General features: G+C 38.5%; 48 protein-coding genes (1 of these 48 running past the window's edge). 24 read left to right on the top strand and 24 right to left on the bottom strand.

What is annotated here, in order from left to right:
- Nucleotides 1-188, bottom strand: partial view of an alpha-keto acid decarboxylase family protein gene (locus tag R5R67_RS07335; RefSeq protein WP_000469459.1) — the 5' end (the start) only. It extends 1,534 nt beyond the left edge of the window; only the first 188 of its 1,722 coding nucleotides appear in the window; its start codon is at nucleotides 186-188; its stop codon lies beyond the left edge, outside the window.
- 134 nt (nucleotides 189-322) lie between these two features.
- Between R5R67_RS07335 and R5R67_RS07340 the strand changes: the two genes are divergently transcribed.
- Nucleotides 323-808 carry an Lrp/AsnC family transcriptional regulator gene (locus tag R5R67_RS07340; protein ID WP_000357090.1) on the top strand — a complete coding sequence of 162 codons (486 nt, stop codon included), beginning with the start codon at nucleotides 323-325 and terminating at the stop codon, nucleotides 806-808.
- Nucleotides 809-879: 71 nt separating this feature from the next.
- Here R5R67_RS07340 and R5R67_RS07345 read toward each other — a convergent pair whose 3' ends face one another.
- The 3 genes from R5R67_RS07345 to R5R67_RS07355 form a co-directional block, all read right to left on the bottom strand.
- Nucleotides 880-2,310, bottom strand: coding sequence for an aldehyde dehydrogenase family protein (locus R5R67_RS07345; RefSeq protein ID WP_001183486.1), 1,431 nt, complete (start codon nucleotides 2,308-2,310; stop codon nucleotides 880-882).
- Between the two features lie 277 nt (nucleotides 2,311-2,587).
- Complete coding sequence (locus R5R67_RS07350) at nucleotides 2,588-4,120, bottom strand: pyridoxal phosphate-dependent decarboxylase family protein (RefSeq protein WP_000227387.1); 1,533 nt, start codon at nucleotides 4,118-4,120, stop codon at nucleotides 2,588-2,590.
- A 2-nt stretch (nucleotides 4,121-4,122) separates the two neighbouring features.
- Nucleotides 4,123-5,496, bottom strand: coding sequence for a diaminobutyrate--2-oxoglutarate transaminase (locus R5R67_RS07355; RefSeq protein WP_000117539.1), 1,374 nt, complete (start codon nucleotides 5,494-5,496; stop codon nucleotides 4,123-4,125).
- Nucleotides 5,497-5,963: 467 nt separating this feature from the next.
- On the opposite strand from R5R67_RS07355, the gene R5R67_RS07360 reads away from it, so the two are divergent.
- Nucleotides 5,964-6,665 carry an SIMPL domain-containing protein gene (locus R5R67_RS07360; protein WP_001259422.1) on the top strand — a complete coding sequence of 234 codons (702 nt, stop codon included), beginning with the start codon at nucleotides 5,964-5,966 and terminating at the stop codon, nucleotides 6,663-6,665.
- Between the two features lie 54 nt (nucleotides 6,666-6,719).
- Here R5R67_RS07360 and R5R67_RS07365 read toward each other — a convergent pair whose 3' ends face one another.
- The gene (locus tag R5R67_RS07365; RefSeq protein WP_000253007.1) at nucleotides 6,720-7,352 is read right to left on the bottom strand and encodes a TetR/AcrR family transcriptional regulator; all 633 of its coding nucleotides are present in this window, start codon (nucleotides 7,350-7,352) and stop codon (nucleotides 6,720-6,722) included.
- Between the two features lie 120 nt (nucleotides 7,353-7,472).
- Between R5R67_RS07365 and R5R67_RS07370 the strand changes: the two genes are divergently transcribed.
- Nucleotides 7,473-7,937 (top strand): hotdog fold domain-containing protein, encoded by a 465-nt coding sequence (locus tag R5R67_RS07370; RefSeq protein ID WP_000246244.1) that lies wholly within the window; start codon nucleotides 7,473-7,475, stop codon nucleotides 7,935-7,937.
- 32 nt (nucleotides 7,938-7,969) lie between these two features.
- On the opposite strand, the gene R5R67_RS07375 is transcribed toward R5R67_RS07370, so the two are convergent.
- Together R5R67_RS07375 and R5R67_RS07380 are read right to left on the bottom strand one after the other, a co-directional pair.
- On the bottom strand, nucleotides 7,970-9,064 hold the full coding sequence (locus R5R67_RS07375) for a fatty acid desaturase family protein (RefSeq protein WP_001057073.1): 1,095 nt from the start codon (nucleotides 9,062-9,064) through the stop codon (nucleotides 7,970-7,972).
- Nucleotides 9,065-9,076: 12 nt separating this feature from the next.
- Complete coding sequence (locus R5R67_RS07380) at nucleotides 9,077-10,147, bottom strand: ferredoxin reductase (protein ID WP_001147894.1); 1,071 nt, start codon at nucleotides 10,145-10,147, stop codon at nucleotides 9,077-9,079.
- A gap of 139 nt (nucleotides 10,148-10,286) precedes the next feature.
- Between R5R67_RS07380 and fabR the strand changes: the two genes are divergently transcribed.
- Nucleotides 10,287-10,982, top strand: a complete 696-nt coding sequence (gene fabR, locus R5R67_RS07385; protein WP_000195202.1) for an HTH-type transcriptional repressor FabR — start codon at nucleotides 10,287-10,289, stop codon at nucleotides 10,980-10,982.
- A gap of 166 nt (nucleotides 10,983-11,148) precedes the next feature.
- Entirely contained in the window at nucleotides 11,149-12,165 is a 1,017-nt protein-coding gene (locus R5R67_RS07390) for an AI-2E family transporter (protein ID WP_001191208.1), read from the top strand.
- A gap of 57 nt (nucleotides 12,166-12,222) precedes the next feature.
- Here R5R67_RS07390 and rapA read toward each other — a convergent pair whose 3' ends face one another.
- From rapA to R5R67_RS07420, 6 genes are all read right to left on the bottom strand, one after another.
- Complete coding sequence (rapA, locus tag R5R67_RS07395) at nucleotides 12,223-15,060, bottom strand: RNA polymerase-associated protein RapA (protein ID WP_000413576.1); 2,838 nt, start codon at nucleotides 15,058-15,060, stop codon at nucleotides 12,223-12,225.
- 144 nt (nucleotides 15,061-15,204) lie between these two features.
- Nucleotides 15,205-15,843, bottom strand: a complete 639-nt coding sequence (locus tag R5R67_RS07400) for an RluA family pseudouridine synthase (protein ID WP_001279315.1) — start codon at nucleotides 15,841-15,843, stop codon at nucleotides 15,205-15,207.
- A gap of 132 nt (nucleotides 15,844-15,975) precedes the next feature.
- Nucleotides 15,976-16,680 (bottom strand): hypothetical protein, encoded by a 705-nt coding sequence (locus tag R5R67_RS07405; RefSeq protein ID WP_000499863.1) that lies wholly within the window; start codon nucleotides 16,678-16,680, stop codon nucleotides 15,976-15,978.
- Between the two features lie 61 nt (nucleotides 16,681-16,741).
- The gene (gene hemL, locus R5R67_RS07410; protein ID WP_000059223.1) at nucleotides 16,742-18,040 is read right to left on the bottom strand and encodes a glutamate-1-semialdehyde 2,1-aminomutase; all 1,299 of its coding nucleotides are present in this window, start codon (nucleotides 18,038-18,040) and stop codon (nucleotides 16,742-16,744) included.
- A gap of 42 nt (nucleotides 18,041-18,082) precedes the next feature.
- Entirely contained in the window at nucleotides 18,083-18,694 is a 612-nt protein-coding gene (gene thiE, locus R5R67_RS07415; protein WP_001214802.1) for a thiamine phosphate synthase, read from the bottom strand.
- 116 nt (nucleotides 18,695-18,810) lie between these two features.
- Nucleotides 18,811-19,194: a DUF962 domain-containing protein gene (locus R5R67_RS07420; protein ID WP_085943474.1), complete on the bottom strand. Its 384-nt coding sequence runs from the start codon at nucleotides 19,192-19,194 to the stop codon at nucleotides 18,811-18,813.
- A 165-nt stretch (nucleotides 19,195-19,359) separates the two neighbouring features.
- On the opposite strand from R5R67_RS07420, the gene R5R67_RS07425 reads away from it, so the two are divergent.
- Nucleotides 19,360-20,823, top strand: coding sequence for a CYTH and CHAD domain-containing protein (locus tag R5R67_RS07425; RefSeq protein ID WP_000230516.1), 1,464 nt, complete (start codon nucleotides 19,360-19,362; stop codon nucleotides 20,821-20,823).
- A gap of 35 nt (nucleotides 20,824-20,858) precedes the next feature.
- On the opposite strand, the gene R5R67_RS07430 is transcribed toward R5R67_RS07425, so the two are convergent.
- Complete coding sequence (locus R5R67_RS07430; RefSeq protein WP_001149995.1) at nucleotides 20,859-21,491, bottom strand: hypothetical protein; 633 nt, start codon at nucleotides 21,489-21,491, stop codon at nucleotides 20,859-20,861.
- 103 nt (nucleotides 21,492-21,594) lie between these two features.
- Between R5R67_RS07430 and R5R67_RS07435 the strand changes: the two genes are divergently transcribed.
- Entirely contained in the window at nucleotides 21,595-21,978 is a 384-nt protein-coding gene (locus R5R67_RS07435) for a DUF3144 domain-containing protein (RefSeq protein WP_000078676.1), read from the top strand.
- A gap of 57 nt (nucleotides 21,979-22,035) precedes the next feature.
- Here R5R67_RS07435 and R5R67_RS07440 read toward each other — a convergent pair whose 3' ends face one another.
- The 4 genes from R5R67_RS07440 to R5R67_RS07455 form a co-directional block, all read right to left on the bottom strand.
- Nucleotides 22,036-24,798 (bottom strand): M16 family metallopeptidase, encoded by a 2,763-nt coding sequence (locus tag R5R67_RS07440; protein WP_000480983.1) that lies wholly within the window; start codon nucleotides 24,796-24,798, stop codon nucleotides 22,036-22,038.
- A gap of 122 nt (nucleotides 24,799-24,920) precedes the next feature.
- Nucleotides 24,921-25,736, bottom strand: a complete 816-nt coding sequence (locus R5R67_RS07445; RefSeq protein ID WP_000784952.1) for a PhzF family phenazine biosynthesis protein — start codon at nucleotides 25,734-25,736, stop codon at nucleotides 24,921-24,923.
- A 148-nt stretch (nucleotides 25,737-25,884) separates the two neighbouring features.
- On the bottom strand, nucleotides 25,885-27,279 hold the full coding sequence (locus tag R5R67_RS07450) for an L-cystine transporter (RefSeq protein ID WP_001025081.1): 1,395 nt from the start codon (nucleotides 27,277-27,279) through the stop codon (nucleotides 25,885-25,887).
- 197 nt (nucleotides 27,280-27,476) lie between these two features.
- Nucleotides 27,477-28,358: a LysR family transcriptional regulator gene (locus tag R5R67_RS07455; RefSeq protein ID WP_000925112.1), complete on the bottom strand. Its 882-nt coding sequence runs from the start codon at nucleotides 28,356-28,358 to the stop codon at nucleotides 27,477-27,479.
- A 96-nt stretch (nucleotides 28,359-28,454) separates the two neighbouring features.
- Between R5R67_RS07455 and R5R67_RS07460 the strand changes: the two genes are divergently transcribed.
- From R5R67_RS07460 to R5R67_RS07475, 4 genes are all read left to right on the top strand, one after another.
- Nucleotides 28,455-29,633 (top strand): YbfB/YjiJ family MFS transporter, encoded by a 1,179-nt coding sequence (locus R5R67_RS07460; protein WP_002040136.1) that lies wholly within the window; start codon nucleotides 28,455-28,457, stop codon nucleotides 29,631-29,633.
- Nucleotides 29,630-29,755, top strand: a complete 126-nt coding sequence (locus R5R67_RS07465; RefSeq protein WP_000854363.1) for a hypothetical protein — start codon at nucleotides 29,630-29,632, stop codon at nucleotides 29,753-29,755. Before R5R67_RS07460 ends, R5R67_RS07465 begins: the two co-directional genes overlap by 4 nt.
- Before the next feature lie 226 nt (nucleotides 29,756-29,981).
- Nucleotides 29,982-30,392 (top strand): hypothetical protein, encoded by a 411-nt coding sequence (locus R5R67_RS07470; protein ID WP_000069674.1) that lies wholly within the window; start codon nucleotides 29,982-29,984, stop codon nucleotides 30,390-30,392.
- Entirely contained in the window at nucleotides 30,393-30,884 is a 492-nt protein-coding gene (locus R5R67_RS07475) for a hypothetical protein (protein ID WP_001218087.1), read from the top strand.
- A 100-nt stretch (nucleotides 30,885-30,984) separates the two neighbouring features.
- Here the strand turns inward: R5R67_RS07475 and icd are convergent, their stop codons facing one another.
- A complete protein-coding gene (gene icd / locus R5R67_RS07480; RefSeq protein ID WP_000542119.1) occupies nucleotides 30,985-32,241 on the bottom strand; it encodes an NADP-dependent isocitrate dehydrogenase in 1,257 nt (418 codons plus the stop codon).
- Between the two features lie 200 nt (nucleotides 32,242-32,441).
- On the opposite strand from icd, the gene R5R67_RS07485 reads away from it, so the two are divergent.
- Entirely contained in the window at nucleotides 32,442-33,230 is a 789-nt protein-coding gene (locus tag R5R67_RS07485) for an rRNA large subunit pseudouridine synthase E (RefSeq protein WP_000706554.1), read from the top strand.
- A 117-nt stretch (nucleotides 33,231-33,347) separates the two neighbouring features.
- Here R5R67_RS07485 and R5R67_RS07490 read toward each other — a convergent pair whose 3' ends face one another.
- The gene (locus R5R67_RS07490) at nucleotides 33,348-35,585 is read right to left on the bottom strand and encodes an NADP-dependent isocitrate dehydrogenase (RefSeq protein WP_000896679.1); all 2,238 of its coding nucleotides are present in this window, start codon (nucleotides 35,583-35,585) and stop codon (nucleotides 33,348-33,350) included.
- Between the two features lie 400 nt (nucleotides 35,586-35,985).
- On the bottom strand, nucleotides 35,986-37,689 hold the full coding sequence (locus R5R67_RS07495; protein ID WP_000903516.1) for a M61 family metallopeptidase: 1,704 nt from the start codon (nucleotides 37,687-37,689) through the stop codon (nucleotides 35,986-35,988).
- A gap of 172 nt (nucleotides 37,690-37,861) precedes the next feature.
- Between R5R67_RS07495 and R5R67_RS07500 the strand changes: the two genes are divergently transcribed.
- The 9 genes from R5R67_RS07500 to R5R67_RS07540 all read left to right on the top strand — a co-directional run bounded on the left by R5R67_RS07500 (nucleotide 37,862) and on the right by R5R67_RS07540 (nucleotide 48,527).
- Nucleotides 37,862-39,181, top strand: a complete 1,320-nt coding sequence (locus R5R67_RS07500) for a D-alanyl-D-alanine carboxypeptidase PBP6B (RefSeq protein ID WP_000667907.1) — start codon at nucleotides 37,862-37,864, stop codon at nucleotides 39,179-39,181.
- Nucleotides 39,182-39,280: 99 nt separating this feature from the next.
- Complete coding sequence (locus R5R67_RS07505) at nucleotides 39,281-40,567, top strand: NAD(P)/FAD-dependent oxidoreductase (protein ID WP_000193154.1); 1,287 nt, start codon at nucleotides 39,281-39,283, stop codon at nucleotides 40,565-40,567.
- Nucleotides 40,568-40,702: 135 nt separating this feature from the next.
- Nucleotides 40,703-41,185: an FKBP-type peptidyl-prolyl cis-trans isomerase gene (locus tag R5R67_RS07510; RefSeq protein WP_000123995.1), complete on the top strand. Its 483-nt coding sequence runs from the start codon at nucleotides 40,703-40,705 to the stop codon at nucleotides 41,183-41,185.
- A 103-nt stretch (nucleotides 41,186-41,288) separates the two neighbouring features.
- Nucleotides 41,289-42,731: a cryptochrome/photolyase family protein gene (locus R5R67_RS07515; protein WP_000063722.1), complete on the top strand. Its 1,443-nt coding sequence runs from the start codon at nucleotides 41,289-41,291 to the stop codon at nucleotides 42,729-42,731.
- Between the two features lie 194 nt (nucleotides 42,732-42,925).
- The gene (locus R5R67_RS07520; RefSeq protein WP_001186263.1) at nucleotides 42,926-43,666 is read left to right on the top strand and encodes a hypothetical protein; all 741 of its coding nucleotides are present in this window, start codon (nucleotides 42,926-42,928) and stop codon (nucleotides 43,664-43,666) included.
- The gene (locus R5R67_RS07525; RefSeq protein WP_000067479.1) at nucleotides 43,666-44,562 is read left to right on the top strand and encodes a hypothetical protein; all 897 of its coding nucleotides are present in this window, start codon (nucleotides 43,666-43,668) and stop codon (nucleotides 44,560-44,562) included. Before R5R67_RS07520 ends, R5R67_RS07525 begins: the two co-directional genes overlap by 1 nt.
- Nucleotides 44,549-45,799 (top strand): glycosyltransferase family 2 protein, encoded by a 1,251-nt coding sequence (locus tag R5R67_RS07530; protein ID WP_000035261.1) that lies wholly within the window; start codon nucleotides 44,549-44,551, stop codon nucleotides 45,797-45,799. Before R5R67_RS07525 ends, R5R67_RS07530 begins: the two co-directional genes overlap by 14 nt.
- Nucleotides 45,800-47,644 carry a hypothetical protein gene (locus R5R67_RS07535; protein ID WP_000750598.1) on the top strand — a complete coding sequence of 615 codons (1,845 nt, stop codon included), beginning with the start codon at nucleotides 45,800-45,802 and terminating at the stop codon, nucleotides 47,642-47,644. It abuts the gene before it with no gap.
- Complete coding sequence (locus R5R67_RS07540) at nucleotides 47,622-48,527, top strand: hypothetical protein (protein WP_000744216.1); 906 nt, start codon at nucleotides 47,622-47,624, stop codon at nucleotides 48,525-48,527. Before R5R67_RS07535 ends, R5R67_RS07540 begins: the two co-directional genes overlap by 23 nt.
- 7 nt (nucleotides 48,528-48,534) lie before the next feature.
- Here the strand turns inward: R5R67_RS07540 and wecB are convergent, their stop codons facing one another.
- Together wecB and R5R67_RS07550 are read right to left on the bottom strand one after the other, a co-directional pair.
- Nucleotides 48,535-49,671, bottom strand: coding sequence for a non-hydrolyzing UDP-N-acetylglucosamine 2-epimerase (gene wecB, locus R5R67_RS07545; RefSeq protein WP_000718062.1), 1,137 nt, complete (start codon nucleotides 49,669-49,671; stop codon nucleotides 48,535-48,537).
- A gap of 2 nt (nucleotides 49,672-49,673) precedes the next feature.
- On the bottom strand, nucleotides 49,674-50,894 hold the full coding sequence (locus R5R67_RS07550; RefSeq protein ID WP_000789663.1) for a tetratricopeptide repeat protein: 1,221 nt from the start codon (nucleotides 50,892-50,894) through the stop codon (nucleotides 49,674-49,676).
- Nucleotides 50,895-51,146: 252 nt separating this feature from the next.
- Between R5R67_RS07550 and R5R67_RS07555 the strand changes: the two genes are divergently transcribed.
- Together R5R67_RS07555 and R5R67_RS07560 are read left to right on the top strand one after the other, a co-directional pair.
- Entirely contained in the window at nucleotides 51,147-51,848 is a 702-nt protein-coding gene (locus R5R67_RS07555; protein WP_000885360.1) for a VIT family protein, read from the top strand.
- 110 nt (nucleotides 51,849-51,958) lie between these two features.
- Nucleotides 51,959-53,005, top strand: coding sequence for an NAD(P)H-dependent flavin oxidoreductase (locus R5R67_RS07560; protein ID WP_000055190.1), 1,047 nt, complete (start codon nucleotides 51,959-51,961; stop codon nucleotides 53,003-53,005).
- Nucleotides 53,006-53,048: 43 nt separating this feature from the next.
- Here R5R67_RS07560 and dusB read toward each other — a convergent pair whose 3' ends face one another.
- Complete coding sequence (dusB, locus tag R5R67_RS07565; protein WP_000275423.1) at nucleotides 53,049-54,074, bottom strand: tRNA dihydrouridine synthase DusB; 1,026 nt, start codon at nucleotides 54,072-54,074, stop codon at nucleotides 53,049-53,051.
- A gap of 83 nt (nucleotides 54,075-54,157) precedes the next feature.
- Here dusB and R5R67_RS07570 point away from each other — a divergent pair.
- The coding region (locus R5R67_RS07570; protein ID WP_318754798.1) for a DUF1615 family protein at nucleotides 54,158-55,303 on the top strand (1,146 nt) is incomplete at its 3' end.

Below are 55,303 nucleotides of genomic sequence, written 5' to 3' on the forward strand. Positions count from 1 at the left end.
ATTCGTGCATAACCGTCTGCTGCATAGGCAGCATTTAATTCATTACAATTTCCAATAAATTCGAGTTGTGGGTCTGCTTCAACTTGTTCTAGATATGAGAGGTTAAAGTCACCAGGTACACCAAAAAGATGTTGGATACCCATTTGTTTTAGACGAAGATTTAAAAATTCACCAATTTCTATGAACATTGCTCTATATCCTTTGAGACCAATTTTTATTCCATAGAAAAATAATATTTCATCTATCTTTTAGATTTCGTGCATAATGAAAACGCATTTTAATAAAAATACATGATTTGTGTATCATAAAAGGATTTTATGCAATGGATAAGTTCGACTGGCAAATCATTCAGGCACTACAAAAGAATGGAAGACTCACCAATCAGGAAATTGGAGATTTAATCGGTTTATCTGCTTCTCAATGTTCAAGACGACGTCAATTGCTTGAACAAAAAGGCGTGATTCTCGGTTATACGGCACGCATCCAGCAACAGGCGCTAGGACTAGAAGTTACAGCGATGATTCACATAAACTTAAGAACACACGAGGCGAAATCACAGCAGGCTTTCCAAGAGCTGATTGAAGCTGAAGATAACATTCAGGATGCTTTTTCAATTAGTGGTGATGCTGATTTTATTTTAAAAGTCGTTGCTGAAAATTTAGAACAGCTTTCGCAATTTGTGACTGAAAGATTACTTTCTTATAATTTTATAGGGCACATAAAGTCTTACATTGTTCTGAAAAAAATTAAAGAACAGAATCATTTTTTAATCAAACCTAAAAGCATGAGCTATCATCACTCTCAATAAAGTAACTCAGCTTTTCACTCTTAAAAGTGAAAATAAAAAGGCGGATACTAAATCCGCCTTAAAACTAATCTTTAGACTTTACTGATGTGAACCGTTTGCCCGATCGTATTTTCAAGCAAACCTTCCAAACCAAACTCAGCGCCTAAGCCAGACATTTTCCAGCCTCCGAAAGGTGCATGAGGCAGTACTTCTGCATGGGTATTAATCCAAACTGTTCCACATTGAAGCTGTGTAGCATAGGTCTGTGCGGCTTTAAGATCAGAAGACCAGATTGAACCACCCAAACCAAACTCACTGTCATTAGCACGAGCAATAGCATCGTTGATATCGGTATATTTTAAAACAGGCAACACTGGACCAAATTGCTCTTCTTGCACCACACGGCAAGAATCAGAAACTTCAGTCAAAATAGTTGGCGCAATAAAGTAGCCCTGCTCTGGTAGCTGTTGTTGTCCAGAAAGTGCTTTTGCACCTTGTGCAATCGCTTCAGTAATCAGAGCTTTTACCTTGTTATATTGCATCTGGTTTTGTACTGGTCCAAATGTTGTAGAAGATGCCATACCATCCCCCACAACTTGAGCATTGGCAATATCAGCTAACTTTTGAGATAAAGCTTCATATTGGCTTTCATGCACATATAAACGCTTTAACGCCGCACATGTTTGACCAGCATTCAAGAACGCCATATTAAAAATCTTAGCAGCAATTTCATCGATATTTGCATCTGGTAATACAATACCAGCATCATTACCACCAAGCTCTAAAGTTAAGTGTTTTAGCTGCTGTGCTGCACCAGCCATAATATGCTGACCTGTTCGAGTTGATCCCGTAAACACGACTTTTTGCACATCTGGATGAGAAGATAATGCTTCACCAATCTCACCAGCACCAACCACAATTGAGATCACACCTGCCGGAACTTCTTGCTGAATGATTTCACATAAACGTAAAGTCGATAATGGTGTGTATTCCGAAGGTTTGCTAATGACAACGTTACCTGCACGTAAAGCAGGCATGATATGCCAAACTGCAATCATGAGTGGCCAGTTCCATGGCGTAATTGAAGCCACTACACCCAATGGTTGGCGATGGCGCTCAATACGCTTAGTTTCACTGTCTTCAATTACTTCTACCGGTAAATCCATAGAAGCCGCATAACGCGTCCAGCCAATTGCACCTTGCACTTCCATTTGTGCCAGTGCTAGTGGTTTACCTTGTTCAAGCACCACCAGCTCTGCAAGCATTTCAGCGTGCTTTTCAATACCGTCTGCAATCTTGTTTAAAATTGATTTACGCTCATCATGCGAGACAAGCTGCCAAGCTTTAGAAGCCTGTTTAGCTGCACTAACAGCTTGATTCACTTGTGCAACTGATGCTTTTGCACAACGTGCAGCAGTTAAGCCAGTAGCAGGGTTAATAATTTCCAGTTCACCTTGTTCACCTGAACAAAGTTGACCGCCAATAATAAGTTTAAATTCATTAAGCATATTCGCTTGTTGCATTTCTTCTTCCTTGTCTTAATTGTAATTACGACTTCTTACTTTATGCAAAATGGTTTAAAGCAAGTGCCGTATTGATATATCAATGCGACCAAAAAATCGGGAACATACCAATACAATAAGAAATTTGCTCACCATAAATCATGCATAATTATTTTTGTTTTTTGAAAATATGCATGTTTTGTGCATATACCCTTCTTCTGATACACACTTTTAATAAAAATAATATGTAATAAAAAAGCCCGGCAATAAACCGAGCTTTTTTGGGGTATTAACTCAATTAGTCGATTGGTGGTACGTAGTTACCAGAAGCAATCGCATCTTTAATGCGTTCAGCTTCAGCCAATACTTGAGCTAAAAGGTTCTTAACGTTGTCGACAGTTACTACAGGGCTTAATGTTGTCATCTTCAATGACTGTACATTACCAACTTTTGTTACACCGATATTTGCTTCACCACGTGCAAACAATTCATCTGCTACGTTTTGGTTCAAGCTATCGATAAACTCAACTGGGTAACCTTCCGGAACAACACGGAACAATACCGAAGCAAATTGTGGTTCAACTAAAAGCTCTAAACCATCAGTTGCCTTGATGTAATCTGCAACTTCACGAGTCAGTTTTACACCATGATCAATCATTGAACCATATAGCTCTTCGCCGAGTGATTCAATGGTCATCCACAATTTTAAAGCATCAAAACGACGAGTCGTTTGTAATGATTTAGACACAAGGTTAGGTACGCCATGCTCTTCATCATAAGCAGAGTTCAAGTACTCAGCTTCATAATGCATGAAACGATAGTTCGCTTCATCTTTTAACAAGAACGCGCCACAACTGATGCTTTGGAAGTAGTGCTTATGGAAGTCGAGAGTGATCGAATCAGATAGCTCAATACCATCAAGCATTGCACGATAGTCATTTGACAAGATCAGTGCACCGCCCCACGCAGCATCAATATGCATCCATGAACCATATTTATTGGTAATTTCACGGATTTTTTTCAATGGATCAATTGCACCAGCATCAGTTGTACCCGCTGTCGCAACGACACAAGCAACAACTTTACCTTCAGCTTGAAGATGCGCCATTGTTTTTTCAAGAGCATCAACATCCATCTGTGCATTTTCATTCACAGGAACAGTCACAACTGACTGGAAGCCCATGCCCATCATTGCCATGTTCTTTTGCACAGAGAAATGCGCATTTTCAGAACAAATGACTTTGACGTTTTTCATTGCTTCAGCTGGAATACCATCACGCTGTACAGACCATGGGTTACCATTTTCGTCTTTCCAGTTTTTCGCAATGCACCAGTCACGAGCAAGTAACACACCCATCAAGTTAGATTGAGTACCGCCAGAAGTGAAAACACCAGCCTGACCAGAACCATAACCTACTTTTTGACGCAACCAATCAATAAGCTGAACTTCCATTAATGAACCTGCCGGGCTTTGATCCCATGAGTCCATAGACTGGTTAGTTGCATTGATTAACACTTCCGCGATCTGGCTCATCACCATGGTTGGGCAGTGTAAATGTGCTAATGAGTGTGGATGGTGTACTTTCAAGCTTTTATTCAAGAAAAGCTCAATCATACGTTGAAGAGATTGTTGTACACCCATACCTTCTTTTGAAGGTTGGAAAGAAATTGCTGAACGCAACTCTTTAATGCTACCGCCTGTGTACATTTTTTCATTTTGCAACCATGCTGAAACGGCTTTTACCGCTTCGCCCATTGCTGACTCATAGTCAGCAATGGATTGTGCATCATTGCAGAGTAACGCTTTACGATGTTCTGCAAAATCCACCATACTTACGCGCCTCGCACTGCAACCAATGCTTCTGCAACTGCTTTCTTAAAGCGAGCAATTACTTCTACACACTCTTCTTGAGTAATGATGAGTGGGCAAAGTAAACGAATTACTGTACCGTTACGACCACCTTTTTCAAGCAATAACTTGTTGTTAAAGCAAGCAGTCTGGATCGCAGCCGCTAACTGAGAGTCAGCAGGGTGAGAACCGATACGGTCAGCAGGTTTACGCTCGTCAACGATTTCAACACCAATCATTAAACCGCGGCCACGTACGTTACCGATACATGGGAATTCAGTAGCGAATTTTTTCAATTCAGCTTGTAAGAATTCACCACGCTCTTGTGCATTTTGAGCAAGGTTTTGTTCCTTGATCGTTTCTAATACAACAAGACCTGTACCCATAGCAAGTTGGTTACCACGGAAAGTACCAGTATGACCAGCAGGCTGCCAAGCATCAAATTTACGCTTAATACCTAATACTGCAAGTGGTAAACCACCACCTACTGCTTTAGACATTACAACGACATCAGGTTCAATACCGGCATGTTCAAATGCAAACATTTTGCCTGAACGAGCAAAGCCTGCTTGAACTTCGTCTAAAATTAAAACGATGTTGTGCTTTTCAGTCACTTCACGGATTTTTTGCAACCATTTTACTGGAGCTGTAACAACACCGCCTTCACCTTGAATTGCTTCAAGAATAACAGCAGCTGGCTTAGTTACACCGCTTTCAACATCTTCAATAAAGTTTTCGAAATAGTAAGTTAAAGCGTCAACACCAGCTTCACCACCTAAACCAAGTGGGCAGCGATATTCATGCGGATATGGCATGAATTGTACGCCTGGCATTAAGCCATTCACTGCATTTTTTGCACTTAAGTTACCAGTCATTGCAAGTGAACCATGAGTCATACCATGGTAACCACCAGAGAAACTGATCACTGAGCTACGGCCAGTGTAAGTTTTAGCAAGTTTAATTGCTGCCTCAGTCGCATCTGCACCAGAAGGACCACAGAACTGTAAGCAATATTCTTCTTTACCACCTGGTAAATATGCTAACAACGCTTCAGTAAACGCATCTTTTAAAGGTGTGGTTAAGTCTAAAGTATGCAATGGCAAACCACTTGCCAATGTGTCTTGAATACTTTGAATCACCGCAGGATGATTATGACCTAAAGCCAATGTACCTGCCCCAGCTAAACAATCAAGGTACTGTGTACCTTCAACATCAGTAACCCAGCAACCTTGTGCTTTCGCTATCGCTAACGGTAATTTACGTGGATAGCTACGAACATTCGATTCCATTTGACTTTGGCGAGTCAAATAATATTCGTTGGTAGCATTAGTGGCAGGGTTGACAGAAGTAACGCTCATATCGGATTACCATCTCTGATAAGGGTAGAAAGAAATAAGTCTGGTGACTTTTGGTCCTTTGACTCGGTGCTTTATAGAACTAGCGAAGACACATATTTTATATCTTGTAACTAGGAGCGCGATGATACCTAATTTTGCAAGAAAAAAAACGTCTTTTGTGTACTTTACTCATCTAATCTTATTGAAAAATTGTATTATCCCAATAGTTATGATGAATTATCATCATACTATGTGACAACCTAAAGAAAATATTCTTTTTTTATATTCGTGTGATTTTTTAAGTTACATTGAAACACTTTAATTCTAAGTTTTTTATTTTTAAAGAATTTTATTCTTACCAAAAATTAAAAAACTTGATTTAAATATTACAAATACCCCACAAAATCTGCAAAAGTTATGCATAACTTATGTTTAACATTTCTTAATGAAAAAAATTAAATTTATATTAATTTTTAAAGGATAAATTTATGCGTACTTTAGCAATATCTACTCTTCTCCTTGGTACGGTACTCAGCCCTATGGTTTTTGCCCAAGATGATAATGCCCTTCACTACAATATTGTAAATGTTCAAGCAGAAGCTTCTCGCCAAGTTTCAAACGATGAAATGCATGCAACTTTATATATTGAAAAAAGCAATAAGCAGCCTGCAGAGCTTTCAAATCAAATTAACCAGTTAATGAACCAAGCACTCGCGACTTCGCGTAAATACCCACAAGTGAAAGTGGAAACTGGTGCTCAAAGCACTTATCCAATTTATGACAATGACAGTAATAAATTAAAAGAATGGCGTGGCCGCGCGGAAATTCGTCTAGAAAGTAAAGATTTCAAAGCTGCTAGCCAATTAATTAATGAGTTACAACAAAGCTTTCAAACTCAATCCATTAATTTTAGCGTTTCAGATGAGCAACGTAAAAAAGTTGAGAATGAATTGATGGTAGAAGCATCTAAAAACTTTCAACAGCGTGCGCAAATGTTGACTCAAGCATGGAATAAAAGCCAATATTCTTTGATCACTCTAAACCTGAACACGAATAATTATTTTCCTCAACCTGTAATGCGTGCCAGCCTAGCTAAGTTCGCTGCTGCTGAAGCGGCACCAGCTCAAGATATGGCTGCTGGTGAGTCTAAAATTACTGTAAATGCAAACGGTTCAATCCAGTTTAAATAATTCATTTTTCAATCTAAAACCGCATTCTTCATGCGGTTTTTTTATTGCTCGCTATTAATGTTCTAAACGCAAATCCTGTAATGAATTCCAAGCTGCTTTTGCCAGAATTTCTCTATAGTCTTTAGGGTCAGATTTTACACGTTGTGATAACCACGCACGACAATAGCTCTCTGTAGAACCAATCACTAATGAAAGCAAAAGTTCATGTGGAATTAAACTAAATGCTTTAAATTCTTCAAAGTTTGAAATCAAGCTAAATATCTTTTGGTTTCTACTCTTATTTTTTTGTGTAAGTTGTTGCTGTTCCTCCCCCTCTATAATGTTAAAACGCGCAGTAATTAAGAATTTTGCAAATTCCGGTTGCTCACTTACCCAGTCCACATAACTATAAATTAGAGCTTCTACAACATCTTTTAATGTTTTGGACTGTTTTAAATATTCATCTCTCAGAGCTGTTTGATCATCTAAAGATGAAAAAAATAAGGCCGCAACTATACCCTCTTTATTTTTAAAATGATGATAAATCGCCCCAACGCTACTTTCTGATTTGGCACGAATCATTTCAATACTAGTCGTTTCAATGCCCTGCTCTAAAAAACAATCTAAAGCATCTAATAATATTTGTCGTTTTAAAGCAGCTCTTCTTCCAGGATATAAGCGTTCTAATAAATTTTGAGCAGATACCATTTTGTATTCTCTGACCAGTCATCGGAGATATTTTGAATGACTTGACGCATATTTGTAAACAGAACTATATTCTTAAACAGAATAATATTCTGTATTTTTAAAATTAAAGGAAGTCAAATTATGGCAACCACATTAGAGCTCTGGAATAAAGTAACTGCTTTTCCTAAAGGCAAGTGGACTTTCTCTCGTATGCTGTGCTTAAAAGCACCTTATTTCGGCAGTATTTCCCCTCTTTTTATTGAGTTAAAACCGAATTATTGCGAAATTTCTATTAAGAAGAAGCGTTCTGTGCTTAACCACATTGGAACAGTCCATGCGATTGCGATGTGTAATATGGCTGAACTGGCGGGTGGAACAATGACAGAAGTTACTGTCCCATCTACCCATCGCTGGATTCCAAAAGGAATGACTGTTGAATATTTAAAAAAAGCTGAAACAGACTTAATTGCAATTGCTACACCAGTAGAAGCTGATTATAACTGGGAAAAAGCTGGAGAATATTTAGTCAACGTAGATATTTACGACACTCACAAAGATAAAGTATTTCATGCCACAATTACCATGTGGATTTCTAAAAAGAAATAAAAAAAGCCCTGAATTCTCAGGGCTCTTTTATCTTATTTTTTAAATGGGAACGCATATTTCACAATACGTCCAACCACTTGTCCAAACTGCTTAACAAAGCTGGCATTGTTATAGTTCAAGCCATATTTCTTACAAACCGCCTCAACTTTTGGAGCCATTTGGCGATAACGACGAGCAGGAATATCTGGGAATAAGTGATGTTCAATTTGATGACTTAAGTGACCAGACAAAATATGGAATGCTTCTGAACCTGTTAAGTTAGAAGAACCACGGATTTGGCGCATATACCAGTGTCCACGGCTTTCTTCTTGTAAAACAGATTTTGGAAACACTTCTGCATCTTTCGTGAAATGACCACAGAAAATAATACTAAAGGTCCAGATATTACGAAGGCCATTTGCAACTAAGTTACCTGTAAATACTGGTAGTGCTGCTGGCCCTGCAATAAGTGGGAAGAAAACATAATCTTTAAAGAGTTGCTTGCCAATCTTTTTATTAACCGGTTTTAGCTCTTCTAAAAATTGTGCCTTAGTTTTACGCTTGTAAAGTACACGCCCAATTTCAAGATTCTGAATTGCTACACCCCACTGGAACAATAAGCAAAATGGAATACTGTAAATAGGCTGCAATAAGAACCCTGGCTTCCAACGTTGTTCAGGGAATAAGCGAAGTAAGCCATAACCAATGTCATCATCAATACCTTTAATATTGGTATAAGTATGATGTTTATAGTTATGGGTTTGACGCCAGTTATCAGAGGTACCTACAGTATCCCATTCATAAGTTTGACCATTAAATTTCGGGTCATTCATCCAGTCATATTGACCGTGCATAACATTATGGCCGAGCTCCATGTTCTCCATAATTTTAGAGAAACCTAATAAACCCGTACCTAAAATCCACGCCGGCGGGAACCAACCTGCAAATAAACAAGCCCGGCCTAAAAAGCTACTATAACGAATAGCAGCATAGACACGGCGAATATATTTAGCGTCTTTTTCACCCAAATCATCCAATACTTCTTGTTTGATCTGATCAAGCTCTTTTGCAAATGCTTCAAGTTCTGCTGGAGTCAAATCTCGATTTTTAGGATTTTTAAAATATTCGACTTTCACTGGCATATTCATAAGAGTTCTCTCTTAAAGATCAATAACTAGATCGGATTGTGCTGAGTTCACACAAATTTTAAGTAATTGGCTTGGTTCCGTATTTTGGCTACCGTTTAGTAAATTACGTGTAGAACCTTGCGTTTTACTACAAACACATTTATTACAAATTCCCATACGACAGCCATGTGTCGGCTTAAGGCCTTCATGCTCAAGGCTGACCAAAATGGATTGGCCTTTAGGAATTGCAATCACTTTATTAGACTGGGTTAATGTGACATTCACATAACCAATGTCATCCGCAGAACTTTCATTAGTTAAACTAAATGCTTCAGTAAGTACAGTTGGTGCTTTTTCAAAAAGCTGTTCAACAGTTGAAACAAAACCCGATGGACCACATGCATAAACTGTGCTGTTTTCAATACCATCAACCAGTGCAAGATGTTCGGCATTTAAACGTTCATCATTTGGTGTTTCTTGTGTGTAAAACACCTGATAGCTAAAGTTTGGGTTTTGTTCAGCCACTTGTTCAAAGTACTCTGTAAAAGCAGCATCAGAACGCTGTTTGACCCAATATAAAAGCTGAACCTGCGTTTTTTCTAACTGTTGGCTTTGCTTAATTGCTGTGATTAAGCTCAACATTGGTGTAATACCACTACCAGCAGCTAACATAATTAATTTCGGTGTCTGAATGTTTTGTTGCATGTCCCCATAAGGCTGCCCAAGCTCAAAAACATCACCAATTTTACTTTCTGCAATAAACCAGTTACTGACAATACCATCAGCAACTTTTTTAACTGTTAAACGTAAGTGCTCTGCATCAATTTGCGTCAAGCTATAAGTACGTTCATAGCGACGGCCCGCAATTTCAACAATCACTGGATGATGTTGACCTGCCGCGCCCATTTTCACCAAGCGGTTGCATTTTAATGTCAGGCTCACAGTGTCATGAGCTACGAATTCTTTTTTTACAATTTGAACTAGTCCATGCTGCACAGACCATAAAGGATTTATTTTTTGTAGCCAGAAGTTCGCCATATTTTTGTCAAATACAGCTTGTGTTAATGAATTGAATAGAGAATTTCTCTTTTCGATTGCTTGCATAACTGAGGGCTCTGTCGCTCTTTTTAATTATTATACACATGTATATATATTTGTATATACACTCGTACTTTTAATTACAATTTCACAAGTTCCCTGTCTAACGCTATAATCCAGACAGTTTAAGAATATATTGAAAAACATGACCCAAACCTCACTTTCTCAGAGCCCAAATGACACAACCTCATCACAAGATGTCATTGAAATAAAAACAGTAACGCGTTCTGTTGGAAGAAAAGCGACGATTACGAAAGAAGAACTTTTTCAGGCAGCTCTTAACCTGATTGGTCCACAAAAAAGTATTGCCTCACTCAGCTTACGAGAAGTTGCAAGAGAAGCTGGTATTGCCCCAAATAGTTTTTATCGTCACTTTAAAGACATTGATGAATTAGCTATTTCACTCATTGACCGTGCCGGTATCGTATTACGTAAAATTATTCGTCAAGCTCGCCTTCGTGCATCTTTGCAAGACAGCATTATTCGTAGTTCTGTAGAAATTTTTCTGCAACAGCTCGATGCTGATGAAGGTAATTTAAGTTTATTGTTGCGAGAAGGTTTTACAGGTTCCGCCTCTTATAAAGCTGCTGTAGATCGACAGCTCAACTTCTTTCAGCAAGAGCTACAAGAAGACTTAATTCGCTTAGAACGCCTCAATAACAATCATCTATATCACCCTGAACTTGTTGCAAAAGCAATTACACAACTTGTTTTTCACATGGGTGCCAAAGTGATTGACCTTCCTATTGATCAGCGTGCGGAAGTCGCAGAACAAACAATGATTATGATCAGAATGATTTTAGAAGGTGCTCGTCATCTAGACGAAGCAAAAATAAGATAGATTCCACATAAAATGGTTTGTGATTTTACAAGCCATTTTTTATACACCTGTGCCTGCTGATTAATAAAAATATAAACCATAGATTGAAGCAGCTTAGATGCAAGAGTATAAGTAAATAATTCTAGCAATACATATCAATACTTCCCCACGTTATTCAGGGATTCACATGCAAAGTTTGAGTAATCGTCAAAGCCTGATTGCAAGCTATATTCTGATGGGCATTTTTTTGCTTTCGGTTATCCCCTTGCATCTCTTAGCAAGTTTTTTTGCAGGCTTTCTCATTTATGAAATTATTATTAGTTTAAGCTCTATTGTTGAACGTTATATTGATGGTCAAAGAGCCCGCATTTTTATTAGTATTTTATTAAGTATTATTACTATTTCTCTTCTTGCCTTTTTCATTACAAGTTTAATTAGCTTTGTAGTTTATGATTTAAAAGGAGTCGGTTTACATAGTATTAACGGTAAAGTCGACCAAACACTACTGCACTTACAAGCGGAGATTGGGAAATATTTACCGGGCTATATTCCAGATAGCGTTACAGAACTGAAAGATGAAATATTCGCGTTTATGAAAGATAACGTGACTACATTAAAAAATGCCAGTTCCGATATTTTGCATAATCTTGTGACTATGGTGATGGGTCTTATTATCGGTATATTGGTTGCTATTCACGGCTTTCACCGACGTACACCCCAACCTGTTTTCAAATCCTTACTGATTCAACGTATTCAAAAATTATCAATTTCTTTTAGAAATGTGGTTTTTGCACAAATTAAAATTTCAGCGATTAATACGCTGCTCTTTATATTATTTGCTTTTGTCCTATTGCCGATCTGGGGTGTTCACCTACCTTTCGCCAAAACCTTAACCATTCTTACCTTTATGTTTGGCTTAATTCCAATTTTAGGGAATTTAATTTCAAATACTTTAACTTTTATTGCGGCTCTTACAATTTCACTCGGTCTAGCAGGTGTTGCGCTACTCTACCTCGTATTAGTTCACAAGTTAGAATACTTTATTAATGCCAAAATTATTGGTCATAAAATTAATGCCAATGCATGGGAAATTTTATTGGCTATGTTAATTTTCGAGTCAATCTTTGGCTTAAGTGGCTTAATTGCAGCACCGATTTTTTATGCTTATTTAAAACTAGAATTAAAAGATGCCAGATTGATTTAACTAAAATTTACTCAATAAAAAAAGCGCCTGTGTGGCGCTTTTTTTATTACTCATTGCTTATGGTTTGACTACTACAAGCACTTGAATCGCTTCAGGGGTTACGGTTAAGCCATCAAGCAAGCTTAAACCTTCTTTTTGCAACTTCTGTAAGCGCTCAATTTCGTCTTGGCGAATGCTCGGGTTGAACTGTTTTAAGTAAGTTAAACGATCAATCTCATATTGCCATTTATTACCATAATGCTCTTTTGCTTGCTGTTGAAGCTGAGGTAAACCTTCTTTAGCAATATCAAGCGCTTGTTTATAACGCTCTTCAATCACTTCACGGCGGGCTTTAACCACTTGGCGGCAGCTATTGCCATCTAAGTGATGCAAATACGGTTTTAAAATGGTTGGATCAATCTTTTCAGATAAGTCCTGACCATTTTCACTTAACAATACGCGAATAAGTTGTTTTGGTAAGCTTGATGGCAAGTTCAAGGATTTTGGTGCCACCACATCAACTTTAAACCAGACTTCAAGTAAAACCGAACCTTGCTTTAATGCATTGGACTTAAGCACAGCAACATTGGTACTACCAAATGATTGTGTACGGATCATTTCCATGACACTTTCAATAAATGGATGTTCTAAAGTTAGATATTGAGCGTCTTCACGCATTTGCGCTTGGTCACGATAGAAAGTCGCAGTCATACCTTCTTCATCTAATGCCAAACCTTGCACTTGCATCTGGTCGGTTGGACGAATAATGACTGTACCGTTACTTTGCTCATCAAAGTCAATATTAGTTGAAGACATGAAACGCTTCACAAACATAGGGAGCGTTGTGTTGTCATCATAGTCTTCTAACGCTTGAACAATTTCTTGTGCAACGATAGGACGACATGAGTTGTACTCAAGCAGACGATCTCGACCAGCTTGTAACTCTGCTTCTAAAGCTTGGCGTTGAATATTAACTTCTTCGAGTAAATCTTCAAATGTTTGACCTTGGTCGGCAAGCAAGCAATCTTTTAATTCAACAATAAAGTTTTCTTGTAGCGTTTGAGCTGTTGGAGAAATATTGCTGAAAATATTTAATGCTTCATTATACCAACGGAACATACGCTCTTGAGCGGTGCCCATTAAGTAAGGTACATGAATCTGGATACGGTTTTCTTGACCAATACGGTCTAAACGACCAATACGTTGTTCTAAAACGTCAGGGTTTGCAGGCAAATCAAATAAAATTAAATCACTCGCAAACTGGAAGTTTCGGCCTTCTGAACCAATTTCTGAACAAAGTAAGATTTGAGCACCGTAGCTTTCTTCTGCAAAGTAAGCAGCCGCTTGGTCACGCTCAAGCAAACTCATACCTTCATGGAACATAGCTGTGCGAATACCTGCATGCAAACGAAGCGCACTTTCTAAAGACTCGACAACAGGACCACTACGGGCAATTAAAAGAACTTTTTTATGCTTAAGTTCTTTACGTAGAATTTCCATTAACCACGGTACACGCGGATCATTTTGCATCCATGAGCCATCAATTTGTGCTTCTTCTGGCCACATTTGCTCGCGTAATTTACCGTCTTTTGACCAATCTGCTGGCGCAGGTAAAGGCGCAGGTTGGCAATCACGGCCAGGGAAGCCTTGAATCGCTTCACGCGTATTACGGAATAAAATACGACCTGTGCCGTGACGGTCTAACAACTCATGAATCGCTCTGAAACGTTGCTCAGGTTGGTCTTCAATTGAATGACCTAACAAACCTTCTAAAGCAGATAAATGCTCTTGAGTTAAAGGTTCATCCGACATAAGCACTTCTGCAACTTGCGCAGTTTGCTGATATTGAGCTTCTTCATCCAAGAAACGCTCTAAACTACTAAAGCGCTGTGGATCTAACAAACGTAAGCGCGCAAAGTGGCTTTCTACACCCAGCTGTTCAGGCGTTGCAGTAAGCAACAATACACCTGCCGTATTTTCAGCAAGCTCTTCAACCAAGTCGTAACGATCGTTACCACCCTCTTCTTCACTCCACATCAAGTGATGTGCTTCGTCGACGACGAGTAAATCGAAACCAGCTTCTAATGCTTGCTCACGCAAATCGTCATGGTCCACCATCAAGTCGACGCTGGCAATAATGCATTGCTCAGTTAAGAACGGGTTAAGTTCTGGATCATGTTCTTTAATAGATGCGGTACGGGTTAAATCAAACAGAGAAAATTGCAAATTGAAACGGCGTCGCATTTCAATCATCCACTGATACTGAAGAGAATCAGGGACTAAAATCAGGATACGTTCAGAACGGCCGGTTTTAAGCTGTTGGTGGATAATTAAACCAGCTTCAATTGTTTTACCTAAACCTACTTCATCAGCAAGTAAAACACGTGGTGCGAAACGTTTACCGACTTCATGTGCAATATAAAGCTGATGCGGAATTAAACCTACACGCGCCCCAACCAAGCCGCGTAATGGGCTGGTTTGCATTTGCGCCTGCATCAGCATTGCTTCAATGCGTAGGTCATACCACTCTTTATAATCAATCTGGCTTGCGAGCAAACGATCTAAAGGTTTTGATAATTGAATTTGTGCACCAATACGTGTTTCGTTTAGCGCTTTACGTTCTTGCTCGCCATTTTCTAAAGTACGAACCACGTTATAACGCAAAACACCATGACGGTCTTCAACCGACTCAACAATCCACTTCTGACCTTCTTGGTCTTGAACCTCATCATTTGTGTTAAAGATGATGCGAGAAAGCGGTGCATTGTTACGTGCATAAACACGCGTTTCATCACTTTTGGGGAATAAAATGCTGACAGATCTTTCATCTACATCAATAAGAACGCCTAAACCGAGCTCAGTCTCTGTATCTGATAGCCAACGTTGACCAATAGCATACTGCTGCAATTTTTCCACCTTTTTCTCAAGTTCGCACTACATATTGTACGATGCAAAGTAGCTTATTTTTGCATCTTTTTATGTAGTCTTTAAAGCAAAATTTTGCAGCAGAAACCAATTAAATTGTTTCGCTACAAAAATTACTCATTGAAAGTTTTTACATTAAAACGGTACAGGACAGTTAAAAGTTAATGATTCCCCTGTGACAGGATGATTAAAGCTTAACTGTTTAGCATGCAAGCACAGACGAGGAACAAGTAATTGTTCCGGTGTTGCATACAATGTATCACCTACAATTGGATGTCCCAGATATTGCATGTGTACACGGAGTTGATGAGAACGACCGGTAATCGGTGTTAATTTGACACGCGTAACCGGTTGTCCTTGAATCTGGAAATGTTCAATTGCCTGCCAATGTGTTAAAGCAGGTTTGTTATGAGAAGCATCGACAATATGTAAAGGTGGTCGACTCGGGTCATAGACGACAGGGATATCCACTGTCCCTTCACCCTCTAAATGACCAGCAACTAGCGCTTCATATATTTTCGAAGTTTGACGGTCTTGAAATTGGCGTGCAATCGCACTCTGTCCACGCTTAGATAACCCAAAAACCAAAATACCCGAAGTATCACGGTCAAGGCGGTGAATGAGCAAAGTTCGTGGTTCAATTGCCACCAGTCTTGTCAAAACGCTGTCATGTAAATCACCTTTCCCTGGCACACTCAAGATGTCCGAAGGTTTATGAATCACCATAAAATCATCATCACGATAGATCAGATGTTCACTTAGAAAATCACTCAAAGTTGTATTCCCAAGGCAAGATGAAAAACAAGCGGGCAATAATAAAAAGCTTACGTCCGAATTACAATGCCGTTCGGGTAAATTAACGACAGAATTTGCAAATATTATGAATCACATTACGGCTAAAGCCGATTAGCGCTTCAATAACTGCATAATATGTTGCAATGTAGGAGTTTGCATCAACTCATCAACAGTTAGGCTCGCACCATTAGCACGCCATAATTCCACCAAATAATTGACTCCCGAAGCGTCTAGACCATAGTTTCTTAAATCTATTTCGGGATGAATTTCCATTGGATGTCGCGCTATCTGTTCAGCAACTGCCAATAAAATTCCTTTATCAGACAACACCTGTAATGACGGTGCACTTAAAGACCATAAGCGCATTAAAGTCTGCGTGTTTATATGTTGAATATGGTCAAAACTTATTTTTTCAATCCATTGTATATGCTGCTCTAAACTACTCGCCAATATTGCATCATTTACAACAGCTACATAATCGGTAATGGATAAAACAAGCTGCATGACTTGCTTAAATAGCGGTGATAAATTCCCCGCCATAATTACCTGTGCCTGAGTGTTTGATGACAAGTGCTGCCCAAGCTGTAACATGGCCTGTTGAAGTTGAGATGACTGAATCATCATGACCGGAATTTCGAGTGCTTGTGCTCTTTTACTTAGCATTTCTAAATGATCGACTAATGGCTGATGCGCCCAATCAGATATATTTTCAAGATCATCTAGCCCGACTAGGAGCAATATGCTTCGCGTAGATTCAATAGGCCAATTTGAAGTACTTGCGGCTAACTGGATTTTTCGAGGTAAGGGATAAAACATTGTTCTCTACAAATAAAAAATAGCTCAAATTAAAAAGCCCGTTTAAAACGGGCTTTTTTGCTTACTTCATTTCGGCGAAGGTTTCTTTTGCAGCCTGAATGGTAAATTCGATATCTTCATCAGAATGAGCAGATGAAATAAAGCCTGCTTCAAATGCAGACGGCGCCAAGTTTACGCCACGCTTTAACATGCCATGGAAGAACTTTTTGAAAGCTTCAATATCACATGCCAACATTGAGTCAAAGCTTGTGATGTCTTCTTGGTCAGTAAAGTAAAGCCCAAACATTGCGCCAGCTTGCTGAGTTTTAAATGGAATACCCGCTTCATCTGCTGCTGCTTGTAAGCCTGCAAGTAACTTTTCAAGTTGAGCAGATAATTTGCTATAAAAGTCCGGTTGACGTAAATGTTTAAACATTTCGATACCAGCACGCATAGCAAGTGGGTTACCAGATAAAGTCCCCGCTTGGTATACACCCCCTAAAGGTGCGATGCATTCCATGATTTCACGCTTACCGCCAAAGGCCCCTACAGGTAAACCAGCACCAATAATTTTACCCAAAGTCGTTAAGTCAGGTTTAACGTTATAAACTGACTGAGCACCGCCCAATGCAACGCGGAAACCTGTCATTACTTCGTCAATAATAAATACAGATTTGTATTCATCACACACATCACGAATCGCTTGTAAGAAACCATCAATTGGTTTCACCATATTCATATTACCTGCAACAGGTTCAATAATGACGCCCGCAATTTCATGACCAAATTTAGCAAAACATTCTTTTAATGCTGCAATATCGTTATATGGCAGTGTTAAAGTATGTTTAGCAAAGTCAGCTGGTACACCTTTTGATGTTGGTTCGCCCTCACCTTTAGTTAATAAACCAGAACCTGCTTTTACTAACAATGAGTCAGAGTGCCCGTGGTAACAACCCTCAAACTTCACGATCTTGTCACGGCCAGTATAACCACGTGCTAAACGAATAGCAGTCATGGTCGCTTCTGTACCAGAGTTGGTCATACGTACCAATTCAATAGATGGCATGATTTCACAAATAATATCTGCCAACGTTGTTTCGTGTACGGTTGGTGCACCAAAACTTAAGCCATCTTCTGCTGCTGTTTGCACAGCCTTAATAATATCCGGATGAGCATGGCCCAAAATCATTGGTCCCCAAGAGCCAACATAATCTACATAGCGCTTACCATCTACATCCCACAAATACGCACCTTTGGCTTTCTCAATGAAAACCGGTGTGCCTCCAACGCCATTAAAGGCACGTACCGGAGAGTTCACACCACCTGGAATGTGTTTGCTGGCTTGTTTAAATAACTGTTCTTGCTTTGGAGATAAACTCATGGAAATGCTCGTCTTAAATATCTAAAAAATAATTTTGAAAGCTTAAGAAAATAATTGTGCCCACGCTTGTACACGGGCAGGAATTTCAGCAGTTGATCGACCTAATATATCACTAATGACTGCACAGAGGTCAGCTCCAGCCTCAATCACGGGTTTTGAATTTTCAACAGTCAAACCACCAATTGCACAAATAGGTAAATCATATTGAGCTGCTGCTTGCTTAATCACTTCTATACCTACATTGCCAGCTTCCGGTTTAGTGGCAGTTGCATAAACCGCACCAAAGGCAACATAAGTTGCGCCATCGGCAATTGCTTTTTGGGCAAGCTCTAAAGAGTTTAAGCAAGTACGGCCAATAATGACACCTTCTGGTAACTGCGATTTTGCATCGGTAATTTCACCGTCACTTTGGCCTAAATGCACACCTAAACCAAACTGAGCAGCCAGTTTTAGGTCATCATTAATGACAAAAGGAACCTGATATTTTTCACATAACTGTTTAATCTGTTCAACTTCAGCAGGCTGTTCGGCTTTGTCTATTTTTTTACGGCGGTACTGTAAAATTGCGATTTGACGGGTTGCGAGTGCGGCGTCTAATTTTTCTAATAATAATTGGATTGGGTCATCATTGGTAATGAGGTATAAACCGCGCATACTCTACTCTCGCTTTTTAAAAACTTCGCTAGTATAACGGATTTATAAGTCATCATAAGTACCGATTGATATAGGCTTATCAGTACCAATCGGTATATTAAAAATAGAAATAAAAATTAACTTGGAATTTTATCGTGCTTGCGATCAATTAAACTTAACCGACCAGTCGCAACATCGGAGAGCATTCGCCAATCAGAAATAAAGCTATAAAGCGGTTGTTTAAAACTGGCAGGTTTATTTTTTTCAAACATAAAATGTCCAACCCATGCACATGTATAGCCAGAAACTAAACCATAGAGTGCGTATTTGGCCTGTTTCTTACGAATAGCTTTTGAAAAAAAGTATAGACCAATGCTACTTCCCACCGCATGTAAGCGTCTGCTCATAATATTACGGTGTTCAGTTAAATAAAAACGATAAAATTCCTGATAGTTTTTAATAGGTAACTCAAACTCTGGCTGAGTTTCATGATTAAAATTTACGGGTGCATTCACGATCATCTTCCTGATTTTTATTTGATCAAAACATCACCTGATTGTACACCTAAATAAAAGTGTAGCGTCATATGTTTGATTGTAACTTTCTCTATCAAAAACATTATTTTTAGCGTTAAGCTATTATACTTATTCAAGATAGTTTAAATACCTGATTCAGGGAGATCTGTTATGGTTGAAGTTGAGCTTAAGTTTCAGTTACCTGAATCGAAGAAAAAAACCGTCCAGCAATATTTAAAAAAACATAAAGCACAGTATATTCATTTACAGGCCAAGTATTACGATACGCCAGACCGCCTACTTGCAAAAAATGGTATGGCCTTACGCTTACGTAAAGAAAATGATCTGTGGGTACAAACCTTTAAGGCTGCCGGCCAAAGTCATTTACATCGTGTCGAAGAAGAAGTTTTTTTAGGAAAATGCGATCAAGAACCTGTCTTAGACCTTGAGTTATATAAAGACAATAAAGCCGTCACAGATTTGGTTACTCAAGCTTTAGGCTCTGAAGTCGAAAAGCTAAGCTTACAGTTTGAGACTGATGTACAACGTACCTATCATGTTTTTGAAGCAAATGACACGGCAATTGAAGTCTGTCTCGATGACGGCGTCGTAAAAACAGCAACAGCACAAAGCAAAATTTGCGAAGTTGAGTTCGAACTTAAACAAGGTGCAGTAAAAACACTGATTCAATTTGCTCAGCAATGGATTAATCGTTATGAACTTTGGCTCGATGTGAGAAGTAAAGCCGAGCGCGGTAATTTACTCGCATTGGGTCAAGCTGCTTCACCGGCTGTTCACGCAAAAAATCTGAACTTAGATAAAGACATTTCAGCAGAACAGGCACTCAAAAAGATTGTAGAAAACTGTTTGGGACAATTCTTGCCTAACATGGCCGCAATTGCCGATGGAGTTGCCGAGGCTGAGCACATTCATCAGGCACGCGTAAGCTTACGCCGTTTACGTAGTGCACTAAAACATTTTTCAGCATGGTCAGACGAGTTAAACCCTGTGTGGGAAGAGCAAATTGCCGAACTGTTCCGTCAGCTTGGGGACACGCGAGACGAAGATGCCATTCGTACCGAAATTTTACCTATGATTGTGCAGCATGGTTCACCTGAGCTTTTACTTCCGATCTCTGAACAGCCATTAAAAGACCTTGCCACGCTGTTTAAATCCGCAGATACCATTAAGCTTATACTCGCCTTATTAGCATTTGCCTATTCAGAAGAAGACGATCAAAATGCCAAAGGAAAATTGAAAAAATATATAGGAAAAAGCTTAGATAAGTTACATCATCAAGTGGTGAGTAATGCCGATCATTTCACTGAGCTTGAAGTCACCGAACAGCACAGAACGCGCAAGAAAGCCAAACAGCTTCGTTACTCCATTGAGTTTATATCGAGCTTATATCCTCGTAAAAATGTTCAGCAGTTTTTAAAACAATTACAGCCTGTGCAAAATACTTTAGGACTTTATAACGACTTATTTATTGCCGAAGATCTATTTAATAAAACGATTGAACACGACCCACATTTTTGGTTTGCATTAGGATGGGTTAAAGCCAAACAACCTTATTTACAAAATCAGTCTGCCGAAGCTTTGCAAAAATTTAAACAGGCAAAAACATTTTGGTAAGAATCTTGAAGTCGCGGCAAATATGCCGCGAATTTTTATCTGTATTTACCAAATACTTTCCATACACCGTTATCTGCTAATGGATCGCTATAGCTATCACTACGCTGTTTTCTTGGTTTATCGCGAGCATCGACGAGTTTAAAGTGTGGCTCTACCCCTAACACAATACCATTGGTATAAAACCGTGAACGCGTATATTCACTTTGACCATGCTGGAATACATACGTCCGTAAATCAATAAATTCACGGTGTGCAACTAGCGCTGCGGTATCATCACTCTGCAACCATTCTTGCATGGTAAATATCTGGTCTGTGTCAAACTGCCCACATTTTTCAATAAGACTGGCCACACCACGGAAAGTTTTTGATTCTTTTGCGCGTGTTTTATTAATCCGAATTCGGTCTACATGGAAAAAGAATAAGGGTAAGTTTAGATGGCTTGGTAAATGAATTGCATCTGGTAATTCATCTTCCATAAAAGGTTGAAAAAGCTCTTGTGCCCTTTCTATTAAATCTTTCCATTGTTGGTAATAGGCCAAGACTTCTTCTTGCAAACCATAATAAATTGGCAGCCCTTCTACATGCTCCAAATATTGGGGTGGAAAAATATGCTGGCGTAATAAAGCAATGTCTGTTTTTAGACTTTGAACGGCAATTGCATCTTGCATATTATAACTCCCAATACTTAGGCTATTTACAGACTAAGGCAAAGGTTTTGTTTCCGCAAGGCTTTGCCTATAATAAGCAGCTCTATTTTTGCGGGAATAAGTCATGTCTCAAAAGATTAATGCAACAGATATTACTGAAGAAGAAGCGTTAAATGCTGTTTTCTTTGAGCGTGCGGATGAATTCATTAAACAAGCAAATGATTTTTGTCGCCCGCCAAAAGGCCAAAAGCCAGACCCGGCCGAGCTTCGTGGTCAAGTGAGCGCAGCCATGTTATTTGCAACTGCTCGTTTTAATACATGGGTGGCTGCCAATAATTTTAAAGATGGTAATGAAATGCGTGATGCAAAAGATCAGGTGATGTCTTATCTTCTTCAACAGTTCCAAATGATGCTTGAAGATAACTTTGATGAGTATTGTGAACAGTTCGATAACTACTTACGTTTCCGTAAGAATGAAGATTTTCATACTCACAAACACGACCATTAAAATATTTTACCACTCAAATAAAAAGCCACATGAAGTGGCTTTTTATTTGGCAATTATTTACTGCTTTTGTGCTTGACCATACTGGTCAGCCATAACTTCAACAAGATTTGAAGGTTTAATATATTTTTTAATAACTGCGTTCACATCAGCAACCGTTAACTTTGTTAACTCTTGATCATGTTTAACACGGTCAAGTAATGTTTTACCTGACTCAAGCTCTAGATTTAGCATACCATGAATATTACGTTCATCTTCTAAGGCAGTAACACGTTTCTTCATGATATCCGCCTTCGCTGCTGCAAGCTCCTGCTCTGTAATACCATGAGTAATTAAGTCATTTAGAACCTTATGAACTGAAGCAGAAACTTGTGCCGAGCGACCAGCCGTATAATTTGCACTAATGCTTAACGCACCTACATTCGTGTCTCGATCTAATTGCAAACCAGTACCAAAACCATATACCAATGCATTTTTTTCACGAAGCTCTTGAGCCAAACGTGAAGAAATTTGAGATTCACCCAAAATGTAATTCATTAAAATTAATGCAGAAGCGTCAGGATGGTTTTTCCCAACTGGTAAGGCAAGTACACTTTGATAACTACCAAACTCACGCTGCTCAGATAAGACATGTACTTGCTGAGCAGGGAAATCAACGTGCTGAATCAAGATTTTTTCATACGGTTGTTTGCTATTCCAGCTTCCGAACTCTTGATTCAATAGCTTTTTCATTTTTTGGGCATCAAATGCACCTGTAATCGCAATTTGTGCATGATTCATGGCAAAGAAATGCTGATAAAGCTCTTTGACTTGTTCTTGAGTCACATTCTTTAATTGTTTTTTAGCCAGCTCCGGTTCAAAGTGATAACGCAAATCACCCGGCTGGTATTCTTCTACCAAGCGAGATAATGTTAGACCTGCTACCACATCCGGTTCTGTATAAGGACGATCAAGACTAGATAAGCTTTGAGATTTAATTAAGTCAAATTGAGATTGTTCAAATTTAGGATTTTTCATGACCTCTAGAACAAACTTGAAAAACTCATCAAACTTTTCAGTTTTAGATTGAATATTAATGGTCATGCCATTGCCATCGGCACTCGCATAAGCCGCGCCACCTGCATCAATCGATTTATCGGCAATATCTTGCAAGCTATATTTATCAGAACCGCGAAGCAATAAATATGAAGTTAAATCAACAACCGTACCTTTATCGAATAAAGATTTTTCAGTACCAAAATCCATAGTAATGGTGGCATAGGTACGATCATCACGGGTTTCTACAGGGAATAAAGCATACTTCATTCCATTTTTAAGTTTTCCGCGAATGATCTTTTTCTCATTACTTTCGGCATATTGCTTAGACGTTTTTAAAAACTCGGCAACTTCTTGTTGATAAACTTTCGGATCTTTTAAAGGCTCTGCTTTAACATCTGTTTGATCTAATGTTTTAGGCTTATCTTTTGCGTCGAGTTGTAATGCTTTCTTTTGGTCTTCTGGTGTTGGCAAAATATCGCCATCAATACGATGACCTGCAACAAGGAACTGTTTTAAGGTTTGATTTACCTCATTGAGCTTCACTTTATCAATTGAATCTAAATCTTTAAAATATTGGTCCCATTGCCCATCCGCTACAGTGTAATCACTTAGACGCGAACCCAAAGCAACGGCATCTTTATTGACTAACTCACCTTGCGTTTTCATTAAGCTTTTTACACGATTTAGCTCAGTCTCTGTAAAAGGTTTACCCTTTTCAATTCCTGAGAGTAAAGCGCTTTCAACTTTTTTAGGGTCATTTTTTGGTGAATAAATAGCACCTAAAAATACGACGTTAAAATCTTGATCTAGCCATGTTGATGCCTGAACGTCTGTACTAACACCTGTTTCAACCATATTTTGGTACAAATGACCACTTGGCTGCATGGTATACAACATAGGTGCGAAAGCCAGTTCCGGTTGAATTTTTGTGTTTTTACCATCCATATAGATATGGAATTTGGCCAAATCACTACCCTTTTTCACCACAAACTCACGGTTTTTGAGTTTTGTAGAATCTAACACAGGCACTTGAACAGGCTTAGGCACAGCTCTTGCAGGAATTGGGCTAAAATATTGGTCTATCGTTTTTAAAACATCAGTTTTATCAAACTTGCCTGAAATCACCATGACCGCATTATTAGGCGCATACCAACTGCGATAGAACTGGTTCAACTCAGGCATTTTAATTGACTTAAGCTCAGGTAAATCACCAATCGGTAATCGACCTAGATATTGATTACCATAAGCCGACTTCCACATTTGATCCATCAAGACAGCAAAAGGCTGATCCATACGGACTTCACGTTCACGCTTTACGATTTCAATTTCAGAAGGCACAAATTTTTCTTGTAGAACTAATTTGTCCATGCGCTCAGATTCAAGGTACAGCACTTGATCGAGTGCTGTTTTTTCTGGACGGACAATATTGGTGTATTTGGTTGAATAGTAATCCGTGCTCGCATTCGTCATTAACGTATATTGATCTAAACGGCGTTGGAATTCTTCACCTTTTACATTTTGCGTGCCTTTAAATGCTAAATGTTCGAGTAAATGTGCTAAACCACTTTTACCCTGTGGATCATTTAAAGAACCCGTTAAATAAATGGTATTAATAAAGATTTTATTTTCTTTGTCATTCGGCGCAAGCACTACCCGAAAACCATTATCTAATTTATATTCCTCAACATTTTGCTTACTTTTTACTAATGTTGTTTGTGCAAAAGAGGCAGCACTTAAACCAAAAATACATAGGGAGAGAGTCAGTTGTTTAAACTGCATAAACATATAAATACCAATTAATTTGAATAATAAAAAATCAATAGTTGTGTGACTATAGTAGGAAATTTGAGCTGACTTTCATAGTAAAGATTTGAAAAAAAAGCCGTTTATTTAAACGGCCTTATATTTTAAGGAAAAATTTCGGCTTGCATATAAAGTTTGCCATATCCCGAAATTTCAATACGTTCCTGATTTAAGACATTACAATACAATACGCCTCCACGGCTAGAAGCCTGATAGGCCACAATATTATTTTTAGCGAGTTTCTCTGCCCATAGCGGCGCTATTGCGGTATGAATTGAACCAGTAACCGGGTCTTCATCAATGCCTGCGACAGGTGCAAAATAACGAGAAACACAGTCATATTGATCGTCAGCTTTTGAGGTGATTGCAACATCCATTGCTGTAGTTGTAATTGCAGTCCGCTTACCTAAGGCTTTAAGTAAGTTCATGTCAGGTTGCTCATCTAACACATCTTGCACTGACTCATATTCAACGATGTAGGCTTGAATATTTTGATAAACCGCTTTAAACGGTTTTGTTAATGCTTGACGTAAAATAGCCGGATAATCTTCAACTTGCTGAGCTTTACGAATTGGAAAATCCATTCTGATTTTGCCGTCTTCATCTTGATGAACTACAAACAAACCTAAGTTTCGTACATGAAAATTAAGAGTCTTTTTCTCAGTAAAATCTTTAAATAATACGAAAGCACTCGCAAGAGTCGCATGCCCGCAAAAATCCACCTCAACCGTTGGAGTAAACCAACGTATTTCATAATTTTTAGAGTCTATAATTTTTACAAAAGCAGTCTCAGATAAGTTATTTTCAAGTGCTATCTTTTGCATTAAATCTGCATCTGGCCACTCTTTTCCAACAATCACAGCAGCCGGATTTCCACGAAATAACTCTTTGGTAAAAGCATCGACTTGATACATTTTCATGTTAGTGCTCTCTTTCTTAATAGGCTCATTTTCGAAAATTATTTAAAAGAAAAACAGATACAGTTTTTTAAAAATTAACATCACAGTCGCAAGTTACACATATAAAAAAACGGCTCATCCAGAGTGAAGAGCCGTTTAATATTAACTCTTAATGATGTTGAGTTAATTCAATTTCATCTTCGCTATTCATTATAGCTTTGTCGGTCTGCCCCATAAATTGGCTTGTAACTACACCAGCAGTCATCGAACCATTTACGTTTAACGCAGTACGTCCCATATCAATGAGTGGTTCAATTGAAATAAGAAGAGCAACCAATGTTACAGGTAAGCCCATAGCAGGAAGTACGATCAATGCTGCGAAAGTTGCACCACCACCAACACCTGCTACGCCAATTGAACTTAAAGTCACAATACCCACTAACGAAGCAATCCACATTGGGTCTAGGGTGTTAATACCCATAGTTGGCGCAACCATGACTGCGAGCATGGCTGGATATAAACCCGCACAACCATTTTGTCCAATAGTGGCACCAAAAGAAGCAGAGAAACTTGCAATAGACTCAGGCACACCCAAACGACGAGTTTGCGCTTCAATGCTCAGTGGAATACTTGCAGCACTTGAACGACTCGTAAACGCGAATGTTAGAACCGGAGCAACTTTCTTGAAGAACTTAAGTGGAGAAACACCGGTCACAGTCAAAATAATGGCATGTACGACGAACATAATCGCCAAACCTAAATAAGACGCCACCAAGAAACCACCTAGGTTCAAGATATCTGCGACATTTGAACTTGCCACAACTTTCGTCATAAGGGCAAAAACACCATATGGTGTAAGCGTCATCACTAAACGAACAAGCTTCATTACCCAAGACTGTAATGTTTGAATAGCCGTCAGAATACGTTGACCTTTTTCTGCGTCATCTTTCATTAGGTTGAGTGCTGCTATCCCTAAAAAGACAGCAAAGATAACCACGCTAATAATTGAAGTCGGATTTGCACCCGTTAACTCAGCAAAAGGGTTACTCGGAATAAAAGAAAGAATAAATTGCGGTACACTTAAGTCTGTTACTTTACCCACATAGTCAGTCTGAATTGCAGTAAGTCGAGCTGTTTCAGCCGCCCCTTGTACCAAACCTTTGGCAGTTAAACCAAACAAGTTCGTCACAAATACCCCAACCAGCGCAGCGATGAGTGTGGTAAATAACAAAGTCCCGATGGTGTAGAAGCTGATTTTTCCTAAAGAAGAAGCTTGGTGTAGCTTCGCTACCGCACCTAAAATCGAAACAAAGACCAAAGGCATCACGACCATTTGTAAAAGTTTTACATAGCCGTTACCAACAATATTAAACCAGCTAATAGATTCAGCAAGAATCGGATGGCCACCGCCATAAATCAAATGTAGTCCTAAACCAAACACTACACCTAAAATTAAGCCAGCTAGAACTTTTTTAGATAAGCTCCAGTCCGTTTTACGTGTTTGGGCGAGTAAAAATATTAACCCGACAAAAACCACAATATTGATGATTAAGGGTATATTCATTCCCAAACTCCAAATTATTGCTTGTGTCATCTTTTAAGGGGGCATATTTGACCATAGCCGGCCTATATAAACTACCCTTTTCAACAATTTTCTAGCATGCAGATCATTACCGATCTGAATGAGAATATAAAATGACTTTTAAATACATATATATCACTTTTAAAACATAAGTTACGTTAGATATTTATGTATAAAAATTAAGCGCATTTCTGTATAAATTGTTGCTCAATAAAACAAATAAACTGCTTTAAATTACTGCCCCATGTTTCAGGAGGCTGAGCGACCAAATAAGTAGTGAAATGTGCAGATTCAGTGTTAATTTCAAAACAACTTAATGAGACTTTATCGGCTACTTTATTCAGATATGACTTTGGCAATAAAGCAAAACCGACACCTAATTCCACACAGCTTACAATGCCATCCAGACTGCCCATTTCCATAATTTGCGAAGGTGGCACACTGTGATCATTTAAAAACAACTCAATTGCATGCCGATAGGAACATCCTTGTCGAAATGCAATAAATCGAGTCTTTGCGAGGGTGGCAATGTCGGGAAAATCAATTTGTTGTTTTGGGCAAACCAAAACCAGTTGTTCTTGCCACACCGGAAAACTATATAGCTCTGGAATCACATATTTAGAAGCAACAAAAGCACAATCGATTTCTCCTTGTTGCACAGCATTTAACAAATATCCTGTCGGGTGAGTTTGAAGTTCAAGCGGCAAATTCGGATGTTGCTGCATACATTCATTAAGCAATTGCGGAAGTCGTATTGCTGCTGTCGTTTCCATACTGCCCAAACGAATAGTTTCATTCGGGTCAATATCACCTTCTCGGAAGATTGTCTTCGCTTTATTATGCAGTGCGATCATTTGCACAGCATAACCATGTAGCTGGTGTCCTGCATTGGTTAATGTAACGGGGTTATGACGATTTAATAAAATCACACCTAACTCTTCTTCAAGCTTTTTCACGTGGCTCGTGATATTGGATTGAACCGTACACATTTTTTGTGCAGCCAATGAAAAACTTCCACTCTCTGCAACCGCTAAAAAAAACTCTAAAGACTTAAGCAACATGCCACCATCTCAAAACAAGATAATTAATATAATATTAAATCATTTCTAATGATAAATAAACTCGCTTTTAATAATAAAAAAATTGAGAGATTTCTCATGTCTACATTCTATCGAATGAGCCTGCTTGTCTTTTTAGCGACTTGCCTAGGAATTGGTATTTTTAGATTTTCCTATACCGCACTCATGCCTATTATGATTGTGCAATATGGATGGACTCATGATTTTGCAAGCTATTTAGGAAGTGCAAATTTATTGGGCTATCTGGTTGGCGCATTATTGGCACTGTTTAGCATTAAAGAAAAATCTATACCCGCTTTGATTATAACTTCGGCGGTTTTAGGTAGCTTAAGCCTACTCTGCTGTTCTTTTATACACATGCCTTTGGCTTGGTTTGTTCTCTGGCGCACCATTTCAGGTATCGCAGGTGGCCTACTCATGATTTTGGCACCTAGCTTTGCCATGAAAAATATTGCAATTAGCCAAAGGCTCAAAGTCAATTTTTTAGGGTTTAGTGGTATTGGCGCAGGCGTGTTATCTGCCACTCTCATTATTCCTGCACTTAAAAATATGCCTGTTCAATATGTCTGGGAAATTTTTGCCGCCATTTCCATTATTGGCAGTTTGGTACTTTTTCAGTTATTAAGGCACCCACCTACCGAGTCCGTTCAAACGGCCAATCACGCTCCTCAAAACTTCAAACATTCACGTTTAGGACTGGTCATTATTATTGCTTATATGTGCAGTGCTTTTGCATATATCCCTCACTCTTTGTTTTGGATGGACTATTTATCGGGAACCCTACATTTTCCATTGCAACAACGAAACTTATTTTGGGTTCTTTATGGGGTTGGAAGTTGTATTGGCGCCTTTGTGGCGTATTGTTTAAGCCGCCTTATTGGATATTTGCAGGCAATTAAATGTCTATACGGTGTCTATTGCTTGGCAGTTGCCCTACCTTTTTTTTCACATGCTACTGCTTTGCTCACTTTATCGTCCTTTCTTACAGGTTTACTCACACCTGCCACCGTATTTATTAGCTCTTATAGCCTGCTACAGATTTATGAACAGCGTTATCAAAAAATCTGGAGCCTTGCCACCATTGGGTTTGCCAGCACTCAGTTATTAGGTGGCGTAGTGATTAGTACCTTGCATCACTTGCATTGGTCTTATGCACACCTGTTCTTAATGGGTGGCATTGTTTTGCTATTCGCTTTAATCCTTTTAGTTCGCACCCGTTCTTCCATACCCACCACTCTCGGAGAAACCAAATCATGAAAACTCTGCTCTTTCCTTTATTTCTAGTTGCTTTCGTTCTTATTATTCAAGCCCTAGACCAGAGTTATCAAAAGAAAATTGGTATCTCTAAGCCCCAGAAGCATCCGGAATTTATGCAATAAAAAAAGCCCCTATATATAAGGGGCTTTTCCATTGAATAATCGTATATTGTCAAAATAAAAATTAATGAATAGATCAGTAGAACAAACCGCATAACAGCTATTTTAGTACGCTTATTAAAAACGCTTAACTGACAAAAAATGTCATATTATGTCAATGTAGAGAGCTATTTTCTGATCTATATTCAGTCAAAATTTATAATTTTTAATACTTAAAATTGAGCAAAACATGAGCAATAACAATTATATTGATGAGCTTTTAAAGCTCTTGGCGATGTTCGCTTTTATCGGTGTTTTATTACTGGCATTTAAATGTCAGACCATCTTTGCACTGGATATGACCACATCATACGAAGTCTCGGTAAGGATTGTTATCTATATTGTCACAGCAGCTATTTTGGGCTTTTTAACACGCAATCATATTGAGTTTACAACACAATTTTTAATTGCCGTTCCATTTGCCTACTTTTGGCTAGAGCCAATTCTTGACTACAAGGCCATTCAAACTATCCCAGATGTTCCGTTTTATCTCTCAGGTCATGGTCAAAGTTTAGGGCTACTCATCGTGATCATATTTTGTTTTGCCTTATGGGTATTTAAAGAAACAACCTCAAACTCGCTTGAGTCTCAAAATGTCTAAATGAGGATTTTTAGGGAGTTTTATAAAGTTAAAAATCGTCACTGTACTATATGTTTTTATAATATATATTTTAAGCAAATTAATTTATATCAATTAAAAACTCTAAAAATGTTCAATGTATCAAACCCAGCAAATGCCGTTGTTGTAGGTATTATCGCAATAATTGCTACAGTTAGTCTTCTGATATGGAAGTTTAATTTTTATCTCGGTATAGATATATACACCAGTGGAGAGGTGCTATTCAAAACATTATTGTATGCCGCCCTAATAGGACTATTTAGTTACTATTTTCGCCATACAATTAAAATTAGTAATACAGTGATTTTATCATTACCGCTTTTTTTCTTTTGTATTCGGCCTATTCTAAACTACAAAATGACGCATACCATTGGAAATGTACCACTGTATGCAACACATCATGGGCAAGGCTTAATATTGCTGAGTTTAACGATATTAGCATGTATATTGTGGGCCTATACGGCTAATTCTTAGCTAAAATTTTAACGTTTAATATTCTTATTTTTTATTATTTTTCAAAATTATAAATCTAAAGACTTTAAAAGCCCTCAATTGAGGGCTTTTCTATGAAAGTTTAATCTTCCATGTGCTGAATTATGGCATCGCCAAATTCTGAGCAACGTAACAAGGTCGCTCCCGGCATTAAACGCTCAAAATCGTAAGTTACGGTTTTAGCTGCAATCGCCCCTGAAATACCTTTAATAATCAGGTCCGCTGCTTCTGTCCACCCCATATCACGGAGCATCATTTCAGCAGAGAGAATAATTGAACCCGGGTTGACTTTATCTTGCCCAGCATATTTAGGTGCAGTGCCATGCGTTGCTTCATACACTGCAATAGCTCCACCAATATTCGCACCTGGCGCAATCCCGATTCCCCCTACTTCTGCTGCTAATGCATCGGAAATATAGTCACCATTTAAATTAAGGGTTGCAATTACAGAATAGTCAGCAGGACGCATCAAGATCTGTTGTAAGAAAGCATCTGCGATCACGTCTTTAATAATGATGTCTTTACCATTTTTAGGATTCTTAATTTTAACCCATGGGCCGCCATCGATTAATTCACCACCGAAACGATCTAGTGCTAACTCATACCCCCATTCTTTAAAGGCACCTTCGGTATATTTCATAATATTGCCTTTATGAACAAGAGTCACCGAAGGTTTGTCATTATCTATTGCAAACTGAATAGCCTTACGAACTAAACGCTGTGTTCCTTCTTTGGAAACAGGTTTAATACCAATACCACATCCTTCAGGGAAACGGATTTTTGTGACCCCCATTTCTTCTTGAAGGAATTTAATAACTTTTTTAGCTTCTTCAGAATCTGCTTTCCATTCAATACCTGCATAAATATCTTCCGAGTTTTCACGGAAAATCACCATGTCAGTTAACTCAGGATGTTGAACGGGTGAAGGGACGCCTTGGAACCAACGCACAGGACGTACACATACATACAAATCCAGTTCTTGACGTAGTGCAACGTTGAGTGAACGAATACCACCACCGACTGGTGTAGTTAAAGGGCCTTTAATTGAAACTACAAATTCACGCAGCGCTTCAAAGGTTTCTTCCGGCATATAAGTACCGTAAATTTTATTGGCCTTTTCACCGCAATACACTTCCATCCATTCAATAGAGCGTTTGCCGCCATAGGCTTTTAAAATTGCCGCATCAACAACTTTTTTCATTGCCGGTGTAATATCTACACCAATACCGTCACCCTCAATGAAAGGAATAATTGGATGATTTGGTACATTCAGTGACAGGTCTGCTTTTACTGTAATTTTATCACCGTCGGCAGGAACCACGATCTTCTGATAACCCATTATGTAGATTCTCCCTTTTATAATATTTAACTAACCAAACAAAAATAATTATCGATAAACAATACTTTCAACTTTTATTAACGCATAATAGCTTAATCGAATTTAACCCTTTTTGAGATTTATGTGGGAAATAAGCAAATTTCGCACTTAAATATAGCTCAATGTTTTTACCGCTTATTTGAAAGAAGAAGTCATTTTTTATGAAAATCGTCATTCTCAACAAACCATATGACGTTCTCTCCCAGTTTCGTAAAGACGAAGCACACATGACGGTCTCTGACTTTGTAGATGACCCGACTTTGCGCATAGCAGGCCGTCTTGATATGGACTCTGAGGGTTTAGTTTTCTTAACTGATCATGGTGGTTTGAATCAGTTCATTACCAACCCTGCGAATAAAAAATACAAAACGTATTTAGTTCAAGTTGATGGCGATGTAACCGAAGAAGCACTCGAGCAGCTTCGTAAGGGTGTAGAGCTTAATGATGGTATGACTTTACCAGCTAAAGCAATTAAGGTAAGTGAGCCTGAATGGTTATGGGACCGCGATCCTCCTGTACGTTACCGTGCCAGCATTCCAACATCTTGGATTGAAATCTCTATTTGTGAAGGTCGTAACCGCCAAGTTCGTCGCATGACCTCTGCGGTAGGTTTTCCGACTTTACGTCTCATTCGTACAAAAATTGGTACGATTGACTTAGTTCAATTGGGATTACAACCGGGCGAAACCAAAGAAATTGAGCCTCTACTCTACCCTGACTTTAAAGATGTTCCAGCTGAACAACCTTATCGTTCACGTTCATATGTGAAAAAACCGGGTGGCACTGGCGGTAAGCCAATGGTTCGCAAGAACAAAGATGGTTCTGCGAAAAAATCTGGTACAAAGCGTATTTGGCAAATGGATGAAAGTGAAAAACCGCGTCGTAAGACTAACGGTACAACGCGTCCAAATACCAAAGCACCACGTGGTCGTAGCCGCAATAGCCGATAAAAATATTTAAGTTTTAAAGCTCACGTTAGTGGGCTTTTTTTAATGGCTTTTATTTTATAAAAATAAAAAGCCGGTGCATAAGCACCGGCTTTTAGCTATGTACTAATGAATTAGTAATTAAGCCTGAACAGTTGAAAGCGCTGCATTGAATGTAGCACTTGGACGCATTACAGCGCTTACTTTCGCTGGGTCAACTGCATAGTAACCACCGATATCAGCTGGTTTACCTTGTACTTGAGCAAGCTCAGCAACGATCTTCTGTTCGTTTTCAGCTAATGCTTTTGCAAGTGGAGCAAATTTAGCTTTCAACTCAGCATCTTCGTTCTGTGCAGCAAGTGCTTCTGCCCAGTAAAGTGACAAGTAGAAGTGGCTGCCACGGTTGTCAAGTTCGCCTGTACGACGTGATGGAGACTTGTCATTGTCAAGCAATTTACCAGTCGCTTCATCAAGTGTCTTCGCAAGTAACTTCGCACGAGCATTATTTTCTTTAATACCCATTTCTTCTAAAGAAACTGCAAGCGCAAGGAACTCACCAAGCGAATCCCAACGTAAGTGGTTTTCTTCAACAAGTTGTTGTACGTGTTTAGGTGCTGAACCACCCGCACCAGTTTCGTACATGCCACCACCCGCCATAAGCGGAACGATAGACAACATTTTCGCAGAAGTACCAAGTTCCATAATTGGGAACAAGTCAGTTAAGTAGTCGCGTAAGATGTTACCGGTTACAGAAATTGTATCGAGGCCACGAACTACACGCTCAAGTGTGTAACGCATTGCACGTACTTGAGACATGATCTGGATATCAAGACCAGTCGTATCGTGATCTTTTAAGTACTTCTGTACTTTCTTGATCAATTCATTTTCGTGTGGACGGTATGGGTCAAGCCAGAAGATCGCAGGCATGCCTGAGTTACGTGCACGAGTTACTGCAAGTTTTACCCAGTCACGAATCGGAGCGTCTTTCACCTGACACATACGCCAGATATCGCCTTCTTCAACATTTTGAGTCAATAACACTTCACCAGTGTCAAGATCAGTAATATTTGCAATACCTGCTTCAGGAATTTCAAAAGTCTTGTCGTGAGAACCGTATTCTTCAGCTTTTTGAGCCATCAAACCAACGTTTGGTACTGTACCCATTGTTTTTGGATCAAAGTTACCATGCCATTTACAGAAATTGATCATTTCTTGGTAAATACGGGCAAATGTTGATTCTGGCATTACTGCTTTAGCATCGTATTGCTTACCATCAGCACCCCACATTTTACCACCAGCACGGATCATTGCAGGCATAGAAGCATCTACGATGATGTCGTTAGGTGAATGGAAGTTAGTGATGCCTTTTGCTGAGTCAACCATCGCAAGTGCAGGACGGTGTTCTTGGCAAGCATGTAAATCTTCAATGATTTCTTCACGTAATGAGGTTGGAAGAGTTTCGATTTTCTCGTATAACCCAGCCATACCGTTATTTACGTTAATACCTAATTCGTCAAACAACTTACCGTGTTTTTCGAAAGCTTCTTTATAGTAGATTTTCACACAGTGACCGAAAACGATCGGGTGTGAAACTTTCATCATTGTCGCTTTTACGTGTAATGAGAATAAAATTCCTGCTTCACGGCAGTCATCAAGTTGTTTCTCATAGAAGTCGCAAAGCGCTTTTTTGCTCATGAACATTGAGTCAATGATTTCGCCTTCTTGAAGCGCAACTTTTGGCTTAAGAACAATGCTCTTACCACTGTTTGTGATAAGTTCCATTTTTACATTGCGTGGACGGTCAAGCGTCATTGACTTTTCACCGTGGTAGAAGTCACCTTCTTCCATGTGTGAAACGTGAGTTTGCGACCATTGTTTCCACTCGCTCATTGAGTGAGGGTGTTTCTTAGCGTAATTTTTAACGGCAGCAGGAGCACGACGGTCAGAGTTACCTTCACGAAGAACAGGGTTTACTGCTGAACCTAGGCATTTGCCATAACGAGCTTTGATTGTTTTTTCTTCTTCAGTCGCTGGGTTTTCCGGATAGTCAGGAATTGCATAACCTTTAGATTGAAGTTCTTTAATACATGCTGTCAATTGCGCAACAGAGGCACTAATATTTGGGAGTTTGATAATGTTAGTATCTGGATCTTGTGTAAGACGACCTAGCTCAGCAAGGTTGTCGGATACCTTTTGCTCTTCACTTAGGTAGTCAGCGAATTCTGCGAGCACACGTGCAGCTACAGAGATGTCACTTTTAACAATCTCGATACCAGCTGGCTTAGTAAAGGTCTCAATGATCGGCAGTAGCGAATAAGTCGCCAATAATGGCGCCTCGTCAGTCAGTGTGTAAATGATGGTTGACTTTTCACCAGCCATATATAGCCCCTTCCGTTGAATTGAGTTTTGAGGACCGAGCTTTTGGCCCAGTGCCTACGAACCGATATGCTTAAATAAAACCCTGAGAGTATCGGCTCTCATTGGCTTTCAGTCAACGAAATATCCAGTGATAACGACATTTCGCAGCGAAATAATACATAATTTAAATCTATCGATAATAATCTTATACCTAACTTATGGTAATAAATGCGCTTTTACCAACTTTTTAGGTATAGAACAGTCTTAAATTACATGAGATATCTTTCAGAGTTCTGACAATTATTATACTTTTCATTCAAAACAAACTCAAAGATAAAGACTCTTTCTATGTTTTGAAGTTAGGAAAAAACAAAAACCGATGCACGAAACATCGGTTTTTTATAAATTAATTAACGGTTATTTAGGCTTTTAACCATTTGTCAGCTTTGCTTTGATCTTCAATAATAAGTTCAACTTCAGTTAAGTTTATGCTGTCGCTTGTAACTTCAAACGACAATAACTCATCACGGCGGAAAGCCAAGACTGAGTAATTACCCTTTTGTTTAGCATATTTCTCAATAAGTTTTGTGGTCGCTTTTAGTCCATCAATTGCAATAATGACATCATTAGCAGAAATACCCGCTTTAGCACCAGCTCCCTCACGGTGAGCATTTTGTACTAACACACCTTCAGGCTTATCAGCTAGCTTTAAACCATAAGCTAAAGTCTTATCATTTTTAAGCGTATAGCTCAAACCAAACTCAGGGAATAACTGATCGAGTGGTAACTCTTCAGTAGTATTAATCAAATGATTGATTTGCTCTACCCAACTATCGCCTGTTAGCTCTTCACATAAATCAAAAATTGTACGCTCATTAACCTGAACACCGTTTTGCGTATTTTCATACAATCGACGCATTAAGGCATCAAGGCTAGAACCACGTAAACGTAAGCCTAAGTCCAAACATAAGGCAACTAATGCACCTTTGTTATAATAGCTCGTGCCTGCATTATTCGAATTTTCATCTTGACGATAAAATTTAATCCAAGCATCAAAACTTGATTCTGCTACTGTTTGAACAAAACGTCCCGGGTTTTGCAAATAGCGATCAATTTGTGATTTCAACAAATCTAAATAAGACTTTTGGGAAATCACGCCACTGCGCAATAAAATTAAATCATCGTAATACGAAGTAAACCCTTCAAAAATCCACAGTAGTGAGGTATAGCCTTCTTGATGCAGGTTGTAGTTCGCAAAATTTTCTGGACGGATAAACTTTACTAACCAAGAATGGAAATATTCATGACTGCATAAACCTAAGAAACGTTGATAATCTTTTGAAGGTTCAGTAGGTTCATTCGATTTCGGTAAATCATCTCGTGGAGTAATCAGACTTGTGCTATTGCAATGCTCTAGCCCACCATAACTATTCCCTGTTGCCATGGTCATGAAGGTATAGTTTTTAAACGGTGCCGAACCAAACAGATCAATTTCGGCTGCACAAATTTTTTCAATATCCGTTTTTAAACGATCAACATTCGTAGCGTGAGTACCTGAAATTACAAACTCATGTTCAATTCCATGCGTTTCGAAGCTAAAACGCGTTTGATCAGCTAATTCAAATGGACTATCAATGAGTTGATCATAATGATCAGCTTTTAAAGTAAAACGTCCTTTTACTAAACTTTTTGAAGCTAATCCTGTTGCTAATTGAAAGTGTTTTAATTCATCCGGCAAAAAGATTTCTAATTCACATGCAGATTGTTCTTGGCCTTCTAAGCCTAAACACACACAGGCAGGGTTAATATATAAACGCGTTTGATCTACATAAGCACCACGTACTGATAAATCATATGCATAAACATCATATTCAACAGTAATTAACTCGTGATCGGTGTTAAATAAACGCCAGCGATTTTTTTCAGTCTTTTTAATATTGAGCATGCGTCCAGCTTCATCATAGGCCTTTACTGCCTCGATGTGCTTAGAAAACTCTCGAATGAGATAACTGCCCGGAATCCACGTTGGCAACCATAGTTCCTGATTTGGATTCGCTAAAAAGCGAATTGTCACGTGAACAAGGTGTTGTTTGTAATCATCGAACTCAATTTGATAATGCAACATAAATTCTTCAATTTAAAAATAAGAACGGTTTCACATTAGATTATCACTTTTTTGTATCGACTTGCGTAGATGTATTTTTTGGCAACAATTCACACTAGCCTTCTACAAAAAAAAGGCATAGCATGCTGGGCATCTGTGTTCCGTATTTGCCAGTAAACGTCAAGGTCACCTAGTGAAATTCTTCCTATCTCTTTTTACGCTGTTTAGTATTTTCTGTACTACTCTTACCAATGCTGCTCTACTTAATATTGCTCCTGAAAGTGTTGAAGCCGCTGCATGGACAATTGTAGATACCCAATCTGGTCAAATTATTGCTGAGCATAATAGTCATGTACAACGTGCGCCAGCATCTTTAACCAAAATGATGGTGGCCTATATTGCATTAAAAGAGATTAAGGCTGGAAAGTTAAAACTGAACGAAGTCATTACTGCAACACCAGTCGTAAGCGTGGTGCAGTGGGATGAATCACAAATGTACCTCAAAGCGGGCGAGCAAATTTCAGTCGATCAGCTCTTGGCTGGTTTAATTGTTATGTCTGCAAATGATGCAGCTGTGACTTTGGCTGAAAAAATTTCTGGTGATGTGCCTCATTTCGTACAGCGTATGAATCAAGAAGCACAAGCACTGGGTATGAAAGACACGCACTTTAGTAACCCTGCTGGTATTACAATGCCGGATCATTACACGACAGCTCATGATTTGAGCTTATTAAGTCAGGCAGTGATTCACCAGACCCCTGAATATTTACATTATTCGAAAATGCCTAGCTTTAGCTACAATCAACGTTTTCACCACGCGACGAACCTTGCGCTCAAATACGATCCATCTGTAGATGGTTTAAAAACTGGCTATACCAAAGCAGCGGGTTATAACTTAGCTCTCACAGCTTCGCGTCCTTCATTTTCACCGAACTTACCGCAAAGACGTTTACTGGTAATTGTCTTAGGTACACCAAGTGCCGTGAAACGCGCTGAAATTGCTGATAAGTTAATGAACCTTGCTTATGCGTATACACGTGATGAAGTGGTTATTCCAGAGCAAAAACTAATTGCTGAATTGCCTGTTATTAAATCAACTTTAAAAATGTTTAAAGTAGAAACTAAGCAGCCAACCATTGTTACGACTTCTTTATATGCTGAGCCAACACCAATTGATTTAAATACGTTTGATTATGCTACACAGCGTATTCAAGTTCTTGATAGCAATCAACAACCTAAAGTTATTGCGCCACTTGAAACAACTCAAACACGTGTAAATATTCAGTTAAATGAGCAAAAGTTAACAGCACCGTTAATGAAAGCAATGAATTTGGCAACAGTTTCAATTTATCAAAATAACCAGCTCATTCGCAGTCTTCAAATTGAAAATGATGTACACATTGAAGAAGCAAATATTTTCCAAAGAATTATGATGTGGTTCTCAAGCCTATTCTCAATCTTTTCATCAAGTGAGCACAGTGCAGCAAAACTCTACCCTATAGATTCGCACTAAAAACATCAAATTGTGCACAGATGCACAATAAATTTTATAAAGAAAAGATGGCATAATTCAGCCATCTTTTTTTTATAGAAAAATAATTAGGTGATAAAAATGACCCAAAACTTACATCATATTGTTATTGTCGGTGGTGGCGCTGGTGGTTTAGAACTCGCCACGCAACTTGGTGAAACTTTTGGGAAAAATGGTAAAGCCAAAATTACATTGGTTGACCAAAATTTAACTCATATCTGGAAACCATTACTTCATGAAATTGCGGCGGGTTCTTTAAATCCTCACGAAGAGCAAACCAATTATTTTGCCCATGCAGAGAAACACCACTATGAATTTGTGTTGGGAACATTAACAGCAGTAAATAAAGATAAGAAAATAATTGATTTAATTCCCCCTCAAGTCTCTAAAGAACAAAATACCCATATTCAACAACTCAGTTACGATACACTGGTTTTAGCGCTTGGTTCAGTATCAAATGATTTCAATACACCCGGTGTTCGTGAAAACTGCCATTTCCTCGATAGCCGTAAACAGGCGGATATTTTCCAGCAAGATCTTTTACATTTATATATCGAAGCGCAAAATCAACCCGATCAACGTACATTAAATATTGGAATTATTGGTGCGGGGGCAACAGGTGTCGAACTTGCGGCTGAACTTATTGAAACGACCAAAAACTTTTATCGCTATGGTTTGAAAAAGATCCATCCGAATCAAGTCAAAATTACACTCATTGAGGCCTCAGAACGTATCCTCCCTGCCCTAAGTGAAAAAACAGCTGAACATAGCGCAAAACAGCTTCAAAAAATGGGTGTTGGAATTTTAACTAAACACCGTGTTGAAAAAATTGATGAACACTGTATCTATTTTAGTAATGGTAACCAACTCAACAGTGATATTACGGTATGGGCAGCTGGGGTAAAAGCACCAAAAGTACTTGAAAGTCTTAGCGATTTCGAACGTGACAATATTAACCGCTTAATGGTCTATGCAACGCTACAGACCTATTCCGATCCTAATGTATTTGCATTTGGTGATTGTGCCCATTGCCAACTTGATGCAAGACAACCGCCTCTCGGACCACGCGCTCAAGTTGCTAGTCAACAAGCAAGCTTTTTAGTCGATGCTATGGCTGCTAGGCTAAATGGCCGATCACAACCGATGTTTACTTTTAATGACAAAGGTTCACTTGTGTCTTTAAGTCGTAATAAAGCGGTTGGAGAATTACTGGGGGATGTCAGTGTCCAAGGATATATTGCTAAAACGATGTATGTATCTTTATACCGTTTACATCAAGCAACAATTCACGGATACACTCAAGCTGGACTACTCACAATGAAAGATTTACTTACAAGACGAGTACGACCAAAAATTAAGCTGTATTGAGTTGAATTTTTTAAGTTCATCCCTATTTAGATAAAAACGCATTAGAAAAAGTGTTAAAGATTGAGATTTTGTAGTCTACAAAATTTATTTTTCACTTTATGATGTACGCTTTAATTGATTGAATGGATCAAAAACATGACTGCAATTGCAAATAACCACGTGGTTTCATTCCACTATAAATTAACAAACGCTGAGGGTGAAACACTTGATCAATCTCAAGGTGAACCACTTGCCTATTTGCATGGCGCAGGCAACATCATTCCTGGTTTAGAAAATGCATTAACTGGTAAGACTGTTGGTGATAAATTCACTGTTAACGTACCAGCTGCTGAAGGTTATGGCGAATATAACCCAGACCTAGTACAAGAAGTTCCTGCTCAAATGTTCCAAGGCGTTGATAACATTCAACCAGGTATGCAATTCCAAGCTCAAACAGATGACGGCGTTCAAATCGTTACTGTTAAAGCTGTTGAAGGCGACAACGTTATCGTTGATGCAAACTTCCCACTTGCTGGTCAAGATTTAACTTTTGAAGTTGAAATCGTAGAAATCCGTGAAGCTTCTCAAGAAGAATTAGATCATGGTCACGTACACGGTGCGGGTGGTCATCACCACTAAGTCTTCTTTTAGAAGATAATAAAAAGCAAAGCTTCGGCTTTGCTTTTTTTATGTCTTTAATTTATATAATATTCATAGAGTTAATTTATTTTTAGGGACTTGCATGTCAAATGCTTATCAGCTCATTTGGTTTCGCCAAGATTTGCGTATACATGATCATGCAGCTTTATGGCACGCCAGCCAGCAAGGACCTTCACTCGGTTTAGTCATCTTATCGCCAGAGCAATGGAAACAACACGCCGATGCTCCAATAAAAATAAGTTTTTATTTACGACAACTCAGAACGCTTCAGAAAGAGTTAGCAGCACTTCATATTCCACTAGTTATTCAAGTCATTCCCGATTGGAAAGAGATCGCAAACTTTATTTCTGATTTCAGTAAGAAATATAATATTGAAAACGTGTATGCCAATATCGAAATAGGCGTAAATGAATTAAAAAGAGATAAAACGGTACAAGACTATTTAAATCGGCATGGCAAAGAACTATTTTTATTCCATGACCGTACTATTTTTCCTTTACGTTCAATCCGTAACCAATCACAACAACCATATCAAGTATTTAGTGCATTCAAAAAAGCTTGTTATACAAAGCTCGACACAAGCGGTTTACCTCAATGTTATCCGGTCCCTAATAAACAAAATGAAGTACCACTAGATTTTTTACAGGGGAAAAATATTGATTTAGACGAAATTGAAAAACTATTTTGCTCATCTCTCTCAAAAGAACAGCAAGATTTATGGCCTGTTGGCGAACAATACGCATTAGAACAATTAGATCAATTTATTGAAGAATCGGTTTGTCACTATAAAGTCGAGCGCGATTTTCCTCATATACAAGCTACAAGTAAGCTTTCACCTTATTTAAATATTGGTATTTTATCTATTCGACAGTGTTTACAAGCACTCTTTCGCAATCAACATGGCAACTTTCACTTAGTCAATGAAGGCCAACAAACATGGTTAGACGAACTTCTTTGGAGAGAGTTCTACCAACATATTTTATTTGATTTTCCGCATGTTTCTAAACACATCCCGTTTAAGAAAGATACTCAGAAGATTAAATGGAATCATAATCCAGAACATTTAACCGCATGGCAAATGGGTCAAACCGGTATTCCTATTGTTGATGCTGGGATGCAACAACTTTTACAAACAGGCTGGATGCATAATCGAGTACGTATGATTACGGCCATGTTTTTATGTAAAAATCTTTTGATTGATTGGCGCATTGGTGAACAATGGTTTATGCAACATTTAATTGATGGTGACCTCGCCGCAAATAATGGTGGTTGGCAATGGTGTGCCTCAACAGGAACAGATGCCGTACCTTATTTTCGGATTTTCAACCCAATTGCTCAATCAAAGAAGTTTGATCCGGAGGGAGAATATATTCGCCAATGGGTGAAAGAATTGGCTCATTTGGACAATAAAACGATTCATGAACCCTACTCAAGCAAAACCGATCTTGGTTTAAATTATCCAAAACCCATAGTAGATTTAAAAGAAACACGCCTTAAAGCAATTGAAACTTTCAAGAATATTTAGATAACAATTGAGTCTGCTCTGTTTATTTTTGATGAAAAATTAATAACAAGGTTTGACTATACAGTGGCTTTAATCTACAAATAAACATAATAGATACCTAAAAAGGGCAGAAACAACAACTACTTCGCAAATCAACACCTTTCATTATAAAAGTATAAAAAAATTAACATTACAAAAAAGGTAGCATAGGCCACATGCAACAAAAACACCCCGGTAGAACACTCGTCTTATGGATTATCGCAGCTCATCTATTTATGGGAATGGTTGCATACGAGTGGCTGCCTGTGAGTTTTAGAGGAAGTTGGATTTTTATTCTTCTTCTTTTAATTTCAGGTGCTTTTTTAGAAGTCGGTTTGTCTTTAATTGTAGGTTTAGTGGCTTTTATTGGAGTTGCCGTATACTTTTTACTCGACTTAGGCGCACAAACACATATTGAACGTCAGTTACTTTTACTATTCATTATTCCCCTAATTCCGCTCTTTCTAAGTGCTGTACGCCACAATATTGAAATTAATGTACAGAAATACCGTGATATTCAAAGCTATGACCGAAATTATCGCCGCGATATTTTCCCGCTAAGTGCTTTAAAATACTTTCAGCGTAGTTTTTTTAAATTACTTGATCACCACAATGTACAAGATTATGAAGTATTCGAAATTCGAATTCTTAATCGCAGTCTGATTAAAGAAATGTTAGGCGATGATGTCTGGAAAACAACTCAAAATGAAATGATTAAAATTTTGAGCCAACATGAACCCAACGAAATTGTTTTCCAGTTTGCAGATGATGATCTGGAAAATATTTACAGTATTATGATTCGCCAGCAGAAAACAGAAGAAGACCCTATATTCTTAAAAAAATTAAAAGAAATTACGACTTTGCGTCTTGAGGTGGAATACAAAATTGTTCCTATTCCACCTGAGGAGATGAGCTAATGTCTAATCTTCTCAATATTTGTGGAATTGTAATCGCCTCTAGCCAATATCCAGATGCCACATTACAACAGTTCTATCGACAATATTATCATTGCGAAATTAAAGCTGAGCAAATAAAAGCCGAGGTTCAAAGTCCTAGTGATCTTTCCATGTTTTTCCCTTACCAAGATACGTGGTGGCCTGTCTTTACAATTGATCAGATCAGCTCTGAAAGTTTCCAAAAGTTTATCCATAACGGAATTAGACCCGGAATTATCTTGCCAGACGAAGTATTTGGTTTTCCACACTATTTCTTGTTAAAAGAAGCAGTAAGCCAAGGTGCTATTCCTATTGTGCTTTTTAAAACTGAACAACCTCAATATTTTGCCGCAAAAGCAACTTTTTCGACCGCTATTGGTTTACGCCCAATGGCTGCTTTTGTGAGTACGGGATGGGATGAAAATTTAATTTCTCAACCAGCAGGTAGTTATATTATCCAGCTAAATTCAGCAAATTTACCATTACCCTCAAGAGAAGTCAGACAAGGCCAACATTTATTTTACTCAGCCAAGGGTTTTAACGGTCATGTTTCAGGTTATGAAATTATTATTAATCCCCCTGCCGATTTACCCCTATCTAATATTCGATATCCTCAACTCGGCATTTCTTGGAACTTTAATAATATTGATTATGAGAGTACTCCTGAACATGTAAGTACGAATCTTATAGGTTATATATTTATTGTTTTAAGTATTGTTGTTGTTCCACTTGACCTGATTTTAACAACGACGTATCCAGATCTACTCGGTACATTTGGTAGCTATATTTCATGGATCTCCTTAGTGGTCGGGGCAATTTTATTATTGCTGCTCATCTCTTCTATTATTAGGAGGGTCCGTAAAAATGGCTCCAATTGATATCCTGTTTTTATTTGGCTTTTTAGGTATTTGGATTCCACAAGCATTTTGGGCATGGTTAAGCTATCAAGCGTGGAAGTATTCCAAAACGGCTGAAAAAGAGCTGCAAAACTTACCAATACCAGAAAGATGGCCAGTCTTAAGTGTTTTGATCCCTGCTTATAATGAAGGCGTTGTGATTGAGGACACTTTGCATGCCATTGCTCAACAGGACTATCCGACAGAGTCTTATGAAGTCTTACTGATCAATGATGGCTCCAAAGACAACACCCTCGAAATCGCAGAAAACCTCGCAAAAATTTATCCTTGCATAAAAATTGTCAATGTACCCAAAGGTATGGGTGGTAAAGGTAAATCAAGAACGCTTAATAATGGTCTTCCCCATGCCAAAGGTGAGTTAATTGTTGTTTACGACGCCGATAGTACCCCTGAACCCGATTGCGTCCGATTACTTGCCCAAACCTTGTTAGCCGATAAAAAGCTAGTCGCGGTAAATGGCAAAGTCAGAACCCGTAACTGGCAAGATAGTATTTTAACTCGTTTTATTGCGATTGAATTCATCTTTTTCCAATGGATCTTTCAAGGTGGACGCTGGCAACGTTTTGAACTATCAACATTAATGGGAACAAATTATGTCATCTGGCGCGATGCTCTAGAGACTTTGGGCGGTTTTGATGAAAAATCGCTAGTCGATGATACAGAAATGAGTTTCCGAATTTTTATCGGACAAAAACGAATTAAATGGGTTCCCTATGCAATCGGTTGGCAACAGGACCCTCCTTCGTTAAGTGTATTCGTTAAACAGCGCTCACGCTGGACTCAAGGTAATTTTTATGTAACACGCAAATATTTACCTGTAGCACTCAGAACCCCATTCCCAATCGGAATTGAAATTCTAAATAACATTATGTGCTATATCCTTTTTGTACCGGCTTTATTCTGGAGTCATATTACCTTAACGCTTGGCTTACTTGATATTGCAGGTATTTCAGTTCCTGGTCCATTTACACTACTGTGGGGACTCTCATTTTGTCTCTATGTAGCACAAATGTGGTTTACGCTTTCTTTAGAAAAAGTTAAACCAGAACTCTACTTTTACTCGGTCTTATCTTACGTAAGTTACTCACAAATCTTCTTATTTATTGTGTTTAAAGCCGCATTCGACATGCTAAAAAATAAAATACAGGGCAACTCCCTTCAATGGTACAAAACGGAACGTAGCAAGGAGAAAAAATAAATGAAAAAGACTTTTGATCTTTACCAAACAGCTCAAGTGCTCCTTGCCAGCACCAGTTTTTTGCTTGCCATGTCTACTCATGCTTATACATGGAAACTCGACGATATTAGTACCTCGACTAAATATACAGTCGAGCCTCACTTTTTCTATATTGGAAAAGGTGCTGAATGGCAAAACATTCAGTTTTCGAGTGACTACTCAACTGAAAATGACACAACAGTACTCGTCAAATATGACGATAAGCTCATTTATAACACTACGCTTAATGGTGATGGCCAATTCAAATTTAATATTCCTGCCAGCCAGAGCGGTTTTCACCGTTTAGATTTTATTATTCAACAATATGCAAAACCAACGACGCTTAACCAAACAAAAGAAACATTCTGTACAGAAGATATTGATCACTTAACTTATTTGAGTAATTCCCAACTCGACTTTACGCCTGTTCGAAATGAGTACCGTTTAAAAGATCTACCGGACGCTTTATTTAACCCTCAGGCTAGAAGACCTACACCTTTTGTCGGGATCTTAAAATATAACCGTAAAGAAATTACCGAAGCCTCTATGTTGGGCCGATTAGTAAGTTCGTGGAGCTCCGTAACGCCAATTGAATGGGTTGATTCAGGCCAAACCAATCTAAATCCTGAAACGAACTTTATTATTGAAGTGATTCGTTCGGCAAGCCCACTCAAAGGAGGAGCCTTAGTACAAATTGCTAAACCGGCTGAAGGTGTACCGACGCTATCTATTACTTATCACACTCCACAAGAGCTTACCGCTGCCATTAACGGGCTAATTAATCCAACTTATGTGCAACAGCTTGATACGGGTAGCGCTATTTTTCCAACTACAATCTCAGCACCAGCTTGGGCGCAATTTAAAAAAATTGATACGCTTGCAGATCTAGGTATTCAGGATTTTCGACTAAATCATGCCGAAAAGAATTTATTTCTTGATTTTCCGGCAGTATGGCAACCTACTGATATTCTGCAAGGGCAAATCGCACTTCGTATTCAAAGTGGACTATTACAAGGTTCAAATATTACAGCATGGATTGATGGAGGACTTGCAGGAAGTATGAAAACGGCGGATCTCGCATCCGACCCTGTAAACCGACAGTTCAACATCTTTGCCAAGGAAATTTCAAATACAACCAACTTTAGCTTGAAACTTGAAAACTCGGTTATTGCCAATTCTCAATGTTTACCCAATGCTCACGGCTCACTTTGGGTTGATACCGCCAAATCAACGGTAAAACTTCCCCATAAACTTAAAAATGGTGTTGCTGCTCTTTCAATGACCTTAGCCACCAAGCCAACGATTGCAATTGATGACCAATCAGGGGCATTAAATATTGCCATTATTTTAGGACAAGTCGCTAAAAACATGCTGCTGACACAGGCACCAATGCCAGTGAACCTAGTACGCTTCTCTCCGACTTCCCCACAAGCAGTGAATGTGAGAGTGAACAAAGAGATTTATCAGCAACAAGTCTTAATGCATCAAAATATTATTTATGCACCCGCAGCAGCGAATGGCTTTATCGTAAGTTATAACAATAACCGCTTCGATGTAATTACAGACTCTGAAAACGGTGCACAAACCTTTATGCATTTATGGGGAAAAATACAGCATAAAATCCCAAATAATGTGACCAAAATGCTGGTTTCTGAAAACGGCAATATTTATGTTCTTCAAAAATTAATTGTGGGTAATCAAAAAGCGCCATTAGTTCAGCAATCATCATTCTTTTTATTAGTTGTGATTATCTCTGCAATTATGATAATAGTGATCTTCTTGTGGTATTGGTTACGACGTAATAATGAAAAAACAGATACCAATTAAAATAACTGCTTTTATTATTTTAATTATATGTAGTGTGGTGGGTTATGCGGGGTTGTTCAAAAATCATGGGCAACCTCCCATTATTGAGGGTATTTTCTGGCAACCTGACAATGATACTACTCCTCCTAAAGGAAACTGGCATTACTTAGGAATAAATACTTTTGTTCCCCAATGGTCAGTCGTTGAATCTAAATCTTGGTGGAAAAACTCCAATCTTCCTCAATGGGAAAAAGCCATTGATTTACAAAAAATTAAACAGCAACCTTGGGCTAAAAATCTTATATTGGGGTTAGCAGGTGAATATAATGAACACGAAGCGCGTGCTAATGTCGTTGCTTTGGGAGAAAAATCTGCACAAATTATTCAAGAACAAAATGATGCATCTTTAAAAGGCTATTATTTTCCAGTAGAAGCCGACCCAACATGGCTAAGAGTAAGTACCTTAGGACATGTTTTGGAAAAATTACCCTCTCCTATTTGGGTTAGTGTTTATAGTGGTGAAAGTGAACCTGAAAACTACGATTTATGGGTTAAAAGCTGGCTTCCTCAACAAGCAGGCGTTTTTTTCCAAGATGGTGTAGGTGTCGGAGTAAGAACTCCCGAACAAGCTAGACGTATTTTAGATCAACTTGAACAGACACTTGGAAAAGATAAAACGGTTATTGTTTTAGAAGCATTTCGGACCAAGAAAAATGGTCAATTCCGTGCAGCCTATCCTTGGGAAATTATCTCTCAAATTAAGGCGTATGAAGGGAAAAAAATTTATATTTTTGATGGCCCCCACTATATGGGCCGATGGTCCGTTTATATTGTCGGTCTATGGTATCGACTCGTTTATGGCAGCACACCCGCCACCATAAACGAACCCAAAAACTCAAAATAAATGATCTCTAGTTATAAGTTCTGGCAATTTCATCTAATATTCGCTGGGCAGCACGTCCATCACCAAACGGATTTTCAACATGAGCCATTTTTTGGTAATGCTGCGAATCCGTTAAAAGTTTCTCAGCCTCTTCAATAATTTTCTGCTGATTTGTTCCAACCAATACCCCTGCTCCCACCTCTACCACTTCCGGGCGTTCAGTCGTATCTCTTAAAATTAAGACAGGCTTATTAAATGATGGGCTTTCTTCTTGTAAACCACCAGAGTCCGTTAAAATAAAGGTGGAGCGGTCGATAACGGCCAATAAACTTGGATAATCGAGTGGCTTCACAAGATGAATTTGAGCATGACTTTTAAATTTATCGTGCACTACATTATGTACAGCAGGATTTAAATGTACAGGCCAAATAAAATGTAAATCAGGATGCTGTTTTGCTAAATACTCAACAGCATTACAAATATTCTGAATTCCTTCGCCAAAATTCTCACGGCGGTGAGCAGTTATAAGTACAACTTTATCATTTTGTTTTAATTCAATTCCGTAAGGCTCAAGTTGATTTTTCAAACCCGTCTTTTCAGCTATGAGTTTCCTTCCTAAATACACAGCATCGACTACCGTATTCCCTGTCACTGTAATCAATGAAGGTGGAATCTGCTCATTTAACAAGTTACGCTTTGATTGTTCTGTAGGGGCAAAATGCCATTTGGTAATACGAGAAACTAACTGGCGGTTACCTTCTTCAGGAAATGGATGATCTAAATCATAAGAACGTAAACCCGCTTCGACATGGGCAACAGGAATCTTCATTGAAAATGCAACTAGCCCAGCAGCTAACACGGTTGTAGTATCACCTTGAATAACAATTGCATCTCTTTTTTGACCATCTGTGTAGATATTTTCAAGTTGCGTTAAGCCATGAATTAAAAGCTGATTTAGGCTTTGTCCAGCATTCATAATTTTAAGGCGATGATCAATTTCAACCCCAAAGAAATCTATCGCATCTCGAACTAATTCATTATGTTGTCCTGTAAAAATAACTTCTACCTGAAATCGTGAGTCTTGTTTTGCTAATAAAATTACCGGAGCCAACTTTATGAGCTCTGGACGAGTACCAAATACAATTGAAATAAAAATTTTCTTCATTATTAGAAATCCTTATAAAAAACAAGTTCTACACGAGTATTGTTGTAATGATCTTTTGTATTAACCGGTACGTCTTTAAAATAATTGCCATATAGACGTTCAACCCGTAGTTTTATCGGTTGATAATTAAAAGGCTGCCATGAAATGCCTGGACCATATTCAAATAAATTATTGTAATATTCATCTTCGCTATCCGCTAAGCCATGCAATTTCACATAAGCCTGCACAGTCCCACTCTCACCCTTATAGAGATTTAAACCTGTGCGTAAGCGTAAGTCCCCAATAACGTTATAGTCCTCTCTCGAATAAGTCGCGACATTGCCGTATAAGTCAGTAAAATAATTATCTAAACAAAGTGAATGATCGCAGTTTGATTGTGAATACCATTCTTGATAACCCGTTACACCGCCCACAACACTCTCACGAAATCGCTTTCTATTTCTATCAATCAAGTCATAACTTCCACCAACTTCGACATAGGCTCGCACAGGAATGGAAGTCCACGGTTGATAATTTGCCCCTAACCCTAAAGTGGCTGCATTTTCATCAATAATTTCAGGTCGGACCCCACCTTGTGATTGAGTATCGCGGTTTAAATTAAGAAAGGCATATACTTGGGCTCGCCCGTTATCGATGTTTTTGCCATACCTCATTTTTAAAGGAAAAATAACATCGTCATAACGTGACTCATAAGACGGTGCAAAATAAATATCTCTAAAATATGGTTTAACTTCTCCCCCACTTAAATTTTTAACTGCCTGAGTTGCTTTAGCAGCAATTTCAGGGTCTGAAGAGGAACTTAACTCTTTAAATAAAACCAATGCTTCACGATCTTTTTTCTGCTGATTCAGCAAATAAGCTTCTTGTAATTTTAAGGTGTCATCTTGAGGAGCTAAATTTCTTGCTTGCCTTAAGCTTTGTAAAGCTTCTTTCCTTTTTTCAAGCCGAATCTGTAAATAAGTAAGACTTTTCCAGACTTTAATATCGGTTGGTGTCAGTTTACTAAGCTCAACTAATATTTTTTCTGCTTCTTGCGGTTGAGACTGTTCAATTTTATAAAATCTATCCCATTTATCATAAATAGGGTTACCGGGCTTATATGCAGGGTCGACTTGCTCTTGTGCATAAACTGAGCTTATACCGATCATTCCCAAAGAAGAGATCACTGCTCCCATCAGTAATATTGAATGTGTTATAGAGTTTATTGTTTTGATATTTTTCATTTTCACCTCTACAGTAAATTAGACTTATTAGGGAGGGCAAGTCTTTGGAATGATCAATAAATATTATAATTAAAAATAATAAGTTACATCGTTAAGTTAGGTTAAGGATGTTTTAAAATAATTGTTTAATCTCCATTTTTATTATTGATCTATTCTGTCTTATCCCTAAATTTCCTATAATAATGACATATTTTTTGACCAATAAATTGTAAAATTTCATAGCATTTATAAAACATTAATAAGGAAAAACACATGGCTTTTCCACATCATACAGAGCATCATGCCATTCAGCGCTCAGGTTGGCTAAGAGCCTCAGTATTAGGCGCTAATGATGGCATTATTTCAGTGACTAGCTTAATTATGGGGATGGCTGCAAGTGGGGCAAGCTCACATACTCTATTTATCACTTGTGTTGCCGGGCTCATTTCAGGCGCAACCTCAATGGCTGCCGGAGAATATATTTCTGTTAAATCTCAAGAAGATATTGAAAAATCAGATTTAGCTATTGAGGCAAAAGAATTAAAAAAATACCCTCAAAAAGAATTGGATGAATTAACTCAAATCTATATTTCTAGGGGACTTTCAAAAGAGCTAGCAAAGGAGGTAGCTATTCAGCTTACAACTCATGATGCTTTGGGTGCACATGCCCGAGATGAAATCGGTATTCATGAAAATACGGCGGCAAACCCAATTCAAGCAGCACTCTCCTCAGCAGCTTCATTTTCATTTGGGGCATTTTTCCCCATGCTTGCCATTTTGTTTAGCCCAGAGCATTTAATTATGCCAAGTGTCCTTATTACAGGTATCGCGGCATTAGCAATTTTAGGTGCCCTTTCGAGTTATTTTGCAGGCACTTCTAAAATCAAAGGTAGTTTACGTATTACCTTATGGGGTATTTTAGCGATGGCTTTTTCAAGCTGGATTGGTTCCTTATTTAATGTCACTCCTTTATAAGAGAGTTTTTTAAATAAGACTCTTAATATTTAAAAATTAAATAGCCAATATTATTTGCTCTTCATTCTATTTTCACGTTATGGTGAAGAGAAAGAATTGAGGTGAATAAAATGAGCCTATTACAACAACTTGCAATCAAACATCCAATTTTTCTGGCTCCAATGGCGGGCGTCTCTACTCCTGAATTAGCAGCCGAGGTTTCAAATCAAGGAGGCCTTGGATCATTAGGCTTAGGAGCAAACACACCGCAAAGTGCACGTGAACAAATTTTAAAAACTCAAGCGCTCACGGAAAACCCATTTCAAGTTAATTTTTTCTGTCATCAATCGACTGAGCTTAATGTAGAAAAAGCAAAACAATGGCTTGATTACCTACGTCCTCATTTTGAAAAATTCGGTGCTCAACCGCCCCAAGAATTACACTGTATCTATCCAAGTTTTTTAGACAATGATGATTTTTTAAATGTTGTTTTAGAAACTAAGCCAAAAGCCGTAAGTTTTCACTTTGGTATTCCGCATCCGCATCAAATTAAAGCTTTAAAAGAGGCTGGTATTTTGACTATGGTTTCGGCAACTAATTTGATCGAAGCTCAAGTTATTGAGGCAGCGGGCATCGATATTATTATTGCCCAAGGGATTGAGGCAGGCGGACATAGGGGTATTTTCAACCAAACTTTTGATGGGGCAATTAAAACTAGTGACTTGGTTCAACTGATTGTGCAGCACTGTACACTTCCAGTTGTAGCCGCAGGTGGCATAATGACTGGCTTACAAGCCAAACATATGTTGGGCTTAGGTGCAGCCGCAGTCCAATTAGGGACAGCATTTGTTCAATGCCAAACTTCAAATGCTTCTGCCGAATATCGCAAAGCCCTATTTAGTAAACCTGTAACACAGATTAGTGCCAGTCTTTCTGGGCGCCCTGCTCGAGGGATACTCAACCATTGGCATACAAAAATTGATTCACCTACTCGCCCTGTACAACCTGAATATCCTTATACCTATGATTTAGCAAAGCAACTAAATGCTCTTGCAAGCAAACACCAAGATTACGGTTTTGGTGCTTTTTGGGCAGGAAGTAACGTTGCACAAATACGTGAACTTGAAGCACCTGATCTGGTTAATCAACTGGTAGTTGAAATGCTAGACAGTGAATAGATAAAAATTCCAAGCAACCAGTCTCTATACTGGTTGCTTTATTTTAGTGAGTATCTAATAAATTAACCTGTTCAACCTGAACATCGCTCATCAAATTACCTTCAGCGAGCAATTGATTAAAATAACTCTCAACAACTAAAGCTTGTTCAGCAGTCGTTTCAACTTTATACATATTTTGTCGAAACTCATTACTTGAGCGTAAACCTTTGGTGTACCAAGCAATATGCTTACGGGCAATACGACAACCAGAGTATTCACCATAAAACTGATATAACTCAGACAAATGCCCTAAAAGCACTTCTTTAACTTCTTCAATATTCGGAGCAGCAAGGTGTTCACCAGTTTTTAAGTAATGGGCAATTTCACGAAAAATCCACGGTCGACCTTGTGCAGCCCGCCCAATCATAATTGCATCTGCCCCAGTATAGTCCAGTACATATTTTGCTTTCTCAGGACTATCAATATCACCATTAGCAATCACAGGAATATGGATTAATTCTTTAACATGCTTAATCAACTCATAACGGGCGGTATTTAAATACATATCTTCACGTGTACGGCCGTGTAGTGCTAATGCAGCGATGCCAGCCTCTTCGGCACGCTTAGCCACCCGTAGAATATTCTCTTGGCCATTTAAAAATCCCAAACGGGTTTTTAAAGTTACCGGAACATCAACTGCTGCAACGACTGCATCTAATATTCGAGCTACCAAATCTTCATCTTGTAATAATGCTGAACCCGCTAATTTATTACATACTTTCTTTGCAGGACATCCCATATTGATATCAACAATTTGCGCGCCATTTGCGACTTGGTAACGAGCCGCTTCAGCCAACTGTTCCGGATCGGAACCAGCAATCTGTGCAGAAATTGGAGCTAACTCTCCATCAAAATTAGCACGATAAAGACTTTTTTTAGTCATACGTAAAGTCTTGTCAGCAGTCATCATTTCACTGACTGCATGACCCGCACCGAAATACTTGCACAGCGTTCTAAATGGACGGTCAGTTACACCGGCCATAGGGGCAACAATTAAATTATTTGACAGTTGATAGGGACCAATATACATATATATTCATACAATTGATGATCGGCATAGTATACTTCATCCGCTTGATCAGCTCATCTTTTTATGCAGGTGTCCTCCTCTCCATGAACAAACCGTTGTCTTCCCGTTTTTTATTTAAATCATTCGGTATGGTTGCCGTATGCATGAGTTTAGCTGCTTGTGGAGATAAAGCCTGGTGGTCAAATAATGATGAGCCTGAATTAGAAAGCCAGCAAATCAAACGTCTCATCCCATCTCGTGTGCATGACCGTGAGTCATGGGCTAAAGATATTGATGACATTATGAAAGACTTAGACATTCCTAAAACCAAACAAAATGTCTGTAGTATTGTGGCGGTCGTTGATCAAGAATCCAATTTTGTTGCCAATCCTCAAGTGCCAGGATTAGGACAAAAAGCAGTTGAGGAAGTCAGTACACGTTTAAATGAAAAATTTGAAGATAAGCTTGGTAAAACCATTGGTGGAACAATTGCAGGTTACTTTGAAGAAGTACTAAGAACCCAACCCTCTCCTGACAATAACTATATGAGTCAGATGCGTAAAGTTAAAACCGAGAAAGACCTTGATTTACTTTACCGAGAAATTTTCGACTTTATGGCCAAACACTATCATGTAAGTGCTTTAACTGGCGCAGCTAAATTAGTTGGACAAGATATTGGCGAAAAAATGAATCCGATCACTACACTGGGTTCAATGCAAGTTCATATTAACTATGCCAAAGCAAACAAACGCTCGAGTATGAATACTGCTGCCCTACGTGATGACTTATATACCGAGTATGGTGGCCTTTATTATGGAATTCACCGTTTAATGGTTTATCCGGCAGATTATGATAAAGCCATTTATCGTTTTGCAGATTACAACTCTGGTATGTACTCTAGTCGTAATGCAGCTTTTCAAAAAATGCTAAAAGAACTCACCGACAAGGATATAAGTCTTGATGGCGATCTACTCCTTTACACAAAAGATGGTGATCCACGCGCAACTCAAAGCGAGTCAGAAAAAGAACTAATTACTGTATTTGCTAGTAATAATGTTTTAGTTACACCAAGACAGATTCGTGATGATCTAAAATTAGAAAAAGAGAAAAAGTTTGAGAGTACTCAAACTTATATTGCGCTGACTAAACTTTATAAATCAAAAACTGGCAAAGAGCCGCTCTATGCAATTATGCCGCAAGTGGTGATTTCTGGGCCTAAACTAAGTCGTGACTATAATACTAACTGGTAT

Source organism: Acinetobacter sp. OYA S30 (assembly GCF_033599315.1).
GTDB lineage: Bacteria > Pseudomonadota > Gammaproteobacteria > Pseudomonadales > Moraxellaceae > Acinetobacter > Acinetobacter baumannii.

Excerpts from the sequence above, each read along its gene's own strand:
- R5R67_RS07440 (WP_000480983.1), bottom strand. The coding sequence starts at position 24,798 with ATGTTTATGCAGTTTAAACAACTGACTCTCTCCCTATGTATTTTTGGT.
- R5R67_RS07380 (WP_001147894.1), bottom strand. The coding sequence starts at position 10,147 with ATGCAAGCAATCGAAAAGAGAAATTCTCTATTCAATTCATTAACACAA.
- R5R67_RS07530 (WP_000035261.1), top strand. The coding sequence starts at position 44,549 with ATGGCTCCAATTGATATCCTGTTTTTATTTGGCTTTTTAGGTATTTGG.
- R5R67_RS07555 (WP_000885360.1), top strand. The coding sequence starts at position 51,147 with ATGGCTTTTCCACATCATACAGAGCATCATGCCATTCAGCGCTCAGGT.
- R5R67_RS07355 (WP_000117539.1), bottom strand. The coding sequence starts at position 5,496 with ATGAGCGTTACTTCTGTCAACCCTGCCACTAATGCTACCAACGAATAT.
- R5R67_RS07460 (WP_002040136.1), top strand. The coding sequence starts at position 28,455 with ATGTCTACATTCTATCGAATGAGCCTGCTTGTCTTTTTAGCGACTTGC.
- R5R67_RS07510 (WP_000123995.1), top strand. The coding sequence starts at position 40,703 with ATGACTGCAATTGCAAATAACCACGTGGTTTCATTCCACTATAAATTA.
- R5R67_RS07465 (WP_000854363.1), top strand. The coding sequence starts at position 29,630 with ATGAAAACTCTGCTCTTTCCTTTATTTCTAGTTGCTTTCGTTCTTATT.
- R5R67_RS07365 (WP_000253007.1), bottom strand. The coding sequence starts at position 7,352 with ATGGTATCTGCTCAAAATTTATTAGAACGCTTATATCCTGGAAGAAGA.
- R5R67_RS07560 (WP_000055190.1), top strand. The coding sequence starts at position 51,959 with ATGAGCCTATTACAACAACTTGCAATCAAACATCCAATTTTTCTGGCT.
- R5R67_RS07340 (WP_000357090.1), top strand. The coding sequence starts at position 323 with ATGGATAAGTTCGACTGGCAAATCATTCAGGCACTACAAAAGAATGGA.
- R5R67_RS07520 (WP_001186263.1), top strand. The coding sequence starts at position 42,926 with ATGCAACAAAAACACCCCGGTAGAACACTCGTCTTATGGATTATCGCA.
- wecB (WP_000718062.1), bottom strand. The coding sequence starts at position 49,671 with ATGAAGAAAATTTTTATTTCAATTGTATTTGGTACTCGTCCAGAGCTC.
- R5R67_RS07375 (WP_001057073.1), bottom strand. The coding sequence starts at position 9,064 with ATGAATATGCCAGTGAAAGTCGAATATTTTAAAAATCCTAAAAATCGA.
- R5R67_RS07350 (WP_000227387.1), bottom strand. The coding sequence starts at position 4,120 with ATGGTGGATTTTGCAGAACATCGTAAAGCGTTACTCTGCAATGATGCA.
- R5R67_RS07370 (WP_000246244.1), top strand. The coding sequence starts at position 7,473 with ATGGCAACCACATTAGAGCTCTGGAATAAAGTAACTGCTTTTCCTAAA.
- hemL (WP_000059223.1), bottom strand. The coding sequence starts at position 18,040 with ATGAGTTTATCTCCAAAGCAAGAACAGTTATTTAAACAAGCCAGCAAA.
- R5R67_RS07425 (WP_000230516.1), top strand. The coding sequence starts at position 19,360 with ATGGTTGAAGTTGAGCTTAAGTTTCAGTTACCTGAATCGAAGAAAAAA.
- R5R67_RS07445 (WP_000784952.1), bottom strand. The coding sequence starts at position 25,736 with ATGAAAATGTATCAAGTCGATGCTTTTACCAAAGAGTTATTTCGTGGA.
- R5R67_RS07470 (WP_000069674.1), top strand. The coding sequence starts at position 29,982 with ATGAGCAATAACAATTATATTGATGAGCTTTTAAAGCTCTTGGCGATG.
- R5R67_RS07390 (WP_001191208.1), top strand. The coding sequence starts at position 11,149 with ATGCAAAGTTTGAGTAATCGTCAAAGCCTGATTGCAAGCTATATTCTG.
- R5R67_RS07495 (WP_000903516.1), bottom strand. The coding sequence starts at position 37,689 with ATGTTGCATTATCAAATTGAGTTCGATGATTACAAACAACACCTTGTT.
- fabR (WP_000195202.1), top strand. The coding sequence starts at position 10,287 with ATGACCCAAACCTCACTTTCTCAGAGCCCAAATGACACAACCTCATCA.
- R5R67_RS07550 (WP_000789663.1), bottom strand. The coding sequence starts at position 50,894 with ATGAAAAATATCAAAACAATAAACTCTATAACACATTCAATATTACTG.
- R5R67_RS07430 (WP_001149995.1), bottom strand. The coding sequence starts at position 21,491 with ATGCAAGATGCAATTGCCGTTCAAAGTCTAAAAACAGACATTGCTTTA.
- R5R67_RS07540 (WP_000744216.1), top strand. The coding sequence starts at position 47,622 with ATGAAAAAACAGATACCAATTAAAATAACTGCTTTTATTATTTTAATT.
- R5R67_RS07525 (WP_000067479.1), top strand. The coding sequence starts at position 43,666 with ATGTCTAATCTTCTCAATATTTGTGGAATTGTAATCGCCTCTAGCCAA.
- dusB (WP_000275423.1), bottom strand. The coding sequence starts at position 54,074 with ATGTATATTGGTCCCTATCAACTGTCAAATAATTTAATTGTTGCCCCT.
- R5R67_RS07345 (WP_001183486.1), bottom strand. The coding sequence starts at position 2,310 with ATGCAACAAGCGAATATGCTTAATGAATTTAAACTTATTATTGGCGGT.
- R5R67_RS07450 (WP_001025081.1), bottom strand. The coding sequence starts at position 27,279 with ATGAATATACCCTTAATCATCAATATTGTGGTTTTTGTCGGGTTAATA.
- R5R67_RS07490 (WP_000896679.1), bottom strand. The coding sequence starts at position 35,585 with ATGGCTGGTGAAAAGTCAACCATCATTTACACACTGACTGACGAGGCG.
- R5R67_RS07435 (WP_000078676.1), top strand. The coding sequence starts at position 21,595 with ATGTCTCAAAAGATTAATGCAACAGATATTACTGAAGAAGAAGCGTTA.
- R5R67_RS07505 (WP_000193154.1), top strand. The coding sequence starts at position 39,281 with ATGACCCAAAACTTACATCATATTGTTATTGTCGGTGGTGGCGCTGGT.
- R5R67_RS07360 (WP_001259422.1), top strand. The coding sequence starts at position 5,964 with ATGCGTACTTTAGCAATATCTACTCTTCTCCTTGGTACGGTACTCAGC.
- R5R67_RS07455 (WP_000925112.1), bottom strand. The coding sequence starts at position 28,358 with ATGTTGCTTAAGTCTTTAGAGTTTTTTTTAGCGGTTGCAGAGAGTGGA.
- R5R67_RS07535 (WP_000750598.1), top strand. The coding sequence starts at position 45,800 with ATGAAAAAGACTTTTGATCTTTACCAAACAGCTCAAGTGCTCCTTGCC.
- R5R67_RS07515 (WP_000063722.1), top strand. The coding sequence starts at position 41,289 with ATGTCAAATGCTTATCAGCTCATTTGGTTTCGCCAAGATTTGCGTATA.
- R5R67_RS07485 (WP_000706554.1), top strand. The coding sequence starts at position 32,442 with ATGAAAATCGTCATTCTCAACAAACCATATGACGTTCTCTCCCAGTTT.
- icd (WP_000542119.1), bottom strand. The coding sequence starts at position 32,241 with ATGGGTTATCAGAAGATCGTGGTTCCTGCCGACGGTGATAAAATTACA.
- R5R67_RS07420 (WP_085943474.1), bottom strand. The coding sequence starts at position 19,194 with ATGATCGTGAATGCACCCGTAAATTTTAATCATGAAACTCAGCCAGAG.
- R5R67_RS07405 (WP_000499863.1), bottom strand. The coding sequence starts at position 16,680 with ATGTTTTATCCCTTACCTCGAAAAATCCAGTTAGCCGCAAGTACTTCA.
- thiE (WP_001214802.1), bottom strand. The coding sequence starts at position 18,694 with ATGCGCGGTTTATACCTCATTACCAATGATGACCCAATCCAATTATTA.
- R5R67_RS07475 (WP_001218087.1), top strand. The coding sequence starts at position 30,393 with ATGAGGATTTTTAGGGAGTTTTATAAAGTTAAAAATCGTCACTGTACT.